The 55,059-nt window shown below is 63.4% G+C and carries 57 protein-coding genes and 2 pseudogenes (1 of these 59 only partly in view); 27 read left to right on the forward strand and 32 right to left on the reverse strand.

Annotation, left to right across the window (positions count from 1 at the left end):
• The first annotated feature begins 540 nt into the window (after positions 1-540).
• Positions 541-1,524, forward strand: coding sequence for a hypothetical protein (locus AC0L3D_RS20860; RefSeq protein WP_473645692.1), 984 nt, complete (start codon positions 541-543; stop codon positions 1,522-1,524).
• 361 nt (positions 1,525-1,885) lie between these two features.
• Here the strand turns inward: AC0L3D_RS20860 and AC0L3D_RS20865 are convergent, their stop codons facing one another.
• On the reverse strand, positions 1,886-2,746 hold the full coding sequence (locus tag AC0L3D_RS20865) for a helix-turn-helix transcriptional regulator (protein ID WP_287064528.1): 861 nt from the start codon (positions 2,744-2,746) through the stop codon (positions 1,886-1,888).
• Positions 2,747-3,107: 361 nt separating this feature from the next.
• On the opposite strand from AC0L3D_RS20865, the gene AC0L3D_RS20870 reads away from it, so the two are divergent.
• Genes AC0L3D_RS20870 through AC0L3D_RS20905 form a run of 8 tightly spaced genes read left to right on the forward strand, consistent with a single transcriptional unit; the run spans position 3,108 to position 11,042 of the window.
• Positions 3,108-4,496: an ABC transporter substrate-binding protein gene (locus AC0L3D_RS20870; RefSeq protein ID WP_473629682.1), complete on the forward strand. Its 1,389-nt coding sequence runs from the start codon at positions 3,108-3,110 to the stop codon at positions 4,494-4,496.
• A 54-nt stretch (positions 4,497-4,550) separates the two neighbouring features.
• Positions 4,551-5,480, forward strand: coding sequence for a carbohydrate ABC transporter permease (locus AC0L3D_RS20875; RefSeq protein WP_473629683.1), 930 nt, complete (start codon positions 4,551-4,553; stop codon positions 5,478-5,480).
• Complete coding sequence (locus AC0L3D_RS20880; protein ID WP_023798513.1) at positions 5,477-6,295, forward strand: carbohydrate ABC transporter permease; 819 nt, start codon at positions 5,477-5,479, stop codon at positions 6,293-6,295. The genes AC0L3D_RS20875 and AC0L3D_RS20880 overlap by 4 nt, the downstream gene beginning before the upstream one ends.
• Positions 6,296-6,313: 18 nt before the next feature.
• Complete coding sequence (locus AC0L3D_RS20885) at positions 6,314-7,369, forward strand: ABC transporter ATP-binding protein (RefSeq protein WP_473645693.1); 1,056 nt, start codon at positions 6,314-6,316, stop codon at positions 7,367-7,369.
• Positions 7,366-7,527 carry a hypothetical protein gene (locus AC0L3D_RS20890; RefSeq protein WP_023798512.1) on the forward strand — a complete coding sequence of 54 codons (162 nt, stop codon included), beginning with the start codon at positions 7,366-7,368 and terminating at the stop codon, positions 7,525-7,527. Before AC0L3D_RS20885 ends, AC0L3D_RS20890 begins: the two co-directional genes overlap by 4 nt.
• A gap of 25 nt (positions 7,528-7,552) precedes the next feature.
• Positions 7,553-9,820 (forward strand): propanediol/glycerol family dehydratase large subunit, encoded by a 2,268-nt coding sequence (locus AC0L3D_RS20895; protein WP_473645695.1) that lies wholly within the window; start codon positions 7,553-7,555, stop codon positions 9,818-9,820.
• Positions 9,817-10,236, forward strand: a complete 420-nt coding sequence (locus AC0L3D_RS20900) for a diol dehydratase small subunit (protein WP_128168213.1) — start codon at positions 9,817-9,819, stop codon at positions 10,234-10,236. Before AC0L3D_RS20895 ends, AC0L3D_RS20900 begins: the two co-directional genes overlap by 4 nt.
• Positions 10,237-10,247: 11 nt before the next feature.
• The gene (locus tag AC0L3D_RS20905) at positions 10,248-11,042 is read left to right on the forward strand and encodes an SDR family NAD(P)-dependent oxidoreductase (protein WP_128168214.1); all 795 of its coding nucleotides are present in this window, start codon (positions 10,248-10,250) and stop codon (positions 11,040-11,042) included.
• Positions 11,043-11,084: 42 nt separating this feature from the next.
• Here the strand turns inward: AC0L3D_RS20905 and AC0L3D_RS20910 are convergent, their stop codons facing one another.
• Together AC0L3D_RS20910 and AC0L3D_RS20915 are read right to left on the reverse strand one after the other, a co-directional pair.
• Entirely contained in the window at positions 11,085-12,566 is a 1,482-nt protein-coding gene (locus AC0L3D_RS20910) for an ATP-binding protein (protein ID WP_473645697.1), read from the reverse strand.
• Complete coding sequence (locus tag AC0L3D_RS20915) at positions 12,563-13,282, reverse strand: response regulator (RefSeq protein WP_023798507.1); 720 nt, start codon at positions 13,280-13,282, stop codon at positions 12,563-12,565. The genes AC0L3D_RS20910 and AC0L3D_RS20915 overlap by 4 nt, the downstream gene beginning before the upstream one ends.
• 312 nt (positions 13,283-13,594) lie before the next feature.
• On the opposite strand from AC0L3D_RS20915, the gene AC0L3D_RS20920 reads away from it, so the two are divergent.
• From AC0L3D_RS20920 to soxA, 8 genes are read left to right on the forward strand one after another with little or no spacing between them, the layout of a single operon-like run.
• Positions 13,595-14,065 (forward strand): (2Fe-2S)-binding protein, encoded by a 471-nt coding sequence (locus AC0L3D_RS20920; RefSeq protein ID WP_023798506.1) that lies wholly within the window; start codon positions 13,595-13,597, stop codon positions 14,063-14,065.
• Positions 14,066-14,076: 11 nt separating this feature from the next.
• Positions 14,077-16,251 (forward strand): xanthine dehydrogenase family protein molybdopterin-binding subunit, encoded by a 2,175-nt coding sequence (locus AC0L3D_RS20925; RefSeq protein ID WP_473645699.1) that lies wholly within the window; start codon positions 14,077-14,079, stop codon positions 16,249-16,251.
• The gene (locus AC0L3D_RS20930; RefSeq protein ID WP_473536621.1) at positions 16,238-16,600 is read left to right on the forward strand and encodes a c-type cytochrome; all 363 of its coding nucleotides are present in this window, start codon (positions 16,238-16,240) and stop codon (positions 16,598-16,600) included. Before AC0L3D_RS20925 ends, AC0L3D_RS20930 begins: the two co-directional genes overlap by 14 nt.
• Entirely contained in the window at positions 16,587-17,849 is a 1,263-nt protein-coding gene (locus tag AC0L3D_RS20935) for an FAD-dependent oxidoreductase (RefSeq protein ID WP_473645701.1), read from the forward strand. The genes AC0L3D_RS20930 and AC0L3D_RS20935 overlap by 14 nt, the downstream gene beginning before the upstream one ends.
• On the forward strand, positions 17,849-18,298 hold the full coding sequence (gene soxX, locus AC0L3D_RS20940) for a sulfur oxidation c-type cytochrome SoxX (protein WP_473645737.1): 450 nt from the start codon (positions 17,849-17,851) through the stop codon (positions 18,296-18,298). The genes AC0L3D_RS20935 and soxX overlap by 1 nt, the downstream gene beginning before the upstream one ends.
• A 2-nt stretch (positions 18,299-18,300) precedes the next feature.
• The gene (locus AC0L3D_RS20945) at positions 18,301-18,801 is read left to right on the forward strand and encodes a SoxY-related AACIE arm protein (RefSeq protein WP_473645702.1); all 501 of its coding nucleotides are present in this window, start codon (positions 18,301-18,303) and stop codon (positions 18,799-18,801) included.
• Positions 18,801-19,121 (forward strand): thiosulfate oxidation carrier complex protein SoxZ, encoded by a 321-nt coding sequence (soxZ, locus tag AC0L3D_RS20950; protein WP_287064537.1) that lies wholly within the window; start codon positions 18,801-18,803, stop codon positions 19,119-19,121. The genes AC0L3D_RS20945 and soxZ overlap by 1 nt, the downstream gene beginning before the upstream one ends.
• Complete coding sequence (gene soxA, locus AC0L3D_RS20955) at positions 19,121-19,900, forward strand: sulfur oxidation c-type cytochrome SoxA (RefSeq protein ID WP_473645704.1); 780 nt, start codon at positions 19,121-19,123, stop codon at positions 19,898-19,900. The genes soxZ and soxA overlap by 1 nt, the downstream gene beginning before the upstream one ends.
• A 27-nt stretch (positions 19,901-19,927) precedes the next feature.
• Here soxA and AC0L3D_RS20960 read toward each other — a convergent pair whose 3' ends face one another.
• From AC0L3D_RS20960 to AC0L3D_RS21010, 11 genes are all read right to left on the reverse strand, one after another.
• On the reverse strand, positions 19,928-20,059 hold the full coding sequence (locus AC0L3D_RS20960) for a hypothetical protein (protein WP_023798499.1): 132 nt from the start codon (positions 20,057-20,059) through the stop codon (positions 19,928-19,930).
• An 18-nt stretch (positions 20,060-20,077) separates the two neighbouring features.
• A complete protein-coding gene (ccoS, locus tag AC0L3D_RS20965) occupies positions 20,078-20,266 on the reverse strand; it encodes a cbb3-type cytochrome oxidase assembly protein CcoS (protein WP_023798498.1) in 189 nt (62 codons plus the stop codon).
• Complete coding sequence (locus AC0L3D_RS20970) at positions 20,263-22,521, reverse strand: heavy metal translocating P-type ATPase (protein ID WP_473645705.1); 2,259 nt, start codon at positions 22,519-22,521, stop codon at positions 20,263-20,265. Before AC0L3D_RS20970 ends, ccoS begins: the two co-directional genes overlap by 4 nt.
• 3 nt (positions 22,522-22,524) lie before the next feature.
• Entirely contained in the window at positions 22,525-23,343 is an 819-nt protein-coding gene (locus tag AC0L3D_RS20975; protein WP_023798496.1) for a DUF2189 domain-containing protein, read from the reverse strand.
• Positions 23,344-23,354: 11 nt separating this feature from the next.
• Complete coding sequence (locus tag AC0L3D_RS20980; protein ID WP_306454942.1) at positions 23,355-23,501, reverse strand: hypothetical protein; 147 nt, start codon at positions 23,499-23,501, stop codon at positions 23,355-23,357.
• A 44-nt stretch (positions 23,502-23,545) separates the two neighbouring features.
• Complete coding sequence (gene ccoP, locus AC0L3D_RS20985) at positions 23,546-24,427, reverse strand: cytochrome-c oxidase, cbb3-type subunit III (RefSeq protein ID WP_023798494.1); 882 nt, start codon at positions 24,425-24,427, stop codon at positions 23,546-23,548.
• A complete protein-coding gene (locus tag AC0L3D_RS20990; RefSeq protein ID WP_023798493.1) occupies positions 24,418-24,588 on the reverse strand; it encodes a CcoQ/FixQ family Cbb3-type cytochrome c oxidase assembly chaperone in 171 nt (56 codons plus the stop codon). Before AC0L3D_RS20990 ends, ccoP begins: the two co-directional genes overlap by 10 nt.
• Positions 24,589-24,602: 14 nt before the next feature.
• Positions 24,603-25,355, reverse strand: a complete 753-nt coding sequence (gene ccoO, locus AC0L3D_RS20995; protein WP_023798492.1) for a cytochrome-c oxidase, cbb3-type subunit II — start codon at positions 25,353-25,355, stop codon at positions 24,603-24,605.
• Between the two features lie 3 nt (positions 25,356-25,358).
• Positions 25,359-26,999, reverse strand: a complete 1,641-nt coding sequence (gene ccoN, locus AC0L3D_RS21000; protein ID WP_023798491.1) for a cytochrome-c oxidase, cbb3-type subunit I — start codon at positions 26,997-26,999, stop codon at positions 25,359-25,361.
• A gap of 26 nt (positions 27,000-27,025) precedes the next feature.
• Entirely contained in the window at positions 27,026-27,481 is a 456-nt protein-coding gene (locus AC0L3D_RS21005) for an Rrf2 family transcriptional regulator (RefSeq protein WP_023798490.1), read from the reverse strand.
• 144 nt (positions 27,482-27,625) lie between these two features.
• A complete protein-coding gene (locus tag AC0L3D_RS21010; protein WP_473645707.1) occupies positions 27,626-28,069 on the reverse strand; it encodes a group III truncated hemoglobin in 444 nt (147 codons plus the stop codon).
• A gap of 164 nt (positions 28,070-28,233) precedes the next feature.
• Here AC0L3D_RS21010 and AC0L3D_RS21015 point away from each other — a divergent pair, with 164 nt between their 5' ends.
• Positions 28,234-28,497: a DUF1858 domain-containing protein gene (locus AC0L3D_RS21015; protein WP_023798488.1), complete on the forward strand. Its 264-nt coding sequence runs from the start codon at positions 28,234-28,236 to the stop codon at positions 28,495-28,497.
• Between the two features lie 311 nt (positions 28,498-28,808).
• Here the strand turns inward: AC0L3D_RS21015 and AC0L3D_RS21020 are convergent, their stop codons facing one another.
• Positions 28,809-29,516, reverse strand: coding sequence for a Crp/Fnr family transcriptional regulator (locus AC0L3D_RS21020; RefSeq protein WP_128244974.1), 708 nt, complete (start codon positions 29,514-29,516; stop codon positions 28,809-28,811).
• A gap of 171 nt (positions 29,517-29,687) precedes the next feature.
• Between AC0L3D_RS21020 and AC0L3D_RS21025 the strand changes: the two are divergent.
• Positions 29,688-30,124: pseudogene (locus AC0L3D_RS21025) on the forward strand (pseudoazurin).
• Positions 30,125-30,709: 585 nt separating this feature from the next.
• Here AC0L3D_RS21025 and AC0L3D_RS21030 read toward each other — a convergent pair.
• A complete protein-coding gene (locus tag AC0L3D_RS21030; protein WP_023798485.1) occupies positions 30,710-31,159 on the reverse strand; it encodes a pyridoxamine 5'-phosphate oxidase family protein in 450 nt (149 codons plus the stop codon).
• A gap of 269 nt (positions 31,160-31,428) precedes the next feature.
• Here AC0L3D_RS21030 and AC0L3D_RS21035 point away from each other — a divergent pair, with 269 nt between their 5' ends.
• On the forward strand, positions 31,429-32,055 hold the full coding sequence (locus AC0L3D_RS21035; protein WP_023798484.1) for a class I SAM-dependent methyltransferase: 627 nt from the start codon (positions 31,429-31,431) through the stop codon (positions 32,053-32,055).
• A 47-nt stretch (positions 32,056-32,102) separates the two neighbouring features.
• On the opposite strand, the gene AC0L3D_RS21040 is transcribed toward AC0L3D_RS21035, so the two are convergent.
• The 10 genes from AC0L3D_RS21040 to nirK all read right to left on the reverse strand — a co-directional run bounded on the left by AC0L3D_RS21040 (position 32,103) and on the right by nirK (position 40,547).
• Entirely contained in the window at positions 32,103-32,828 is a 726-nt protein-coding gene (locus AC0L3D_RS21040; RefSeq protein ID WP_023798483.1) for a NapC/NirT family cytochrome c, read from the reverse strand.
• Between the two features lies 1 nt (position 32,829).
• Entirely contained in the window at positions 32,830-33,327 is a 498-nt protein-coding gene (locus AC0L3D_RS21045; RefSeq protein ID WP_473478485.1) for a nitrate reductase cytochrome c-type subunit, read from the reverse strand.
• Entirely contained in the window at positions 33,300-35,801 is a 2,502-nt protein-coding gene (napA, locus tag AC0L3D_RS21050; protein WP_473645709.1) for a periplasmic nitrate reductase subunit alpha, read from the reverse strand. The genes AC0L3D_RS21045 and napA overlap by 28 nt, the downstream gene beginning before the upstream one ends.
• Positions 35,798-36,103 (reverse strand): chaperone NapD, encoded by a 306-nt coding sequence (locus AC0L3D_RS21055; protein ID WP_287239542.1) that lies wholly within the window; start codon positions 36,101-36,103, stop codon positions 35,798-35,800. Before AC0L3D_RS21055 ends, napA begins: the two co-directional genes overlap by 4 nt.
• Before the next feature lie 4 nt (positions 36,104-36,107).
• Complete coding sequence (napE, locus tag AC0L3D_RS21060) at positions 36,108-36,305, reverse strand: periplasmic nitrate reductase, NapE protein (RefSeq protein WP_023798480.1); 198 nt, start codon at positions 36,303-36,305, stop codon at positions 36,108-36,110.
• A gap of 149 nt (positions 36,306-36,454) precedes the next feature.
• Positions 36,455-37,696: an NnrS family protein gene (locus tag AC0L3D_RS21065; protein ID WP_473645711.1), complete on the reverse strand. Its 1,242-nt coding sequence runs from the start codon at positions 37,694-37,696 to the stop codon at positions 36,455-36,457.
• A complete protein-coding gene (locus AC0L3D_RS21070; RefSeq protein ID WP_473645712.1) occupies positions 37,696-38,109 on the reverse strand; it encodes a hypothetical protein in 414 nt (137 codons plus the stop codon). Before AC0L3D_RS21070 ends, AC0L3D_RS21065 begins: the two co-directional genes overlap by 1 nt.
• Positions 38,106-38,540: a hypothetical protein gene (locus tag AC0L3D_RS21075; protein ID WP_473645714.1), complete on the reverse strand. Its 435-nt coding sequence runs from the start codon at positions 38,538-38,540 to the stop codon at positions 38,106-38,108. The genes AC0L3D_RS21070 and AC0L3D_RS21075 overlap by 4 nt, the downstream gene beginning before the upstream one ends.
• Positions 38,495-39,382 carry an SUMF1/EgtB/PvdO family nonheme iron enzyme gene (locus AC0L3D_RS21080; protein ID WP_473645715.1) on the reverse strand — a complete coding sequence of 296 codons (888 nt, stop codon included), beginning with the start codon at positions 39,380-39,382 and terminating at the stop codon, positions 38,495-38,497. Before AC0L3D_RS21080 ends, AC0L3D_RS21075 begins: the two co-directional genes overlap by 46 nt.
• A gap of 61 nt (positions 39,383-39,443) precedes the next feature.
• Positions 39,444-40,547, reverse strand: coding sequence for a copper-containing nitrite reductase (gene nirK / locus AC0L3D_RS21085; protein WP_287282645.1), 1,104 nt, complete (start codon positions 40,545-40,547; stop codon positions 39,444-39,446).
• A 265-nt stretch (positions 40,548-40,812) separates the two neighbouring features.
• Here nirK and AC0L3D_RS21090 point away from each other — a divergent pair.
• Positions 40,813-41,343 (forward strand): annotated as a pseudogene (locus tag AC0L3D_RS21090) (YcnI family protein).
• Between the two features lie 51 nt (positions 41,344-41,394).
• Here the strand turns inward: AC0L3D_RS21090 and AC0L3D_RS21095 are convergent.
• The 6 genes from AC0L3D_RS21095 to AC0L3D_RS21120 form a co-directional block, all read right to left on the reverse strand.
• On the reverse strand, positions 41,395-43,179 hold the full coding sequence (locus AC0L3D_RS21095) for a heavy metal translocating P-type ATPase (protein ID WP_473645717.1): 1,785 nt from the start codon (positions 43,177-43,179) through the stop codon (positions 41,395-41,397).
• Positions 43,180-43,257: 78 nt separating this feature from the next.
• Positions 43,258-44,016: a universal stress protein gene (locus tag AC0L3D_RS21100; RefSeq protein ID WP_287320353.1), complete on the reverse strand. Its 759-nt coding sequence runs from the start codon at positions 44,014-44,016 to the stop codon at positions 43,258-43,260.
• A 118-nt stretch (positions 44,017-44,134) separates the two neighbouring features.
• Entirely contained in the window at positions 44,135-44,584 is a 450-nt protein-coding gene (locus AC0L3D_RS21105; RefSeq protein WP_473645719.1) for a universal stress protein, read from the reverse strand.
• A gap of 621 nt (positions 44,585-45,205) precedes the next feature.
• Positions 45,206-45,544 (reverse strand): DUF779 domain-containing protein, encoded by a 339-nt coding sequence (locus AC0L3D_RS21110; RefSeq protein WP_128168242.1) that lies wholly within the window; start codon positions 45,542-45,544, stop codon positions 45,206-45,208.
• Between the two features lie 58 nt (positions 45,545-45,602).
• Positions 45,603-47,120, reverse strand: a complete 1,518-nt coding sequence (gene adh, locus AC0L3D_RS21115) for an aldehyde dehydrogenase (protein WP_287173600.1) — start codon at positions 47,118-47,120, stop codon at positions 45,603-45,605.
• Between the two features lie 147 nt (positions 47,121-47,267).
• Positions 47,268-48,236: a GAF domain-containing protein gene (locus tag AC0L3D_RS21120; protein WP_473645721.1), complete on the reverse strand. Its 969-nt coding sequence runs from the start codon at positions 48,234-48,236 to the stop codon at positions 47,268-47,270.
• A 312-nt stretch (positions 48,237-48,548) separates the two neighbouring features.
• Between AC0L3D_RS21120 and AC0L3D_RS21125 the strand changes: the two genes are divergently transcribed.
• From AC0L3D_RS21125 to AC0L3D_RS21150, 6 genes are all read left to right on the forward strand, one after another.
• Positions 48,549-49,277, forward strand: a complete 729-nt coding sequence (locus AC0L3D_RS21125; protein WP_473645739.1) for a Crp/Fnr family transcriptional regulator — start codon at positions 48,549-48,551, stop codon at positions 49,275-49,277.
• 98 nt (positions 49,278-49,375) lie between these two features.
• Positions 49,376-50,329, forward strand: coding sequence for a LysR family transcriptional regulator (locus tag AC0L3D_RS21130; RefSeq protein ID WP_128172476.1), 954 nt, complete (start codon positions 49,376-49,378; stop codon positions 50,327-50,329).
• A 140-nt stretch (positions 50,330-50,469) separates the two neighbouring features.
• Positions 50,470-51,483 carry an amino acid ABC transporter substrate-binding protein gene (locus AC0L3D_RS21135; RefSeq protein WP_473645740.1) on the forward strand — a complete coding sequence of 338 codons (1,014 nt, stop codon included), beginning with the start codon at positions 50,470-50,472 and terminating at the stop codon, positions 51,481-51,483.
• Positions 51,484-51,655: 172 nt separating this feature from the next.
• A complete protein-coding gene (locus AC0L3D_RS21140) occupies positions 51,656-52,843 on the forward strand; it encodes an amino acid ABC transporter permease (protein ID WP_473645722.1) in 1,188 nt (395 codons plus the stop codon).
• Positions 52,844-52,900: 57 nt separating this feature from the next.
• Positions 52,901-53,986 carry an amino acid ABC transporter permease gene (locus AC0L3D_RS21145; protein WP_473645742.1) on the forward strand — a complete coding sequence of 362 codons (1,086 nt, stop codon included), beginning with the start codon at positions 52,901-52,903 and terminating at the stop codon, positions 53,984-53,986.
• 165 nt (positions 53,987-54,151) lie between these two features.
• A protein-coding gene (locus tag AC0L3D_RS21150; protein WP_473645724.1) for a MalY/PatB family protein crosses the window boundary here: on the forward strand, positions 54,152-55,059 show its 5' portion. The gene runs 271 nt beyond the window's last position; the window shows 908 of its 1,179 coding nt (coding positions 1-908); the start codon lies at positions 54,152-54,154; the stop codon falls past the right edge of the window.

Consider the following 55,059-nt stretch of genomic DNA (forward strand, 5'->3'; position numbering starts at 1 on the left):
GATGGCTACATATCCAGGTTGACGTTTTCGCGCGGGAATACCTGGGTTCGGCCGCCGGAGGGGCAGGTGATGCTGGAGATACGGGTGGAGCACGGAATGCGCGGCGGCCGGCTCACCTAGCTCGCCGACGGGACGGAGTTGGACCGTGTGATGCCATGAGCTGCGGTCGGTGATCTCTCATCAGGCGATGACAAAAGTCACGCCTACCAAGCCGTGCATAGAGCGTTGTATCTTCAGGCTGAATCGTGCGGGGTTCTGTCATGTCAAAGTTGGGCCGAGCTTCATCGCGGTCGGGCGGGAGTGGAAGGGTAAGAAGGGTGCGTTGTCGATTTGGACGCTACTCCCATTAAGTAGGGAAGGTCATTGTCGCTTCTGACAGTAGAGGCGCTGGCTGATGTCGTGCGATCGCAGTGCGAACGTCTGCCTGAGAAGTGACTCCTTCCAACAACGGGCAGTGCTAAGAAATCGCATCAATCCGGAGTGTCCAACATGATACATAATTGGTTGCCGGGGACATGGCGTCGCCCCGTTGGAGAGCCGATGTACCCCGTTAGTATCCGTGCCGCTATCCTGGCGGTGGCCCTGTCGCTTGGCGCGATGCCAGCCGTCGGCGAGCAGCGCATTGCCGTACGTGAGGTGTTGCCCGCCAACCCGGCCTCCGAACTGGTTGCCAAACAGATTCAGCATCTGGTCGGCTCCGAACTCGTTATGCTGGTCGAGAAAGCGCAGGCCGAAGGAAGCTGCGAGGCCGTCATCGTCGATATCGGCAGCACGATAACCGAGGCTCGCGCCACCGAAAAGAAGCTCATGGATGAAGGTTATGCCCCAAAGAACCTCGTGATCGAGGAGCTGCGCGTCGGTACGTTCATCGACGGGGTGGTCGGCATCGGTGACGGCGACGTGACCTGGATCATGCAGGTCACCGATGGCGACGGGAAATTGATTGCCGACGACAAGGGATTTCTCGGCGAGGACAAGGTGGCGGAGGCGGCCGAGGCGATCGCCAGGAGTCTGTTCGACAAGCTCTGCAAGAAGAAGGCCTATCGAGCGAAGGGCGGATACAATGATCTGACCATCGATCACACAGTGTGCGACCTGACCAAACCATTCGAATTGCCAGGCACCGGGGCATCGGCGGGGATCCTCTTTTCGCTAGCTCCCCAAGGCGACGGCGGCAGTTTCACGGTTGGCGGCATGGCCGCCGGCGTGCCCTGGTCGGGTGCCGGCAACTACACGGTCTCGCTCGATAGTGGCGGAGGCGCGATGGCGCTCACCGGGGCGTGGAAGATCACCACGCCGGTTGGCGCGTTCGGCGATAGCGGCACGATCAAGCTGACGCTGACGAAGGCCGAGGGTTGCGCACTGAAGAGAAGAAGGCAGCGCCGGCTGCCAAGACACCGCCAGCACAAAAGAAAAGGAAGGGGTGAAGTACCCCCCGGCCAGTGGACGACCTCGCGACCTTCCCACCAGGGCCGCAATATGAAACGGCCGCAGCCACGAGGTCACCGGGCCCCTCTTGGCTAAGCTCCACTGCGAGGCGCTCGCACGGGCAGGCGTCGACCCCAAGGAGTTGGACGAGGTGATCATGGCCAGGTGCTGGCGGCGGGGAAGGGGCAGCGTCGATGGGCCAGATCCGCTTAGGGCCCATATGTCGTCGTCGGGCGACTCTAATGCGTGAACGGCAACTATGCTCCACCTCATTCCCGAAAGCCGCCCGCCAGCTGACGGCCCCGTCCGTCTGCCAGCAGCCGCAAGGCCGTCGTCCGAAAGGCGCCTCATTTCGGCAGCAGAGGCCGACATTCCCTTCATCCAAGAGGGGATGTTGGAGCATCCATCTTCCTGGCTCGTCGATCGGCCGCGAAATAGCGGCACCAGCCGCACCAGCCTACCCAGACGTGACCGGCCACGAGGTGGTCGCCGGCGCCTTGACGAAGATTGCAAATAGTTCGCGCTGCGAGGATATTCGCATCTTGGCATAGATATTCTTGCGGTGGATGCGGACGGTCCCGGCTGAGATGCCCAGCAGGTTGGCGATCGACTCGGAGGAGTGACCTTCAAGAACGAGGCCGACGACCTGCAGTTCTCGTGGGGTCAGCGGCGGCATGCCGCGTGCCTCCAATGCATCCTGCACGGTGCGCCGCATCACTGCCTTGTCGTCTTCGACCGGCGTCGCGGTCTTGAGCCTTTCGTCGGTGCGCCAGTGCATCTCAACGATGCGCCGGACCAAGGGCTCGACGATACGCAGCGTGCGCAGGTCGTGCGCGGTGAAATTCTGGCGGCTGGGCGCGCGCATCAGCGACGTCGCTACGATCCACCCGTCCTTGCCGGGGGAGAAAAAGGCGATCTCGTCGACCGGTCCGGTCTGCACATAATAGGACTTGTAGTATTCGCTCTTGTAGAACTGGTCGGGCGCAAGGTCGGACAGCCGGTAAACTCCCGACCGCGTGCCGTTCGCCGTCGCCTTATAGAACGGATCGAGTAGGTAAGGCCCGATCTCGTATTCCCGAACGTGGATGTCGAACTGCTTCGGGGCGAAGGTGTGGTGCACGCACAGCGGCTTGCCCGGGCCGCTATAGGCGAAACTCACCGTGTAGTCGAATGGTGCGAGACGATGGATGGTTTTGGCGAATGCGTCGGGGAACTGGTGCGATCCCACCTGCGCGAGAAGTTCGCCAAGGGCGTCAAACCATTCGGGATGCGACAGCAGGCGCCTGCCTGACGCTGCTGCAGAGGCTTCGTCCCTCACCGTCGCTCCTATCCCCAAATGCATATGCGTTTTGGATTACACTGTAAGGGAAATATCCCATGATCGGCATGCTCTTATAGGCTTTGTCTAGTTTGTGGAATATGCCTTCTTCGTACCAAGAGCTACGCAGGCAGGCGTCGATAGCATATACTGACACCCTGAGGCCTTGCGGACCTGAGGCCTCGCGGACAAGTCGGGCGATTCCGCGCGCAGTGGTGGAGGACTTGAATGGCGGATCGCCGCCAACACGCCATAGATCTCACGGGCGGCCCGGGCACGGCCCGATCCCCCGGCGGACCAGCATTCAAGCCCAGCCAAGTTGGACAGCACCGCAACGACAATTAACCAAAGGGGAATCTCGATGTTTGGAGACAGTTCACGCCTACGCATGCTGATAACGGCACCGGCGCTCGCGGCATTCGCGACGCTCGGCATTGCCGGACAGGCCGGTGCCTGGACGCTGGAGGAAGCGGCGGCGCCGTACAAGGGCACCACGATCCGCACTATTGGCGAGGCGCTGCCGCCGCTCGAGGCGATGAAGAAGCTGGCGCCCGAGTTCGAGAAGCGCACCGGCATCACGGTCGAGATCGAGATGTATGAGGCGTCCGAGACCGCCAGCAAGGTGATGCTCGACCTCAACTCAAAGCGCGGCCGCTACGACTTCATCCTCCAGCAGCACCGCAATGTCGGCAAGTTCGTCACCAACGGCCACGTCGAGCCGATCGAGCAGTTTATGGCCTCGGCGACGCTGCGCGACCCCGAGTTCAAGCCGGAGGAACAGCTGTACCAGGGTCTCTGGAAGGAAATCTCTTGGTACGGGGGCAAGGCCTATGGCTTCCCGTTCACCGCGCTCACAATGTACGCTTGGTATCGGTCCGATCTCCTGACCGACGCCAAGGAGATGGACGGCTTTAAGGCCAAGTACGGCTACGACCTCGGCCCGGCGCAGGACTGGAAGCAGTATCGCGACATCGCCGAATGGTTCAACCGCCCTGACCAGGGTCTCTACGGCACCGCACTGCAGGGCAAGCGCCACGAAGCGCTGTGGTACGAGTGGCTGAACTTCCTCTACTCCTTCGGCGGCGACATGCTGGAGGTGAAGTCGGGCTCCGAATGCGGCCCGGTCATCGTCAACAGCCCGCAGGCCATTGCCGCGACCGAATACTACAAGAGCCTGATGGCCTTCTCGCCACCGGACACGCTCAACTACTTCTGGGACGACGTCATGGCGTTGATGCAGCAGGGCAAGGTCGCCGAGCTCATCATGTGGAACGACGCGACCTACGCCGTCGCCGTCGATGAGAATGTGTCGACGGTCGTCGGCAAGATGGGTTTCGACATCGTGCCGCAGGGTGAAGGCGGCAAGGTCGCTCAGGTGGAGGGCTGGTCATACCTCATTCCAACGGCGTCCAAGAACAAGGAGGCCGCATACCTCTTCATCCAGTGGATGCTGGAGTACGAACAGCAGCTCAACCAGCATCTGAATGGCGGCGCTTCCGCAAGGCCAGATGTTTATGCATCCGCCGAGGTGCAGAAGCTGCCGTATGCCAAGGCATCGATGGCGTCCAATGAGGTGGCCAAGCCGAAGCCTACGATCCCGCAGGCGAGCGAGATGACCGACATCCTAGTGCGCGAATTGTCCTCCTATCTCGCCGGCGAGAAGGAAGCAAAGGCGGCGCTCGATGAGTCGGCCAAGGAGATCTCGGCGCTGCTCGGGGCCTGCGCACCGATGAAATATCCGGTGCAGTAAGGGCTGCTATCCTAATCCCGTGGGGACAACCCCCGGGAGAACGCCGGGCATATCATGACCAAAGGCACTCGACCTTCGCGCGGACAGTTCCTGCTCGACCGCGGCGCATCTATGCCCCTGATCCTGCCGGCGGCGCTGCTCGTCCTCGTCTTCCTCGTGGGGCCTTTTTATTACATGGTCTACACGGCGATGACCGACTTGAGTTTCGCCAATCCGGACCAGAAGGGCATATTCATAGGCTTCGACAATTTTCGCAGGCTGGTGCGTGAGGATGCAATCTTCTGGGGCTCCTTCTGGCGTACTATCCGCTTCGTCCTGGTCGCGGTGTCGATCGAGTTCCTGCTCGGCTTCGCGCTGGCATGGCTGATCTGGCGCTACATCGAGCGGCAGCGCCTGCTGACGACGCTGCTGCTGGTGCCGATGATGCTAGCTCCTGTCGCTGTCGGGCTGATCTGGCGCCTGCTGCTGCAGGGCGACTTCGGCATGGCGACGCACTATCTGCGGGCCGTTGGCCTGCTGTCGCAATCCAGCGCCGTCTTCTCGTCGCCCAGCCTCGTCATGCCCACCATCATCGCCATCGACGTCTGGCAGTGGACGCCTTTCGTGACGCTGATCATCCTGGCCGGGCTGATGAGCTTGCCGCGCTCGCCCTTCGAGGCAGCGACAATGGACGGTGCCGGGCCGTGGCGGCAGTTCACCGACATCCTGTTGCCGCTGATGCGCCCGATCATCGCGCTGGTGCTTCTGCTGCGCGGCATCGACGCCTTCAAAGAGTTCGACAAGGTCTTCATCATGACCGGCGGCGGCCCCGGTACCGTCTCGGAACTGCTCTCGATCTACGCCTACCGCGTCAACTTCAAGACCTGGAATCTCGGCTACGGCGCCGCGGTCTCGTTCATGGTCTACCTCGTCGTGCTGATCATGTGCTCGGTCTTTTACAAGGCCGTGTACTGGAAGTCGGCGGACCAAGGGGCTAGGCCATGAGCAAATCCTGGAAGATCCTCGCGATCGGAATCCTCGCCTGCGTCCTGGTGCTTGCGCTCACGCCGTACGTCTGGATCTTGCTGACGTCCTTCAAGGGCCGCCTCGATATCCTCTCGACGCAGCCGACCTGGTTCTTCATGCCGACCTTCGCCAATTATCCGGCGGTTTTCATCGATAAGGAATATCTCCCCCTAGTCTTCAATTCGCTGGTCATCTCGCTGGGATCGACTGCGCTGTCGATCCTGATCGGCGCGCCTGCCGCCTATGTGTTCGCGCGCACGGATTTCGCCGGCAAGGAAGACCTGTTTTTCTTCTTCCTGACGACGCGCATGGCGCCGCCGATCGCGATCGCGGTGCCGCTCTTCCTGTTCTTCACGACAATCGGCCTGACCGACACGATCTACGCCGTGGTGATTGCCCATACGAGCTTCAATCTGTCGCTGGTCGTCTGGATGATGCGCGGCTTCTTCGCCGAGATACCGAAGGAGATCGACGAGGCGGCGATGATGGACGGGCGCTCGAAGCTCGGAGCATTCGTGCGCGTCATCGTGCCGCTGGCCGCGCCCGGACTCGCGGCAACGGCGGTGCTCTGCTTCATCATGTCGTGGAACGAGTTCCTCTACGCCTTCATCCTCGTGGCGTTCGAGGGGCGGCCGCTGACGGTCGGCATTCCCGGCCTGATCACGCCACACGGCACCCTGTGGGGGCAAGTCGCCGCGGTGGCAGTGGTCGCCACCCTGCCGATCATCGTCTTCACATTTCTCGTCCAGAGGCACCTCGTGCGCGGCCTGACCTTCGGCGCGGTGAAGGGCTAAGGACCAGCGGAGCATCCAATGGCAGTCTCGTTCAAGGAAGTGACGAAGCGGTTTGCGGACGGCACCGTCGCGCTCGATCGGCTCGATCTCGACTTTGATCTCGGCGCATTCATCGTGCTGCTTGGGCCCTCGGGCTCTGGCAAAACAACTGCGTGCCGCCTGCTCGCCGGGCTGGAGCAGCCGTCGAGCGGCCGCATCGAGATCGAAGGTAGGGACGTGACCAACGTGCCGCCGCGCTTCCGCGGCATCGGCATGGTGTTCCAGAACTACGCACTCTACAGCCACAAGACCGTCTTCGAGAACATCGCCTATCCCCTGCGTATCCGCAAAGTGGCCGCCGCGGAAATCGAGCGTTCGGTGAAGGACATGGCCGAGCTTCTGCGCATCGCCCACTATCTGCAGCGCAAGCCGGCGCAGCTCTCCGGCGGCCAGGCGCAACGTGTCGCCGTAGCGCGCGCGCTGGTCTGGCAACCGGCGATCTGCCTCATGGACGAACCGCTTTCCAACTTGGACGCGCTGCTGCGCCTGCATATGCGCACCGAGCTCAACCGCCTGCATCGCAAGCTCGACAAAACCTTCGTCTTCGTCACGCACGACCAGGAGGAGGCGATGACACTGGCGACGCGCATCGCCGTGCTGAAGGAGGGCCGGCTGGTGCAGTTCGACGAGCCGAAGATGATCTACCGCCGGCCCGCCAACCGCTTCGTCGCCGAGTTCATGGGCCGCCCGGCGATGAACACGATCGACGGAGTGGTCAAAGGCGGCATATTCAAGGCTGGCGCGGTGGCTTGCTCGGTCGATCGCCCCGACGGGCCGGTCACGCTCGGCATCCGGCCGGAGCAGATCGAATTCATGGCGTCGAATGCACCGGCAGCCATGACGCTCACCGTGGACGTGAAAGAAGCGATCGAACCCGACACGCTGCTGATCTTCCAAAACGCGGGCGGGCAGGCAATCACGCTGCGGACGCAGACGAATTGCGATGCGATCGAGCCGGGACAGCCGGTGAGCGTCTCCTTCCCGAAGCAGGCGCTGCACTATTTCGACGCTGCCACGGGAAAGAGGGTCGAGTGACCGCCGCCAGCTTTGTCCCGCTCATCCTGGCAGCGATCGTCTGGCTCGGCTTCTGGCGCGTCAACCGCATGAAGCGCTGGTTCACGATCGGCGAGGTGATCTTTTGGGACGTGATCGTGCTAATCCTCATCCAGCTTGTGTGGCTGCGATGGTTCTGAGCGCTCGACATATGGGAGGGACGCAATGACTTCGCCCCCGCGCTGGCGCCGCTTCGACGAATGGGACACGCGGCCGCTGCGGCACGACCGCTTTGCCGCGGAGGATCCGGAAGCGGGCTTTGCCACCTTTCACAGCCGGTGGGACCCCGCGCCGTCGGCGCGAGTCGAGAACGGACGCGTGGTCGAGATCGACGGTAAGCCGGAAGCCGACTTCGACATCCTCGATTCCTTCATCGCCGCACATCATCTCGATCTCGACGTGATCGACGAGGCGATGGCGATGGATTCGGGCGAAGTCGCCCGCATGCTGGTCGACATCAACGTGCCGCGCGAAAGGCTCGAGCGGCTGGCTCGCGGCATGACGCCGGCGAAGCTGGCTTCCGTCGTGTCGCACTTGTCGTCACTGGAGATCACCTTCGCCTATTCCAAAATGCGGCAGCGCCGCACGCCGGGAAACCAGGCGCACGTCACCAACGCTAAAGATGATCCTCTGCAGCTTGCAGCAGACGCCGCCGTTGCCGTGGCGCTCGGCTTCGACGAGATCGAGACGACGATGCGCGTTGCGTCGAACTCCTGGGCCAACGCCGTCGCCTGCGCCGTCGGCGCGTCGGTTGGGCGTGGCGGCGTGCTGTTCCAGTGCTCGATCGAGGAAGCGGAAGAGCTGCGCATCGGCATGGCTGGCTTCACTTCCTATGCCGAGACGGTATCGGTTTATGGCACGGAAGCTGCGTTCGTCGATGGCGACGACACACCCTGGTCCAAGGCTTTCCTCACCGCCGCCTACGCCTCGCGCGGCATCAAGGCACGCTGCACGTCTGGCGCATCCTCCGAGCTGCTGATGGGTTTTCACGAACATCAGTCCGTTCTCTACCTGGAAGCCCGTTGCCTCTGCCTGCAGCGCGCCATGGGCGTACAGGGAACGCAGAACGGCGGCATCGACGGCGCGCCGTTGACCGTCTCGATGGCGGGGGGCATGCGCGAGCTCATGGCCGAAAACCTCATCGCCGTCTGGCTCGGCCTTGAATGCGCCTCCGGCAACGACACCCGCGTCAGCGAGTCCGAGATCCGGGTTGGCGCCAAGATCACGCCCTTCCTCATGGCCGGCTCCGACCTGTTGTGTTCCGGCATGGGATCGATCCGCAAATACGACAATTCGTTCAACCCATCCCTATTCAACGGCGAGGACGTCGAGGACTTCCTCGCTCTGCAGCGTGACCTCGAGGCGGATGGCGGGCTGACGCCCATAGAGGAGAGCAATATCCGCGAGCTCCGCATGCAAGCGATCAAGGCGCTGGCCGCCGTCTTCCAGGAGCTTGGCCTCGCCGAAGTGCCGGAAGCCTGGATGCTCTCCGTCGCCGCCGCCTCGGGCTCGCTCGATACCGAAACCTTCTCGACAGGCGAGGTCACGCGCATCAGCGAAGCCATTCGCGATCGCGGACTAACGGCGGTGGATGTGGTGCGGGGGCTGCACAAACGGGGCTTCGGGCGCGAGGCCGAGAACCTATTGCTGATGCTTCGCCAGCGCATCTCCGGCGACTATCTGCAGACGTCGGCCATCCTGCGCGACGGCAAGGTCATCAGCGCGCTCAACGATCCCAACGACTACCGGGGGCCGGGCAGCGGATATCGGATGTCCGAAGCTAGATGGGAAGCGGTCCGAGGCGTGCGCGATGTTCAGACACGCGAGAAGGTGCTGGAGAGCGAGCGTCGCGTCGACCCGACCTCGGAGCCATGGCTGATTCCAGGCGGCGAGGCCGGCAAAGGCACGGATCCGCGCGAGGTGGTGATTGGCCTCAGCCCCGCATTCGGCAACGAGCTCACGCAAACGACAGCCGGCCACGACTTGATCGACGTGGTGCTGGCCCTGACCGATGGTGTGAGCGAGGGCGGCGGCGTGCCGCGCCTCGTCCGCATCCGACATACCGCCGACACGTCCTTCCTCGGCCTCACCGCGGCGCGCCTCTCCGGCTCGGGTTATGCCATCGGCATCCAGGCCAAGGGCACCGCAGTCATCCACCGCGCCGACCGGCTGCCGCACATGAACATCGAACTGTTCTCGAATGCACCGATCACGACGCTCGACCACTACCGCGCAATGGGCCGCAACGCCGCGCTCCACGCGCTGGGGCTCGCGCCGGAACCCGTCATCGTGCCGACCGAAGGTCAGGCCCTTGGCGCCCGCTACCATGTGCGCGTCGCCATGCTCTACGCTATAGAGACCGGGCTGGTAGTGCCGGATGCCCCGCCGCTCGATGTCGCGTTTGCAATCGGACAAGGAGGGCTTCGTCCGTGACATCCCCTCTCGACCTCTATCCCATCTCCGAGAACGCGCCCGATCAGGCGGTGTCGGCGTCGGGCATGCCGCTTGCCGATTTGACGCTGGACGCAGTGATTTCGGAACGGATCGGTGCCGAAGACATCCGGATTTCGGCCGACGTGCTCAGACTTCAGGCATCGATCGCCCGCGATGCGGGTCGCGACCGGCTTGCGCTCAATCTCGAACGCGCCGCCGACCTCGTCCCCGTCCCGCAAGACCTCATTCTGGACACCTATGAAATGTTGCGGCCGGGCCGAATTCCCGAAGCCCATCTGCTCAAAGAGCGCGCCGAGCTGCTGCGTCGCGAATACGGCGCGCACACCATCGCGGCGCTGATCGACGAAGCGGTCGCCGTTTACGAGCGCCGCAATCTGTTTCGCCGCCGGTACTAGGGGAAAATCGAATGATACTTCAGGGGCGGATCGCCATCGTCACCGGTGCCGGCTCCGGCATCGGTCAGGCCGGATCGGAGGCCATGGCGCGCGAGGGCGCGACGGTCATCGTCACTGATCGCGATCTCGATGCCGCGCGTGGCACGGTCGACTCCATCGCCGCCGCCGGCGGGCGCGGCGAGGCCATCCGAGTCGACGTCACCAACGATGCAGCCGTCGTCGGCGTCATCCAGGACGTGGCCGATCGACATGGGCGCATCGACATCTTGCACAATCATGCCGGTGTGCAGGTCGCGGGCAGCGTCGAGGAGATCGACGGCGCCGGTTTCGATCACTCTTGGGCGGTTAACGTGCATGCCCAGTTCGTCGCCTGCCAAGCAGTCCTACCGGTCATGAAGAGACAGCGCGGCGGCGTCATCCTCAATACGTCGTCGAACTCCGGCGTCTTCCTCGACAGAGCGATGACCGCCTACATCACCAGCAAGGCCGCATCGATCACCATGACCCGCCAGATCGCACTGGATGTCGCGCGTTACGGCATCCGCATCAATTCGCTCTGCCCCGGCTGGGTCGATACGCCGTTCAACGATCCCTACACGGACCAACTCGGCGGCCGCAGAGCGCTGGAGCACGCGATCGCCAACATCGTCCCGATGGGCCGCTTCGCAACGACCGACGAGATCGCCGAGGTCATTCTGTTCATGGTGTCCGATAAGTCGTCCTACATGACCGGCCATGCACTGGTCGCTGACGGAGGCGAGTCTCTCGCGGGTGGGACGAACTCGGGCCAATCTATCACCCGTTGAGCCTATGCAGCGGGCCTGGCGCGATCGCGGGACGGCTTTCGGTCAAGCCGGCAAGGATCGCAGTCCGGTCGGAGGGCTGGTCTCAGGCGCCGGCGCCGGGGCAAGCTGCCTGGCCATGTCGATGAGCGGCAGCCTGATGACCGCGCGAAGGCCGTTGCTCCGGTTTTCCAGCACGATGTCGCCGCCGTGGTGGCGGGCGATGGCGCGGGCAATTGACAGGCCGAGCCCGACGCCGCCGGTCTCCCGGTTGCGTGACTGCTCCAGGCGGAAGAACGGCGCGAACACCTGCTCCATGTCGGCTTGCGGAATGCCGGGCCCGGCGTCCTCGACCACGATGTCCAGGCTGTCGGTGCGCCTGACCAGGCTCACCCTGGCCTGCTCGCCATAGCGGACGGCATTTTCGACGAGGTTGCGGATCGCCCGGCGCAGCGAGTCCGGCCGGCAGCGATACAGCACCTTGGGCCCGTCGCTGACGGTGACGTTTTGGCCCAGCTCCTCGAGGTCGTCGCAGAGGCTGCCGACCAGCGCCGAAAGATCGACAGTTCGCGTCTCCTCCACCGCGGCGTCCTCGCGCGCGAAGGCGAGCGCCGCTTCCGTCATCGTCTGGATTTCCTCGATGGTCTTCAGCATCTTTTCCTGAAGATCGTGATCCTGGACGAACTCGGCGCGCAGCCGGAGCGAGGTCAGCGGCGTGCGCAGGTCGTGGCTGATCGCCGCCAGCATGCGCGTGCGGTCCTCGACGAAGCGCTGCAGGCGCTCCTGCATGCGGTTGAACGCCTCGGCGGTCTGGCGGATGTCGTCCGGCCCTGATTCCGGCAGCCGTGGCACGGCCTCGCCGCGGCCGAACAGTTCCGCGGCATTGGCGAGCCGTCGCAGCGGACGCGCGATTGCCTGCGCCCCGAAAATCGCTATGGCGGACAGGATGAGCGCGGTGAGCGCCAGCGATATCGCCGATTGCGCGGTCCAGAAGGCGCTCGGCATCACCTTGGCGTAGGCGGCATTCAGCCAGGTGCTGTCGTCAAGGCGGACGGAAAGCCCCATGCCGTTTGGGGCGCCGTCCAGATAAAGAAACTTGGCAGGTCGCGTGAACGGGCTGCCACTGCCGGACAGGTCCAGCATGCGCGGCGGCACCGAAGGATCGGCGGCAGCGACCGCGTTCGAGGCCTGCCCGTTCATATAGGCTGCATATTTGGCGGCAATGCCGGGCAGCGGCTTGGCGAGTTGCGTCAGCGCCTCCTGTTGCCAGGCGAGGGGATTGCTCGGCCCGTACTGCGAGGTCCAGAAGCGGGTATAGGCCGTGCCGCTGACGGTGAGGATGTCGGGTCGAAGCGAGGGCGGCGTCGTGTCCAGCAAAATGGCAAGCGAGGACGTGCGGCTGACGAACTCGCCCTTGGCCGCTGCGTGCAGGGCTTGTCCGCGCTCGTCCCATGAGATCAGGAAGGTGATCGCCTGCGACAGGGCGAGCGCAAGCAGCACCAGCATGAGGAAGCGGGCCGCCAAGCTGCGTCTCCATAACAGCATCATGCCTGGGCCACCTCGGCGGTGAAGCAGTAGCCGCCGCCCCAGTGCGTCTTGATCAGCATCGGATTCTTCGGGTCCGCCTCGATCTTCTTGCGCAGCCGGCTCACCTGGTTGTCGACGGCCCGGTCGAAACCGTCGGCCGAGCGCCCGACGGTGAGGTCAAGCAACTGATCCCGGCTGAGCACGATCCCGACATGCTCGATAAAAGCGGTGAGAAGGCGGAATTCGGCCGTGCTGAGCGCGACCGCCACGCCGTCGAGCCCGACCAGTTCACGGCGGCCGACATTCAGGGTCCAGCGGTCGAAGCGCAGCGCGTTCGACTTGAGCCGACCACGCTGCGGCGGCAGGCTGTGAACGCGCCTGAGCACCGCCTTGATCCGCGCCAGCAATTCCCGCGGATTGAACGGCTTCGTCAGGTAGTCGTCTGCCCCGATCTCGAGGCCAACGATCCGGTCGACCTCCTCGGCCATGGCGGTAAGGAAGATGATCGGAACGTCGACCGTTCCGCGCACGTGCCGGCAGGCGGCAATGCCGTCCTCGCCAGGCATCATGACGTCGAGGACGATAAGATCGGGCAGGCTGCGGTCGAGCAGCCGCTTGAGCGCGGCCGTGCTGTCGGCGACGCTGACGCGATAACCCTGCTGCGTGAGGTATTTCCCCACGAGATCGCGGATGTCCCTGTGGTCGTCGACGACCGCGATGTGCTGCGCCACTTCCATGCAATGCTCCCAAGGTCGCCGCTGAATAGTCGGTCAGTATCGACGATATCTAGTTTGCGTCTACACGGATGATCACCTTCCGCGCCATGGCGGCAATCTCGCCCGACATCAACAAAGCGTGAGAAGTGTAACGAAATGTATCAGAGCACTGCGCCCGCGACAACTTGCGATGAACTGCCGGTGTTCGGGACAAGGTTCTGCGACAGCTCCCGCCTAACTTGGCCCCGTCGCTAGCCGGGACGTCCGGTCTTTGTCGCCAGGGGCGGCATCCAGACTCGATCCTCGCCAGCCTTTGATCGAAAGGATTGCACAATGGCCAGATTGATCATCAACGGCACGCCACGTGATATCGAGGTCGATCCGGACACGCCGCTGCTGTGGGTGATCCGCGAGCAGATCGGGCTTACCGGAACGAAGTACGGTTGCGGCGTTGCCGCCTGCGGCGCCTGCACCATCCATATAGACGGCGTCGCCACGCGCTCCTGCGTGCTTCCGGTGAGCGCGGTCGAGCCCGACCAGCAAATCACCACCATCGAGGGGCTTTCGCCGGACAGCTCGCATCCGGTCCAGCAGGCCTGGCTGGCGCTCGACGTGCCGCAATGCGGCTACTGCCAGGCCGGCATGATCATGGCTGCGGCGGGTCTGCTCATGCAGAACCCGAACCCCGCGGACGAGGACATCAACGCCGAGATCACCAACATCTGCCGATGCGGCACCTACAACCGGGTGCGCGCCGCGATCAAGCTGGCCGCCAAGGCCGGCGAAGCCACGCAACGCGGTTGAGGAGAGCAGTCATGAACGCCACAATTTCCCTCTCCCGCCGCAGCTTCATCATTGGCGTGGCCGCCACAGCCGGCGGCTTGTCCCTCGGATTCAACGTGCCGTTCATCAAGCCGGCACTGGCCGATGGCAGCGAGGCGGCGCCGGAGATCAATGCCTGGGTGGTGATCAGGCCCGACGATACGGTGGTCATCCGCATTGCCCGCTCCGAGATGGGGCAGGGGACACTGACCGGCCTTGCGCAACTCGTCGCCGAGGAGCTGAACTGCGACTGGTCCAAGGTCACGACGGAATACCCGTCGCCGGCCCAGAACCTGGCGCGCGACCGCGTGTGGGGCAATTTCTCGACCGGCGGCAGCCGCGGCATCCGCGAGTCGCACGAGTATGTGCGCATTGGCGGCGCCGTTGCGCGCGAGATGCTGATCGCCGCCGCGGCCGCCGAATGGGGCGTCCCGGCCAGCGAATGCACCGCAAGGATGGGCATGGTCACGCATGCAGCGTCGGATCGCGCCACCTTTTATGGACAGCTGGCTGCCGCCGCCGCGCGAATGACGCCGCCCGCCAATGTCACGCTCAAGGACCCGAAGGATTGGACCATAGCCGGCAAGCCGCTGCCGCGGCTCGACACGGCCGACAAGCTTAACGGGAGCCAGGTCTACGGCGCCGATCTCAAGCTGCCGAACATGCTCAACGCGGCGATCCGGGCCTGCCCGTATTTCGGCGGCAAGGTGGAGAGTTTCGACGCGGCGGCGGTGGCGGGCATGCCGGGCGTGCGCATTGTCGTTCAGGTCGACGAGACCGCCGTTGCGGTTGTCGCCGACACCTGGTGGCGGGCGAAGACCGCTCTCGATGCCTTGCCGATCGTCTGGGACGAAGGCCCCAACAGGCAGGTCACCAGCGCCTCGATCGCGGCGATGCTCGAAGAGGGGCTCGCCGCAAACGACGCCTTCATCGGCGCCAGGCAAGGTGACGCCGGTGCTGTCCTGTCCGCCGCCGGCCGGACGGTCACGGCGACCTATGCCTTCCCCTACCAGAACCACGCGACCATGGAGCCGATGAACGCGACGGCGCTCTACACGCCGGAGCGCTGCGAGGTATGGGTGCCGACCCAGAATGGCGAGGCGAGCCTTGCTGCAGCGGCCGAGGCCGCCGGCCTGCCGGTGCAGCAATGCGAGGTGCACAAGATCCATCTCGGCGGCGGCTTCGGCCGGCGCGGCAACTTCCAGGACTATGTGCGCCAGGCGGTCAGCATTGCCAGGCAGGTGCCGGGAACGCCGGTAAAGCTCATGTGGTCGCGCGAGGAGGATATGCTGCACGGCGCCTATCACCCGACCACCCGATGCCGGCTGACGGGCGCACTCGACGCGGACGGCAATTTGACCGCTCTGCACATGCGCATATCCGGCCAGTCGATCCTTGCCGCGGTGCGGCCGCAGGGCATGCAGAACGGCATGGACCCGGTGGTCTTCCAGGGCCTCGTCCTCAGCGGCACCGAAGGCACGCTGGGCTATACGGTGGACAATCTGCTTGTCGACCATGCCATGCGCAACCCGCCGATCCCGCCAGGTTTTTGGCGCGGCGTCAACCTCAACCAGAACGCGCTTTACGTCGAGTGTTTCATGGACGAACTCGCCCATGCGGCCGGCGTCGACCCGCTCGCCTTCCGCCGCAAGCTGATGGCCAAACATCCAAAACATCTCGCGGTGCTGGAGGCGGTTGCCGAACGGATCGGCTGGGACACCCCGCCCGCGGCCGGCATTCACCGCGGCCTGGCGCAGATCATGGGTTTCGGCAGTTATGTGGCGGCGGCAGCGGAGGTTTCGGTGACTGATGGGCAGCTCAGGATCCATCGCATCGTGGCGGCCACCGACCCGGGTCATGTCGTCAACCCCGCCCAAGTCGAGCGGCAGGTCGAGGGCTCCTTCGTCTATGGCCTTTCCGCCTGCATCTACGGCGAATGCACGGTCAATGGCGGCCGCATGGAGCAGGAAAACTTCGACAGCTACGAGGTCCTGCGCATGGCCGAAATGCCTGATGTGGAGACGATCATCCTGCCGTCCGGTGGCTTCTGGGGCGGCGTCGGCGAGCCGACCATCGCGGTCGCCGCGCCGGCCGTCCTCAATGCGATCTTCGCCGCCACCGGAAAACGCATCCGCACGCTGCCGCTGAAGAACCATGACCTCGCCTGATATGAGGCGCGCGAAGAACAGGCCTGGCGGACGGGCGCTCGCGCCTGTCCTGCTTGCGGCGCCTGTCCTGCTTGCGGCGCTTGCGGCCAGCGCGCCGGCATGGGCCGACGCGGCGCCTGGTGCTACGGCATGCACCGGCTGTCACGGGCCGGCGGCACTCGGCTCAGCCATCCCTTCGCTCGACGGCCACGCGGCAGACGACATCGTCGCCCAGATGCAAGCCTTCCGTTCCGGTGAGCGCAAGGCAACGGTCATGGACCGCATCGCCAGGGGATTTACCGAGGCGGAGACGCGCGCCATCGCCGAATGGCTCGCCAAGCCGGAGGCCGTACGCCATGCCCAGCCGTAGAGCCCTGATCGGCGGCGTGGCGGCTAGCGTCGCCGCGGCCGTCCTTGCCGCGCCGCAGCTGCGCGCACAGACGCAGCCCGGCGTGGTCATTGTCGGCGGCGGCTTTGCCGGGGCAAGCTGCGCCCGCGCGCTGAAACGGCTGGATCGCGATCTTGCGGTGACGCTGATCGAGCCAGAGCCCGCCTATCTGGCCTGCCCGTTCAGCAATGCCGTGATTGCCGGGCTGCGTGGCATCGAGGCGCAGACTTTCAGCTATGACCAGTTCGGCGACATCGCGCTGATCCGCAAGCGGGCTGTCGCCGTCGATGCCGAGCGCTGGCGTGTTCGCCTGGAGGATGGCACGGACATCGACTACGACAGGCTGGTGCTGGCGCCCGGCATCGATCTGCGCTTCGACGCCTTGCCGGGCTACGACGAGGCGGCGGCGGCGATCATGCCGCATGCGTGGAAGGCTGGCGCGCAGACGCTGCTGCTGCGCGACCAGCTCGCGGCGATGCCGGACGGTGGGGTCGTCATCCTCGCCGCGCCAGCCAATCCGTTTCGCTGCCCGCCCGGTCCCTACGAGCGGGCAAGCCTGATCGCGCATTATCTCAAGACCAGCAAACCCAGATCCAAACTGATCATCCTCGACGCCAAGGACGCCTTTTCGAAGCAGCGGCTGTTCGAAGCGGCCTGGCAAGAACTCTATCCCGGCTTGATCGAATGGGTGCCGCTGTCGTCGGGCGGCAGGGTGACGGAAGTCGACCCGGCGACGAGGACGCTGGTGACCGAGTTCGGCGATCACAAGGCGGATGTCGCCAATGTGATCCCGCCGCAGCGTGCGGGCGCGATTGCGCAGTCGGCCGGCGTTGCCGACCAGACGGGCTGGTGCCCGATCGACCCGGTCACCTTCGAGTCCCGCCTGCAGCCGGCGATCCACGTCATCGGCGATGCGGCGATCGGCGGGGCGATGCCGAAATCCGCCTTCAGCGCCAACGCCCAGGCAAAAGCTTGCGCCGCCGCGGTCGCCGCCCTGGTCAGGGAGCGGCAGCCGGCGCAGCCGAACCTCATCAACACCTGCTACAGCCTGGTCGCGCCCGGTTACGGCATTTCGATCGCCGGCGTCTACCAGCCGCGTGACGGGCTGCTTGCCGAAGTGGAGGGTGCGGGCGGCACCAGCCCGCTCGAAGCGCCGCTTTCCGTGCGCGAACTGGAAGCGGTCTATGCGCAGGATTGGTTCCGGACGATCACCAGTGAAGTGTTCGGATGATGAGGGTGGCTTTTCTGGCTCTGATGGCATTGCAGCTTGCGGCCTCGCCCGGTGCCGGCGAGGAGACGGGGTCTTATGTCGTGACCGGCGATGCGATCATGCAACCTCTGATTGTCGACAAGGGTGATCCGACGCGCGGCGCCGCGCTGATCGCGGACCGGCAGCGCAGCCTCTGCATGCTCTGCCACAGCGGGCCGTTTCCCGACGCGCATCTGCACGGCACGCTGGCGCCCGACCTGACCGGCGTCGGGGCAAGACTTTCGGAAGGCCAGATCCGGCTGCGCGTCGTCGACATGAAGCGGCTCGTGCCGAACACGATCATGCCTTCCTACTATCGGGTCGCGGATGAGCAGGGCCGGCGCGTCGCCACCGTCTGGCGCAGCAAGCCGATCCTGGGCGGCGCCGATATCGAGGATATCGTCGCCTATCTCACGACGCTGAAGGGGTGATCATGCACCAAGACCCGCTTCGAGTTTACGCAGGCCTGGGAGTTTACGCAGGCCTGGTTGGGCGGCGGCAGTTTCTTCGGGCCGGCATGACCGGCCTGCTGGCGATCAGCCTGCCGCGCTGGGCCGTTGCCCGTCCGAGCCTCGAGGAAGCGATCCGGACCTTCACCGGGGGCGCCAACGTTCTCGACGGCCGCGTCCGGCTCGACCTGCCGCCTCTGGTAGAGAACGGCAACGCGGTCGGGATCACAGTCGTCGCCGAGAGCCCGATGACCGAAGACGACCATGTCCGGCGCATCGCGGTCTTCAACGAGAAAAACCCGGAGGCGAATGTCGCGGTTTTCCACCTCGGGGCGCGCTCCGGCCGCGCCATGGTCTCGACGCGGATCCGGCTCGCGACCTCGCAGGTCGTTGTCGCGGTCGCTGAGATGAGCGACGGCAGCTTCTGGTCGAGCCGGGCGAGCGCCATCGTCACGCTGGCCGCCTGTATCGAGGACCTTTCATAATGGCGCGCGCGCTCGTCAATGTGCCGAAAGTGGCCAGGCAGGGCGAAGTCGTCGAGATCAAGGCGATGATCGCCCATCCCATGGAAACCGGCTATCGTATCGGCCCGAACGGCTCCAACATCCCCCGCGACATCATCCGCCGTTTCACCTGCACCTACAATGGCAAGGAGGTGTTTTCGGCCGATCTCTTTCCAGCGGTATCGGCCAATCCGTTCATTGCCTTCACGCTCGTTGCCACGACGAGCGGCACGATCGACTTCACCTGGACCGACGATGCCGGGAAGACCCAAACGGCGTCGGCGACGATCACGGTGAGCTGATGCGCGCCCTCGGGAGCCTGGTGGGGATTATCGCGGCGGTCGTCTGCGGCAATGCCATCGCCGCCGGCATCGAAGACGTCGAGAAGCGCTCCGGCTTCGACTTCATGACGCCGCAGACGCAGGCGCTGCAGGCCGACGACATGAGCAATCCCGGCATGCTGTGGGTGCTGCAGGGCGAACAGCTCTGGCAACAGGCGCAGGGCAGGGCGGATGTCGCCTGCTCCGGCTGCCATGACGATGCCCGCCAGACGATGCGCGGCGTTGCCGCGCGCTACCCGGCCTTTGACGCGGCGACCGGCCGGCCGATCGACCTTGCCGGGCGCATCAACTCCTGTCGAGCGGAGCGGCAGCAGGCCGAGCCGCTGGCGCCGGAGTCCGACGCTTTGCTCGCCCTGACGGCCTATGTGACGCATCAGTCGCGCGGCATGCCAATCACACCGGCGACCGACGCCCGGCTCGCGCCGTTTCGCGACAACGGCCGGCGTCTGTTCCAGAGCCGCATCGGACAGCTCGAGCTTTCCTGCGCCTCCTGCCATGACGACAATTGGGGCAAACGGCTTGGCGGCAGTGTCATCCCGCAGGCGCATCCGACCGGCTATCCGCTCTACCGCCTGGAATGGCAGACGGTCGGTTCGCTGCAGCGGCGCCTGCGCAACTGCATGATCGGGGTCAGAGCCGAGCCCTTCGAATTCGGCGCAGCCGAACTCGTCGACCTGGAGCTCCATCTGACGGAGCGGGCCCGCGGCCTTCTGGTCGAGACGCCGGCCGTGCGGCCGTGATGCCGGGCTGTGGCCGTCGTTTCCTGCCTAGAACAAAGCGGCTATCACCGCGATCAGGGCGACTGCAAGCGCGACAAGGCTTGGAACCATCACCGCAACGCCGGACACAGTCGCCAGCCCCGCTATCCAGTCAAATTTTCTGTCGGCAGTTTCGCCCATTGTCGCTCCCCTTAGAGATCAACGCCTGTTCGGTGATGGCTGTTCCATATCCGGCAGCGGGGTGTCGGCCGCCTCGTTGAGAAGCACCCGCTCCGCTGCTCCGTCCAGGTCCTCGAGCTGGCCGCTTTTCATCGACCAGAGGAAGGCGAGAAGCCCAACCAGGCCCATGCCGAGTGCTACGGGGACCAGCCAGGCGAGCAGGCTCATGCAGCCTCCGCGAGATGAGTGGACGTCACGCCACCTTGTATTCCTTGCGGATCTCGGCTCGGACCCGAAAGACGAAGCGCATTGGCAACCACCAGGATGGATGATGTGGACATCGCCACCGCCGCGACCAGCGGCGTAACGTGGCCTGTAACCGCGAGCGGGAGGGCCAGCGCATTGTAAAGGATGGAGAGCCCAATGTTCTGGGTGACGAGCTGCCTGGCCTTGCGGGCAATGGTGATCGCTTTCGGAACGCTGTCCAGGCTGGAGCCCAGGAACACGAGATCGGCCGCGTTGCGCCCGACGTCCGCGGCCGAGGAGGGCGCCATCGACACGTGAGCCGTTCCCAATGCGGGCGCGTCGTTGAGGCCGTCACCGACCATCAGCACCTTGCGTCCCTGCGCGCGCAGGACTTCCAACCGCGCGACTTTGTCGCGAGGAAGCATCCCGGCAGTGGCTGCTGCTACGCCGAGCATGCCTGCCACCTTCCTTACCTCCGTTTCCACGTCTCCGGACAGGATCTCGACGCCGAGGCCGAGACTGCGCAGGCGCTTTGTAGCGGCGGCGGCTCCGAGACGGAGGCTGTCGGAAATCCGGAACGCGCCGAGGACGCGGCCGTCAGCCGACAACCAGGCTTCGGCCGAGGCGGAACCGGCAGTGGAGCGGGCGTCGACCCAAGATTGGCGGCCGAGCCTGTAAACGCGGCCGCCGACCGTGCCTTCGATGCCGTTTCCGGGCTCCTCCCGAATCTGCTCGACGGCAGCCTGCCCGGCCGGATGCAGCGCCGCCACCGCTCGCGAGGCAGGATGCCGAGAGAACCGGGCAAGCGCGGAGGCCGCTTCGATCTCGTCGTCCGGCACCGTGAAAGACGCCACTTTTGTCAGGCCTGAGGTGAGCGTACCCGTCTTGTCCAGTGCGACGTGATCGACTTCGGCCAGCCGTTCCAAAGCCGCGCCGTCCTTGAGGGTCACGCCGAGAGCGAAGAGACGCCGCGCAGCGACGGCCTGGACCATCGGCACGGCCAGGCCCAACGCGCATGGGCAGGTGATGATGAGGACGGCGATCGCCACCGTCAGTGATCGGTGCAGGTCTCCAGTGGTGATCATCCACCCTGCAAAGGTGGCGAAGGCAAGCAGATGGACCACCGGCGAATAAAGCGAGGCGACCCGGTCGGCGATGCGCCGATAACGGGCGCGGCCGCCTTCGGCAGCCTCCATCAACCGCATCATGTCAGCAAGGAAGGACTCTTTCTGAGGTCGGTCGACACGCAACGTCAGCGGCCCGTCGAGGTTGAGCGATCCCGACAGCACGCTGGCCCCCGGTCGGACCGACTCCGGGGCGGACTCGCCGGTCACAACCGACAGGTCGAGCGAGGCGTTTCCGGAAATTACGGTGCCATCGGCCGGCACGCGCTCTCCCGCGAGAACAAGGACAGTCTCGCCGCTGCGGATAGCGGATACGTCGCGATATTCGCGTTCGCCATCAGGCGTGAGCACCGTGGCGCCTCGCGGCATCATCCGCGCGAGCGACCTGACCGCTTCGCGAGCGCGTCCGCGCATCGCCTGGTCCACAGCGCGTCCAGCCAGCAGGAAGAACAGCAAGGATGTCACCGCATCGAAGTAAGCATGGGCTCCGCCCGTCACCGTATCGTATGCGCTGAGGCCGAATGCGAGCAGCACGCCGACGCTGATCGGCACGTCCATGTTCGTCCGGCCGCCGCGCAGGGCGCTCCACGCGGAAGCGAAGAAAATCCGGCCCGAATAGGCCAGCGTCGGCAACGCGAGGGCCGTGGAGATCAGGTGGAATGCGTGCCTCGTGCCGGCGTCCGCTCCCGACCAGACCGAGACGGAAAGAAGCATGATATTCATGGCGGCGAAGCCGGCAACGGCCGTGGCGCGCAGCAAGCGGCCCATCTCCGGATCGCCGTCTCCGTTCTCAGGCTCGGCGAGTGTTGCTTCGTAACCGGCTTTTCGAAGCGTTTCGATCATCGGCGGCACGGCGCCGTCCCGCCGCCACTTCACTACGACACGTTTTGCGGTCAGGTTCACCCGCGCGGAAACGATGCCCTCGACTTGGCTGAGCAAGCCTTCGATCGCGCCGATGCAGCCTGCGCAATGCACCTGAGGGACGGAAAAGTCCGTCTGAATCGTACTATCGCCGAGATCTCGGCTCGCAAAGACCACCTCTTGCGGGACGATCTCGCGCCGCCCGGGCCCAATCATCAGGGCCGCCTCGGATCCCGGCGCGCAGCAACTCATCGATCAGGCCTCCGGCCGGGCCACTGCCCGGTAGGCGTGCCATGTCGCGTGTCCGAGCAGCGGGAAGATGACGATCATGCCGATAAGGCCAGTGGCGACGCAGATGCCGAAAAGCACGAGCACCATGGCACCCCAGGCGATCATCGGCGGCAGGTTGTTCCACACCAGTTTCATGCTCGTGGCCATCGCGGTCAGAGCATCGACGCGCCGGTCAAGCAGCATAGGAACGGCAAACACGCTGATCGAAAACGCGAAGGATGCGAACAGACCGCCGATCGCCGTTCCTATGATCAACATCGCCCATCCCGATGGCGTGCCAATCAGTATCCCGATCACATTGTCGAGGCCCGGAAACGCCGTCACGCCAAAAAACAGCGCCCACAGGAGAACCGCCGCCCGCATCCAGAGCAGCATCAGGAGACAGAGAAGCAGGCCCGTGAAGAAGATCTGCTCGCCCGCTCTCGGTCGCACATGAAGCATCGAAGCAAGCCCGATTTCGCGGCCTTCGCCGATCGCGCGGCTCTTCTCGTAAAGCCCGATCGCCAGGAACGGTGCGACGATCAGGAAGCCGGCAAGCGATGGGAACAGGATATAGTCGCGACCGAACTCGACGAGGGTCCACACGAACGCCAAAGAAAGCACGAAAACGCCGACACCGTAAGCGAGGCTGGAGGCGGGGCGGGTCCAGAAATCGCGCCAGCCCTCAGCGAGCCAACGCAATCCTTCCAGGACCGGAAGGTGGCGTTGAAGCTTGGGATCCCGGGTCTCACCGATGCCGGATGTCTCGCTCAGCAGCCAGTAGGATTCGTCGGCCTCGCCCATGACTTTCTCCTTCAGCAGGCTGGCTTGGCGGCGCGATAGCCGCCGCCGTCGCTGGTATCCTTCACGTGCGCCACGCAGTCCGGCTGCGATTGGAACGCCACGTAGACAAGATGCGCGTTGGCGCCGGCGAAGAGCAGCAGCCCCGCCGGGACGAGCAACCAGAGGATCCATCCGCCGGGAAGGCGAGTGCTTCTGCGGGGGGTCATGGCTGGCGCGTCCCCAGGTCATGGACAAAAAGCGCAAGTGTCCGAATTTCCGCGGTGGTCAGCCGCTCGTCCCAGGTCGGCATGTGGCCTTGCCGGCCTCCGTGGACGGAAGCGATGATGGTGTCCATGCTTCCGCCGTAGATCCAGTAAGCGTCGGTCAGGTTCGGCGCTCCGACCTCGCGATTGCCTTGCGCGTTCTCGCCATGACAGGCCGCGCATGTCGTCACGAAGACTTCCTTGCCGGCGTTGATGCGGCCGAGGTTCTGCGGTGTCGAGGTGTCGGGATTTGTCAGCGAGTAGACATAGGCGGCAACGTCGCGCACCTGGTTCCGGTCGAGCATGTCGTCGCGGCCGAAAGCAGGCATCTGCCCGACACGGCTTTCGGGATGGGCGGTGTTGATGCCGACGCGCATCGTCTGCTCGATCAATTGGGGACCGCCGCCCCACAGCCAGTCGTCGTCCGTGAGGTCGGGATAGTTCGCGCCGCCCTTGCCATCGCGTCCGTGGCAGGCGGCGCAGTTGTCGCCGAACAGCTGCTGCCCGGTGTGACGGACGGTCTGCATCAGAGCTTCGTCCGCCATGATGGCGTCGTAAGGTTCGGATTCGAGCCGGGCCGTCCAGGCGGCGCGCTCGCGCTGGCCTTCCATCACCCGGGCTTCAACCGTCGTCCGCTGATCAACGCCCAGAAGCCCTTTCGTGTAGGTCGTCCCCAACGGCCATGCCGGCACAAGGAACCACCATGCGAGCGCCCAGATATGCGTGACGATCAGGAACATCAGGACCCCGCGCGGGACCGGCGTGTCCAATTCCTTGATGCCATTCCACTCGTGGCCAGTCGTTTCGCGGCCGGTAGCGGGATCGCGTTCGCTTACTTCCATGGCTTGTCGTCCCGATCGAGGATGCTGGTCTTGGCCCTGTCGAACCGTTTCCGGTTGGACGGCCAGAAGGCGTAGACAACGACACAGAGGAAGAAGCCCATCAGGTAGAAAAGGCCCCAGCTCTTGGACAGGGCAACGAGCGTGTCGTGGTCGAAATCCATCATCGGTCCTCCCGTCAGCTTTCCGGGTCCGGCTTCTTTTCCGGCGCCGCCGTATCCTCGTACGCGGCTCCCGTCAGCCTGCCCAGCACCTGCAGGTAGGCCACCAGCGCGTCCATCTCGGTGACGTGTGTGGTGACGCCGTCGAATGCGCTCACCTGGGTTTTGTCACCATACCGCTCAGTCACCCCGCTTGAGAAATCAGTGTCGGGGGTCGCCTGCCCGTAGGCGTCGCGGGCAGCGTTTTCCACCATCGCCTCGGTATAGGGTACGCCGAGTGCCCGCTGGGCCGCCAGATGCTGCGGCAGGTCGTCCGTCTTCAGCGTCGTGCGGGCAAGCCAGGTATAGGCGGGCATGTTCGATTCCGGCACGACATCGCGTGGATTCGTCAGATGTGCGACATGCCAGAAATCCGAATATTTTCCCCCAACACGCGCAAGGTCGGGTCCGGTCCGCTTCGACCCCCAGAGCATCGGCCGGTCGTATTGGGATTCCACGGCGAGCGAATACGGACCGTAGCGCTCGACCTCGTCGCGCAGGGTGCGGATCATCTGACTGTGACAGGCGTAACAGCCTTCACGGACATAGATGTTGCGGCCCGCGAGCTCCAGCGGGGTGTAAACCCGCATGTCGGGCGCCTGCTCGACGGTTTCGTCGATGGTGAACAGGGGAGCAATCTCGACGATGCCGCCAACGCTGGCCGCAGCTATTATTCCAAGTACGAAGAGGATCGCGGACCGCTCGATCTTGCGGTGGAAAAGTTCAGGCATCCGTCATTCTCCCGGTACTGCGGCAGGGATGACGGGTGCGTCTGTCTCACGGGCTGCCGCGAGCGGCACCATACGGACCGTCATCCAGATGTTGTAGCAGCCGACCAGTGCGCCCAGCAGGAACAGCAGTCCGCCGATGGCGCGGGCAATATAGTATGGATACATTGCCACCAGTGAATCGACGAACGAATAGGCGAGAGCGCCTTCCTCGGTATAGGTTCGCCACATCAGACCCTGGATGATGCCGGAATTCCACATCGCGAAGACGTAGATCAGCGTTCCGGCGATCGCGAGCCAGAAATGGACCTCGACGAGCGCGGCCGAATACATCCGCTCGCGCTTCCAGAGCGCCGGGACGAGCGTGTAGACGGAGCCGAAGGTGATGAGCGCGACCCATCCCAACGCTCCGGCATGGACGTGGCCGACTGTCCAGTCAGTGTAGTGCGAGAGAGAGTTCACCGGTCTGATCGCCATGAACGAGCCCTCGAAGGTGGAGAGCCCATAGAAGACTGCCGCGGCCATCATGAATCGCAGGGTCGCATCGTCACGGACCCGGTGCCAGGCGCCGTTGAGGGTCAGCAGCGCGTTACCCGCGGATGCCCACGAAGGCACGAGAAGCATCACGGAAAAGGTCATGCCGAGCGTTTGCACCCAGTGGGGGAGCGCGGTGTAGTGCAGGTGGTGGGAACCCGCCCACATGTAGAAGAAGGTGATGCCCCAGAAGCTCAGGATCGAGAGACGGTAGGAGAAGATCGGTCGCTGCGCCCGGACCGGCAGGTAGTAGTAGAGCATGCCGAGAAAACCTGCGGTGAGGAAGAACGCAACCGCGTTGTGGCCGTACCACCACTGGACCATCGCGTCCTGCACGCCCGGCCAGATCGTGTAGCTCTTGGCGTGCCCCCAGGACACCGGCAGCGCGAGGTTGTTGACGATGTGCAGGATGGCCACGACCAGGATAAAGGCCATGAAGTACCAGTTGGCGACGTAGATGTGCGGCTCTTTCCGACGCGCGATCGTGGCGATGTAAAGAATGAAGTAGGTCACCCAGACGATCACCAGCCACAAGTCGGCGTACCACTCGGCTTCCGCGTACTCCTTCGACTGGGTGGTACCGAGCAGATATCCGGAAATGGCCAGAACACAGAACAGGTTGAAGCCGAGAAGCACGAACCAAGGGCTTATCTGGCCGGCTAGCCGCGCGCGAGACGTGCGCTGCACGACGTGGAAGGATGTGGCAATGAGTGCGTTGCCGCCGAACCCGAAGATGACGCCGGACGTATGCGTTGGCCGCAGCCGCCCGAAGCTGGACCAGGCCGCATCGAAGGCGAGGTCTGGCCAGGCGAGCTGCGCGGCCACCCACACGCCCATGAACATGCCGAAGACAGCCCAGGCCATCGACAGCACGATCCCGACCTTGATGGGATCGTCGTAATAGGAGACTGCTCGGTCTTCGGTCGGTTCGGCGCCGTAGAACGACGACATGAGGAGGTAGATTACGACGCCCGCGAAAAGCATGACGATGACGCCGTGCACCCCGAGAGTGTCCGAGCGTCCGAGGGCGGCCATGGCGAGTCCCGCGAGCGCTACTGCCACCGCGATGAGCAAGGCGTACTGCCGTTCAGAGGATTTGAGGTTCGATATCATGCATTCCCTCCAGGTACGGCATTCGCTCAGGCAACTTCCCCAGAAACTCTGTGCATTTCAAACAACTCCACCAGTTCGGATCTGTTTGCGGCTATGTCAGCCAGAGTATAGCCATCGAAGACAGCGAGAAACGCCTGCAGCGCCTTGACGACGACGCCCTCGAGCCGGCAGGCAGGGGATATGACGCACAAGCCGCCATCCCTGCGCATACACTCCGTCAGAGCGAAGTCGTCTTCCATGTGCCGCACGACCTCACCCAAGTTGATGTCCTCCGGCCGCCGGGCGAGCGCTATGCCGCCGGTGCGCCCCCGAGCCGTGGTGAGGTAACCCAGTCGCCCGAGCCTGAAAGCCACTTTCAGGAGGTGATTGCGTGATATCCCGTATGCCGCGGCCACGTCGGTTACTCGGCACGGTCTTTCCCGGTGGACCGCCAGGTAGATCAGCATCCTGAGCGCATAGTCCGTCTGAAAGGTGAGACGCATCCCGCAGATTCCTGGTTCTCATCGCAGAAAGAACCCACCCTAGCAGGCTGTCAGCTAGACGAAAATGCGACGTCAGCGCGAGCATGCCCGCCCACGCTACGAAAGCCGTCGTCTCGGCGGGAAAAGCCTGCCCTTCCGCGTTTATCATCCCGCCGCCCCCGCGGTCGGGCGATCAAGCCGGAAAAACATGGCGACCTTCAGGCTCCGCGCGATCCTTTCGGCGCGGTCGACGAACACTTCGGCTACCTCAGGCGGGCATCGCTCTTCGACGGTTTTGCGGAAATGACCGAGCCATACGTCGAAATCCTCCTCGCGCACCTGCTTCAGCTTAAGGTGCGCAGGCACGGGGCGGCCGCTGTACGCGCCATTCTTCAGAATGACCGAACACCAGAAGTCGGTCATCTTCTCCAGATGCGGTTCCCAGTCGCCGTGGATTTCCGCAGCGAAGATGGGTCCGAGGCGAGTATCCGACCTGACGCGGACGTAGAAATCGCGGACAAGCGCGGCAATGAACCCGCGGTCGACCAACGGGTGGGACAGCGGCATTTCCGCCTGCGGGCGGGCGCGATCGTAAACAGCAGAATTCATCGCAGCACACAAAGTGGTATCGTGTCTGCTACTTTTAGGTGCCTGACTTCCGCACGGCAAGCGCGCAATTCGTCCCAGCCCGCTCGTTCCGCCATTTGTTTGCGCCTGCGCAAAGTTCCGGGCGAGGCGGACGGTTTAGATGGCCTTCCTTGGAGACGACTATCGTGAACCAACCTGAAACCATCGATCCCGATATGACGGTCGACGAGATCATGCGGCGATGGCCGGCAACCATAAGGGTGATGATCCGCAACAGAATGCTCTGCATCGGCTGTCCGATCGGAATCTTCCATACGGTCGCCGACGCATGCCACGCCCATCGGGTCGACCTGGAATCCTTCTCCCAGGAACTTCTCGAGGCGATAAGCAGCGATCCGCTTGCGAACGCGCCGTCGGCCTTCCTCGGTGATGGCGTCGCGGCGCTCTGAACCGCATGCGCCGCATGCGGCACGCTCCACCCGGAGAGGCAGTTGGCAAAATAGCGGATCCGTCACCGAGATCATTGGAATTCCAAACGTTTGGCTGATGTCGATTACCGCTCGCGGCTGAATGCGACTTGATCCAGATCAAATTTTGCGCGACGCGACCCGGAATTGGCCAACATTCACCTCGCCCTTTTCGAAGAAGTCGGCTTCCGACGAGAATCGACGGTAGGAACTTATCGGAACCCCCGATTGCTCCCCATTCTACAAAGCTCGTATTGAACGCGCCCGTTTATGCCAGCGACGTGACGGCGGCGCTATGCAGCCGGCCCCTTGCGCCTGTTCTCAGACACCAGCATGAGCGCATGCGGGTCAGTCACGGTGACCTTCTGGCGCCCGCTCCTTACAATACCCTGGTCTTCCCAGGCGCTGAGCAGCCTGCTGACCGTATGCAGCGTCGTTCCGGTCATCTCCGCGATGTCCTGACGCGTGATTGGAAAGTCGATCTCGATCCCTTCTGGCGTCTTTCGTCCGGACTGGCTGACGATACGCAGCAACGCGTGGGCGATGCGCTGCTCGACCTGCTGGGTCGACATCTCCATGACCTGCGCCTGGGTTTCCTGGAGGCGGGAACCGATCGTGCGGTAGGCACTGGCCCCGAACGTCGGGAAACGCGATTGCAGTTCTGCCCACGCGGAATTGGGCCAGGCGAGGACGACGCAATCAACCGCCGCGACCGCGGACGCCGGATAGGTCGTCCTGCCCATGGCGATGGCGATGCCGAAGAGTTCACCCTCGGTGATGTATCGAGCGATCACTTGATGCCCTTCGGGCGAGGTGCGGACGACGCGGATATGACCCGACAGGAGCAGGAAGAAGGACGTGGCCTCCTCCTCTTGTCCGAAAACCTCCGAATCCTTGGGAAAGCGGGAGGACCGCGCCCGCGAGAGAATAGCATCGAGGTCTTTGCCGTCGAGGCCGGCAAACGCGGGCAATCCCGAAATCAGGGACCTGTCGAGAGGCATTGTCTTCGCTTCCAGTCTGGGGCGCTGTTCCTGTGGGGCGCTGCTCCTGTGGGGCGCCGCTCCTGTTCGATTTCTAGCGGCTATTTGCGCCAGCGCAAACTGCCTGTTGGCGACACGCACTATAAAGCCTTCAACGGCATTGGAGCCGCATACCAGGAAAGGACCAGGAAAATGAAGAAGCTCATCGCAGCGCTGGCGCTAGGCGCGGCCGTCGCGATCGCAGGCGCGGCTGGCGCGGCCGAAATCGAGGTCACGATGCTGAACAAGGGCGAGAAGGGTGCGATGGTGTTCCAACCCGACTTCGTCAGCGCCGCCCCCGGCGATACCATTCGCTTCGTGCCGACCGACAAGGGCCACAACGTGGAAACGAGGCATGCTCCCGGAAGGCGCCGAGGCCTTCAAGAGCAAGTTCAACGAGGTCTTCACGGTAACGCTCGATAAGGAAGGCGTCTACGGCGTCAAGTGTGCGCCGCACTACGGAATGGGCATGGTCGCCCTGATCGAGGTGGGCCAGCCGGTACCTCGACGCAGCGAAGGCCGTCAAGCAGACCGGCAAGGCCAAAGCCGTGTTCGCCGAACTCTTCGGCCAGGCCGTGGCGGCCAGGTAGCGCGGGCCAACAGACGCGAAATGGCGCGGACGGCGGGGGCCGCGTCAAGGAGGCGGAAGTGATGGACCGAGCGGACAGGCAGGCTTGGCGCCAAGGCGCGCCGAACCACGATCCCGCGATCAGGAAGGAAACGTCGCAGCGATATGGCCGCTGCCATCCGGGCCACAGCTTCGCCGACCTCGTCCGCCGGTCTTCCTTTTCCAAGGAGGACCGGCGGCTCTTGGAAAACTGACTGGGAGCCGGAGGCCGCGCCAAGCCTCGTTGCTGATCCCTTGCGAAGGTGACCATCCGCGAAGCTTCACATCCAGGACGTTGGGCCACCTTCCCAGCGCAGGTTACAAGCGCCACCACCGCCGCACGTGATCCAGAGAGAACCGTTCACGCGGGGGCCGTGACGGACTGCTATTGAGTTGAACGCTTCCCGTTTTGGTTTCGTGGCAGCTGCCGCGCCGGATGACGCTGCTTGTCTTGATCTGACAGTGCGTCTGGCGCCAAATGCACTGAGCGGCCGTCAGGAAAGCGTTCGCCCTGCTGGTCGAGTAGCTGCTTGGACGCTCGACGTCGACGCGCATCCGCCGCTCTGCCTCATTTCTCATGGGCCTCCCGCCCGGACATCCGCTCGACATGGATTCGAAAGAAGACGTGCGAAGCATGGTCGACGAGCGGTGCAACGACGGGCTTCAGCGCGCCGGGTTCCCACCAGTTGGCGTGCTGGCTAAGCAGAGACCAGGCCCGGTCGCGCTCTCGTTTGATGTCAATGCGGTCGGGCAACTCCTCGAAGCGGCCTTCGGCGACGACGCTCTTCCAAGAACGGGCCTCACCTTTTTCTTCGACCAGAAGCGCCACTTGAGGGTTGCCCCGCATGGTGTCCAGCTTTCGGCCCGGCATAGTGAAGGAATAGGTGCATCTATCGTCGTAGGCGTAGTAGATTGGCACAAGGTAGGGCTGGTTACCGGACGAGCAGGCGAGCCGCGCGAGCCGGTTCTCAGAAATCAGGGCGGTGCATTGGGCGAGGGATAGTTGTCGAATTATCATGGCGGAACTCCTCATCGAAGTCTCACAATGCGCGCGTCGCACACAATCGTCGTTGTCTCAGATCAATGTCCCTCGTTGACAACTCCCGACCAAACGTCGCTTCGAAGTGTCAATCAGCGTGGCTGCCCGGTAGTGTCTCAGATCGAATTTCTGTTATGGCTGGGAAGCAAATCGCCCGCGACGTCACCAACTGCCGAAAGTCTAAGGGGCGCAACGGGCTGATGGCCCTCTCGCCATCGTTCCTCTTGTCTTGAAGGAGGAGCGCCAGGATGAGCACCGACCGGGATACCGTGCGGGCCTATGATACGGTCGCGGCGGAGTACGCTGCCGAGGCCGCGGCGATGCCAGAATGGGTCGCGACAGAGATCGATGCGTTCGTGACCGAGCTGGGTGGCTCTGGCAGGGTGCTGGAGATCGGAAGCGGTGGCGGGCGAGATGCACTTGAGCTTGAGAAGCGGGGGATCAGCGTCCGGCGCACCGACATTTCGAAGGGCTTCGTCGAACTGCTTCGCGAGAGTGGCTTCGAGGCCGACCTGTTGGACCCGCTGACCGAAGACCTGGCCGACCCGCAGCGTCCCGGCACGCCGTATGACGGGATCTGGGCCTGTGCCTGCCTGATTCACGTCGCGCGCGAGGATTTCGGCACGCTGCTTGCACGGCTTGCCGAGGCGACCCGGCCCGGTGGCCAACTGCACGCCTCGGTTAGAGAGGGCGATGGCGAGAATGTGTCCACACACGGCAGCGCTGCAGCGCCTCGGCGCTACGTCGAGACGTACTGGCGCGAGTCTGCCCTGCGGTCCGCACTCACAGACGCCGGCTGGATCGTCAGCGAGGTACGTCGGTGCATCGGAAAGCCCAATGATCGGTGGCTGAGCGTTCGGGCGAGGCGCGCGTGACACCCACAGAGTTCTAGCCCCGGATGGAGCGGTGTACCGCCACCCGATCATCTGGAAGGCGCGCCGTCGTCCAAGCTCCACATCATTCCGTGCGGGGACCGCGCAGTCCTTTCCAGGCGATCGAATACAGAAGCCGCCGGCAGTTCCTCGCCCTCAAATTCGGGGGGAACTTTCCAGCCGGGATCGACGCCTTCCATGTTCGGCAGCTCGTGGGCTATGCCTTTGTGGCAGTCGATGCAGGTAGCCTCGCCAGACAGGAGGTAGCGTGTGTGGATCGTTGCCGCGCGTTCGGTTTGCTTGGACAAGTCCATCGCCACCGAGGAATGACAGTTGCGGCATTCGAGACTGTCGTTCGCTTTCAGTCGGGCCCATTCGTGCTCAGCCAGTTCACGCCTGTATTCGAGGAACTTCCTGCGGGTGTTGATGGTGCCGAAGATCTTGCCCCAGACCTCTTTGGAAGCCTGCATTTTCCTGGCGATCTTGTCGGTCCATTCGTGCGGGACGTGACAGTCCGGGCACGAGGCCCTCACTCCTGAACGGTTCGAGAAGTGGACGGTGCGCGTGAGCTCCTCGTAAACGTTCGTCTCCATCTCATGGCAGGAGATGCAAAACTGCTCGGTGTTGGTCAGTTCCAGGGCGGTGTTGAACGCACCCCAGAACATCACACCGCCGACAAAGCCGCCGAGCGTCAGGAAGCCCAGGCTGAGCGTCGCGGCGGGCGTCGCCAATATGCGCCAGGCCCATAAGGCGGCGGCCTTGAGCCGTGACCACATGCTACTCATCTCCCGCGTGGCCGACGCCCAGCTTGCTCATGTCGGTGAACGTGTTGCCGACGAGCGGCGCGGTGTCGGCCTGCGGCACATGACAGGCGGTGCAGAAATAGCGTCGGGGTGAGACGTCGGCCAACATCTGGCCCTCGCGGGTGATGTAATGCGTGACGCTGATCATCGGTGCGCCCGACCCTTGCGTGAACTCGCGCTTGTGGCACGACAGGCAGCGGTTCGTGTTAACCGAAAGCTGGTAGCCCTCGATCGAGTGCGGGATGACGGGCGGCTGGTCGGGATAGGCGCGCATCTTTCTGATATCGTCGACTGTCCACTTGGGCGTCGGATCAGCCGGAAGTTCGTCCATGGGCTGCGCTGCCCCGGTAAGCGGCGGGACAATCTCGGCCGACATTTGCGCCAACGCCGCAGTGCCGACGGCGAACAGGCCTGCGGCGACAAGTGCGACGCGCGCGCGGCGCGTCAGACGGGCATGACCTTGACCGCGCATTTCTTGAAATCCGTCTGTTTGGAGATGGGATCAGTGGCGTCGAGCGTCACCTTGTTGATGAGCTTGCTGGCGTCGAACCAGGGCACGAACACCACGCCGCGCGGCATGCGGTTACGCCCCCGGGTTTCGACCCTGAGCCTGATCTCGCCACGCCGTGAAACGACCCGGACCTCGGCTCCCTGGTTGATGCCGCGCCGTCGCGCGTCGTCGGCGTTCATGAAGCAGACCGCGCCGGGGAACGCCCTGTAGAGCTCCGGCACCCGCATCGTCATCGATCCCGAATGCCAATGCTCGAGGACGCGTCCAGTTACCAGCCAGACGTCGTATTCCTCGTCAGGGGATTCCGCCGGAGGCTCGTAAGGCACGGCGAGGATCACTGCCTTGCCGTCTGGCTTGCCATAGAATTTTATGCCTTCGCCCGGCTTCACATAGGGGTCGAGGCCTTCGCGATAGCGCCACTTCGTCTCCTTGCCGTCGACGACGGGCCAGCGCAGGCCACGCACCTCGTGATAGACGTCGTAAGGCGCGAGATCGTGGCCATGACCGCGGCCGAATTCGGCATACTCCTCGAACAAGCCCTTCTGCAGGTAGAAGCCGAATTCGCGCGATTCCCTGTTTTCATACTCGGCGTCGAGTTCTCCTAATGGGAAGCGGTCGACCATGCCGTTCCTGAACAGCACGTCGAACAGCGTCTTGCCCTTGTAGTCAGGATTGGCATTCAGGAGGTCGGCCGGCCAGACGTCTTCGGTGGTAAAACGTTTCGAGAATTCGACCAACTGCCAAAGATCGGAGCGCGCCTCGCCGGGCGCATCCACGAGTTGGTGCCAGACATGAGTGCGGCGCTCGGCATTGCCGTATGCTCCTTCCTTTTCCACCCACATCGCCGCCGGCAGGATCACGTCCGCCGAGAGCGCGGTAACGGTCGGATAGGCATCGGACACGACAATGAAGTTGTCAGGGTTGCGGTAGCCCGGATAGGTCTCGTTCGAATTGTTCGGTGCGGCCTGAACGTTGTTGTTGACCTGGACCCAGTAGAAGTTGAGCTTGCCGTCCTTCAGCATGCGGTCTTGCTGGACGGCATGGAAGCCGGGCTTCTCCGGCAGGAGGCCGTGCGGCAGACGCCATATCTCCTCGGCGTGCTTTCGGTGCTCGGGGTTGGTCACAACCATGTCGGCGGGGAGGCGGTGGGCGAAGGTGCCGACCTCGCGCGCGGTGCCGCAGGCCGACGGTTGGCCGGTGAGCGAAAACGGGCTGTTGCCAGGCTCCGAGATTTTGCCAGTCAACAGGTGGATATTGTAGACCATCTGGTTGGCCCACACGCCGCGGACGTGCTGGTTGAAGCCCATGGTCCACAGCGACATCACCTTCACGTCGGGGTTGGCATAGAGCTCCGCCAGTTCCTCGAGGAACTCGGGCTCGACGCCAGACAGTTCCGAGACCATCTCGAGCGTGTAGTCCGAGATCATCGTCTTGAACGCGTCGAAGTCGATTGGCTCCGTTTTTCCGGGATCCGCCGCACCCTTGGCAGCCATCTCTACGGGATTGTCCGGCCGCAGCCCGTAGCCGATGTCGGTGGCCCCGCTCATGAACACAGTGTGGTCGCGCACGAACGTTTCGTTGACCCGCCCGGACAGGATGATGTGGTTGGCGATGTAATTCAGGATCGCCAGATCCGTGCCCGGCTTGAACACAATCGGGATGTCAGCAAGGTCCATCGACCGGTGCGTGAAGGTCGACAAAACCGCGCAGCGCACATGGGGATGGCCGAGCCGGCGGTCCGCCACCCGTGTCCACAGGATTGGGTGCATCTCGGCCATGTTCGAGCCCCACAGCACGAAGGCGTCGGCGTGCTCGAAATCGTCGTAGCAGCCCATCGGCTCGTCCATGCCGAATGTGCGCATGAAGGCGACGGCGGCCGAGGCCATGCAATGTCGGGCGTTGGGATCGAGATTGTTCGAACGGAAGCCGGCGCGCATCAGCTTGGTTGCGGCGTAACCCTCGAAGACGGTCCATTGGCCGGAGCCGAACATGCCGACCGCTTCGGGACCTTTCTCCCGGAGCACGGCCTTGCACTTCTGCGCCATCAGGTCGAGGGCCTCGTCCCAGGAGACGGGCTCGAACTCGCCGTCCTTGTCGTAGGCGCCGCCGCGCTTGCGCATCAACGGCCTTGTCAGGCGATCCTCGCCATACATGATCTTGGAGAGAAAATAGCCCTTGACGCAGTTCAGGCCGCGGTTGACCTCGGCCTGCATGTCACCGTGTGTCGCGACAACACGTCCGTCTTTCACGCCGACCATCACGCCGCACCCGGTGCCGCAGAAGCGGCAGGGAGCCTTGGACCACTTGATCTCCAGTGCTTCGACGCCACCGGGAACGGGCTGCGCCGCGGCCGGGAGAACGATCCCGGCCGACGCTGCCGCGAGCGACGCCGCGTGCGCCTTCAGCAGATCACGACGGTTGATGGATGACGTCATTTGCTTTCGTCCTCCCGTCCCTCGATATGCTCGAAGACCATGTTGGCGGCGATCACGCCGTCCATCATCGAGATAGTGGTCAGGGTCTCGCCGAGCATGCCGCTGCCTGGACCCTCGATCGTGACGACGATCCGGCTGCCTTCGCCGGCGTGAATCTCCACGCCAGGCATTTCCGCCAGTCGCCTGCTCAATTCTTCCCTTCGCGCCGGCAGCACGACGACGACGGCGCTCGAAATATGATGCCGAGCCTGAAATCCACCCTTGAGAAGGGATCTGCGGGTGATAGCAGGATTTTCGCGCATTGCTTCACCCTCCCGGAGGGCCGGGCGGCCCGAACACGATCTGATACATCCAGACCAGGAAGCCGTAGCCACCGACGACGCCGACAGCGACGATGGGCCAGATGCCGAAAGCGAGTGCGAGAAAGGCCAGCAACTCTCGTCGCCTCGTCTTCGAACGCGAAGGTCCGGGGTCGGAAAGGGCCTGGGGGCTGTCCTGGGTCATGACCACTCCATGTGCCTTGGACTTGGCCAGATACTGTGAAGCGTCAGACCGCTGAAGGCTATCGTCTTAAGTGGCTTTTTCAATACCTTTTTTCTGAGGCTCCAACGTCTCGAACTATGCCGGCCGAAGGCTCGGAGTATCCGCCCATCTCAAGCGCTGGCCCTGCGCCCCCACAGGACAGGCGCATAGCGAATGGCGAACAGCAGGAAGGCGGCACTCCACAGCGCCCCGCCGCAGATGAGTAAATGGGCGTAGCAGTCTCCCGCCAACGGCGCCGCGACCCGCAGGACAGCTCCCGTTGTAACCGCTATGTAGGCTGCGAGCACGGTCCGGTCCGCGACGATCTCCCGTCCAGTGTGGCCGAGGCTGGCGCGGGTCATGACGGCGAGCGTCATCGTGCCGATCGCGCCGGCTGTCAGCGCGTGCAGGGCGGCGCTTTCCGGTAGCCCTGAAAACAGCATGGAGCCACCGAGCAGCAATAGTGCGAAGCCGAGCCAGGCGTAGCCGACATGGAGGATCAGCACGATTGGCTCGCGCGTGGTGTGCCGGCCTTGCCAGCGCGCCAGACGCGCGGCCAGAAGCCCACCGGAGAGACCGAGCATGCCCCCTGCGGCAGCGGAATCCGGAACGGCCACCCAGGCAGCCGCGCCAACGGCGGTCGTCGCCAGCGCCCCCTTGTCCAGGGCGCCGAAGCTTGCTGGAAGGCGCGTCCCGCCATTCTTGACAAGCCAGTTCCGGGTGAAACTTGGAACGATGCGGCCACCGACAAGGGCAAGCAGCACAGCGATCGCGCCCAGTGCCAGCCGCACGCCCAAGCCATGCGGAACGAACCCGAGATTGGCTGCGTGGTCCAGCGCGTTGGCCAGCCCGAACAGCGTGATCATGACAGCCACGGGCGCGTTCTTCCAGTTGCGCCCTGCCACCACCTCGCGCCAGACCGCAAAGCCAAGCATGGCCGGGAACGAAATATCAACGACGACGGCAGCGACCGGGCCGGGGGCGGCGGCACAAGCTATGCGCCCGGCCAGCCACAGTGTCACCAGGCCCGCGAGGGGCCAGCCGCTCAGCGGCAACCGGCCCGTCCAGTTCGGGATTGCGGTGAGCACGAAGCCGGCCAGGACGGCCTGCAGATAGCCGAACAGCATTTCGTGGGCGTGCCAGTGCAGGCCGGGGAAGGGGCCGGGCAAAGCATGGCCGGAAAAATAGGTCCAAAGCCAGGCCGGGATCGCCGCGCCGGCGTGGAGCGCGGCGAGGAAGAAGAACGGCCTGAATCCATACTGGAGGATCGGCGGCATGGAGGACACCCGCCCCCGGCCGTCACGGGAAACGTAGCCGGACTTGCGCAGCGAGCGCAGCACGGACCTGTCGGTTAGCGTGGTAGCGGCTGACATCAGCTGTTTCCTCCGCCTGCCGCCTGTCTTGCGGCCTTCACCCCGAACGCCGCGAATTCGGAGACGTCTTGAAACAGATCCGCGATCTCGTGGAACGCGGAGCGATCAGGCTCGTCGGGCATGAGTTCGTCCAGTTCCCCGAGAAGCGCGAGGACGAGCACGATGGCGTCTCGCATGCTTCTGGCGTGCGCGAGCCCGCCGGCGCGCCGGACCAGATCGTCTTCCGAGCCGACACGATCCAGCTTGCCGTTCGCGGCCTTGGCGCATTCGCGTTCGAGCGCTGCGTCGGCTACTCCTTGACGAACGCGTTCGACCAGCGACGGCCGCGTCAGGGATTCGATCGGGAGTGTCGGTCGTCGCGCAGTATCGGTACCCATTGGTGTAGTCTCCTTGGGGCGACGGCGTTTCTTCATTCCTCAATCGCCTTCCTGGCCGCACTCTCTCCAAGCGCCGCGATCTCGGAGATCTCGCGGAATATATCTGCGATGTCGCTCGCGACGGCCTGCTTGGGCTCGCGAGGCGCCAACTCGAATATCTCATCGAGAAGCGCCAATGCGATGTCGATCGCGTCGCGCATCCGCTTCGCTTCAGCGAAGTTTTTGGCGGGACTCGGCGCATGATCCACCGTTCCCGTTCGATCGGACGCGGTGTCGTTGATTTCAGTTGCAACACCGTCACGCCCCACCTCGGCGAGGCGGCGCAGCAACTCCGCGGCAAAGGAACTTTCGCCCCTGTTGGCAAGTTCCAGCAACCGCGACGAGGCTGCCGCAAGCATTCTCGACGCGTCTGATTTCTGTGTCACGATTGGGAACTTTCCCTGGAGAAGAGCGCGCTGATCCAGCATGCAGGCCCGCAAAAGGGCTCATCGCGAACAAGCCGAAATCCCAGATTCTCCGGTGGCGTGCCCACGGCGCATCCGCCACTCCTGCCGTCTCGAACGAAATTGGACATGTAGGCCCGGTGCCGTCCCTCGAGCACGTGTACGCCGCAGTTCTCGACGACGGTCTCGGGCAGGCCGCTCTTGGCCTCGAGCGTGACGCGGCTGTAGCAGCTCGAAGTCCATTCCCAGACGTTGCTGCCGAAATCCTCGACGCCGAGAGTGTTGACGCCGTAGTGGCCGCCGGGCTTCGGCTCTGGATCCGCGGGGCGCCTGGCCGCGGCTTCCTCCTTGTATCGCCGTATCCAGCGCACCGCGGGATTTTGGGGGTCGTCCGCCGTTGCGGAGAAGGATTCGCCACCAAAACGTTCGCCGGCCGCCGCGGCTGCCTCGAGCGCGGTCGGAAGCCGCCAGGATTCGCCAGTGGCCTCAGAATACCAGCGAGCATATGTGTCGGCGTCCGTCCAGTTGACCCCGGTGACCGGAACGTCTGCCTGAGAAGGTCGTGCGTCGGCCGCCATGCAGGCGCCTGCGGCAACGCAGCGATCGTACTCGGCGAGGCTGACCTGCCGCGTCATCATCCGGAAGCCGGCGACCATGATAGGCTTGGCGGGAGCCGCTGCAGGAACACCGCCTGACTGGAATTCGCCCGGTGCCGGAAAGTCCACGATCCTTTCCCCGATCTCGACGGTTGCCGCGACCGGAACTGACCGTTCGTGTTCCAGCGGCGCATGCAATCCGACGGCGAGCGCCGGCACGACCAGCGCGGCGACGGTGCCGAAAGCTGCTTCCAGCATGGTGACGGGCATCGAAATACTCCATGGGAACGTGGCCCGGATCCCCCTTGGTCCGGGCCGCCAGCCTGATCGGTCAGTGAGTCGGGATCGGTCCGGGAGCCTCGACCTGCTTCATCAGGTCGTCGCTCCATTCGCCCTCGACGACGAAGTGGGCCGTCGCTCCGAGTTCGACCGCTTCGATCAGGTTGTGGTTGACGTAGGCGTAGACGCCCGGCTGGAGGAAGGTGTAGAGCGCGGCTCCCGCCGATCCGCCGCGGATGAACCAGGTCTCCAGGTCCTTGGCGGGCGGGTTGGCGAATTTGCCCTCTTCCCAGACGTAGTCGCCATGGCCGCCGATCAGGTGGGGCCGGGTGTCGCGGTTGGCCTGCGAGTGGACGATCAGGACCGTCTCGCCGACCTTTGTCTTCATGGCGTTGTCGCCCGTCAGGGCGCCCTTGGCGCCGTTGAAAACGACATGGGACGGGACGAGACGTTTCATCACCTCCAGCGTGTCGGCGTAGCTGTCGCCGTGGCTCTCGTAGGACTTGAAGTTGCCGTCCTCGTCGCGCGGCACGTAGAAGTCGTTCTCGCCGATGTAGAAGACCTTGTCGTAGGTGAGCGGCTCGCCCTTCTCGTTCTTCAGGCCGTTGCGGGGCAGGATCATGATCGTCCCGCTCATGCCGGACACGACGTGCCACGGGATCATCGGGCCTTCGGGCGCGCAGTGGTAGACGAAGGTTCCGGTTCGGGTTGCCTTGAAACGCAGCTTCACCTGTTCCCCGGGATTGATGAGCGTGAGGGCTCCGCCGCCGAGCGCGCCGGTGGCGGCGTGGAAGTCGATGTTGTGGGGCATCGAGTTGCTGCCGGGGTTGACCAGGTTCAACTCGACGTAATCGCCTTCATGGACGACCATCATCGGGCCGGGGATCGAGCCGTTGAAGGTCATGCCCTGCAGCACGGTGCCTTCGTCATCGATAGTGACGGGCTTTTCCTCGATGGTCATCGTGAACTCGACCACCTTCGGACCGCTCTTGGCCACCTGTTCGTGCGCATGCACGAAGGGCGGTGCGACGAGTGTGACCTGCTCGCGCGGCAGCGCGGCGATCTCGGTCTCGTTCGCGAAAGCGGTCATTGAAGGCATCGCGGCCAGCATGGCGGCGGCCGCTGCTCCCATCAGTGCCCGGCGACGCGTGAACATCTCGGTTCTCCTTGTGATCCATCGTTGTCGATGAGCGACTTCTACGCCCGCCATGACAGAGGAGTTTGTCCTGGAACAAACTCCCGATGGATTTTCGGGGGAGCGACCTGAAGGCGTATCTGCGGAGTTTGCTGCAGCGCAAATAGCTGACGGCCAACGCGGCTATGCAGTGGCTCCATAAGCGTGCGGAACAACCCGTCGCGCAACTCGAGTGTCATTCGACCTGGAGAGGTCATTCGACCTGGAGAAGAAAGGAGACAGTCAGATGTACAGGCCTCTTATAGTTGCGGCGGTCGCTGCGATCGTGGCCGGATCCGGCCCATGCGCATGTTTCGTTCGAAAACGCCCAGGCTGCCGTCGGCACGACCTACAAGGCGGTTCTAAGGATTCCGCACGGTTGCGACGGCAAGGCCACGGACGAGGTCCGGGTCCGGATCCCGGAAGGCGTTATCGCGGTCAAGCCGATGCCCAAGGCCGGATGGACGATCGAAAGACGGTGACGGGGTACAAGGCAGAGTACGATCTGCACGGCAAGAAGGTGGCCGAAGGCGTTACCGAGCTATCCTGGAGCGGCGGAAGCGTGGCGGACGACGAGTACGATGATGAGTTCGTCTTCAGGGCGACTCTCGACGCAAGCCTCCCGGCGGGCGAAACGATCTATTTCCCGGTGATCCAGGTCTGCGGCACGGACAGGGCAGAATGGACCCAGGCTGCGGCCGAGGGCCAGACAGCTCATGACCTGGAGCGACCGGCGCCCGGTCTGGAACTGCTTCACAGCGAACACGCGGGGCACTGAAACGCCTGAACGCGGGAAATCTGGGGCCGAGTGGCTCAGGAGTCCGGAACATCACCGGAGGGCACGCAGGGCGTTGAGGATCACCGCTACGTCTATGCCCTCCTGCACGAGTGCGCCAGCCACAGGCGGGAGATAGCCGAGCGCAGCCACAGCCATCCCGACGACGGAGAGGCCGAGGCCGGCGACCACGCTTTGCGTTGCGATTTGGCGGGTCCGATGCGCGACCTCTACCGCGGACGCCAGGCTGTCGATGCGGTCGACGAGAATGACGACTCCGGCGCTTTCCGACGAGGCGGCGGAGCCGCGCGCGCCCAACGCCACGCCCACGTCGGCGCTCGCCAACGCGGGAGCGTCATTCACGCCGTCTCCAGCCATGAGCACGGGAGCGCGCATGCGTTCCCTGGTCACGACTTCGACCTTCTGCGCCGGATCCAGTTCGCCATCCGCCTTGGCTATCCCGAGCCGGGCAGCCACGGCGTCGACCACATCCTGGCGATCGCCGGAGGCGATCACGACGCGGTCGATCCCAGCCTTCTCCAGCGCCCGGAGCATGGCGGGCGCCTCCGGCCTGATCGCGTCAGCCATGGCGATGATCCCGGCCAGGACGCCGTCTACGCCGACGGCCACCACGGCGCTTCCCCAGGGAAGACCTTCCCGCAACCCATGGGGATCGCCCTGCGTGATCGCGTCCCTGACGAAGCGGCTGCCGCCGGTAACCAGCCTGCGTCTTTCGACAATCCCTTTGATTCCGGTTCCGGCGACCTCGCTGACGTCCGTCGGCGCAGAGAGCGGGAGCCCCTTCCGGCGTGCGTCCGCCACCAGCGCCGCTGCCGTGACGTGGCCGGACGCCTGGTCGAGCGAGGCGGCGAGCCGCAGGACCTCGTCAGGTAACCAGGTCCCGACGGTGCGTACGTCGACCACCTCGGCTTGGCCGAACGTCAGGGTTCCGGTTTTGTCGAGGATAACCGTCTTGACCTTCGCAAGGGTCTCGAGAGCCCCGCCGTCCTTGACGAGAACGCCGAGCTTGGCGGCGCGCGACATGCCGGAGATGATGGCGACGGGCAGGGCGAGGATGAGCGGGCACGGCGTTGCGACCACCAACACAGCCAGCACTCTGACAGGGTCGCCGGAGATGGCCCAGGCAGTTCCTGCCGCCAAGACCGTCAGCAGCAGGAACCAGACCGCGTAGCGATCCGCCGCACGCACGCTGGGAGGCTTGCCTTCCTGTGCCTTGGTTACAAGCCGGACGATGTTGGCGTAGGTGCTTTCGGCCGCGGGTCTGTCCGCAAGGAGATCGAAGGCATCGCCAGCATTGGTTGCTCCGCTCAGGACTTCGTCACCCAGCAACTTCGTGCGTGGCAGGCTCTCTCCAGTCAAGGCGGACTCGTCCAGGACGGCAGAAGGTGAGGCAAGGCTGCCGTCGACGGGGATCACTTCGCCGCGGCGAACGAGGAGCCGGTCGCCTGGAACGATAGCCTGGATGAGGACTTCGTCGAGCCCGTCATTGCCGTACCGCATGGCGCTGTGGGCCACGCGACCGAGTAGGGCGGTCATCTCCCTGCGTGCGCGGCCGGCCGCATAGCCTTCGAGAAACTGGCCACCCGCGTACATCAGCGCGACGACGTTGCCCGCTAGCATCTCGCCGAACGCGAGCGCGGCCGACATCGATAGCGCGGCGACCAGGTCAAGCCCGACTTCGCCGCGCGACAGACTGCGGACGATCTCGACGGCGAGGGCCGCCAGCACCAACGCGGTCGCGACGGCCCACGGCCAGGGATGCCAGCCTGCGCCGGACGCCCATCCAGTAATGCCGACCATGAGTCCGCTGAGCGCCACGCCGAGGAGCACTCCTCTCAACGAGAGAATCGGCCACCGCGCATCAGGCAAGGTAAGCATCCATCATCAGCAGGGCGGTCAATGCGAAAGCAGCACTGGCATCCTCAGGTCCGCCAAGACGCCTTCGGTCGCGCCGCCGAGAACGAAATCCCTGAGCCGTGAGTGACCGTAGCCTCCCATCACCAGCAGATCCGAACCTAGGCCGGCAGCGTGGCGCTGCAGGGTTTCTGCAATCGGGCAGTCCTCCGCGCGCACTGCCGAGAAGGTGGCTTTCAGCCCGGCTTCGCGCAGACTTCCCGCGAGCCGCTCCCCCGCATCTGCCTCGTCGATTGACTTTTCGTCTGTGACGGTGACAACCTTGATCTCCACGGCGCGCTCCAGAACAAACCTGGCGTCTGACACGGCGCGGGCTGCGACGCGCGTGCCATCCCATGCGATCGACACCCGGCTAAAACTGGCGGGCGGCGCCTGATCGGGCAGAAGGATCGTCGGGCGGCCGGAGCTGAAGACAACGGCCTCCGCCAAAGCGCGGATACCGGGGTTGTCGGAGTTCCACCCGACAAGCGCCATGTCGAAATAGCGGGCATGGCGAGCGGCCGCCTCGCCAAGCAGCGCGACCTGCGTCCTCTCCACGGAAGTCGTCAGATTCAGGCTTCTGGCTTCCGCCTCAACCCTGGCCGCGGCCAGCAGTTCCGCGCCGTTGCTCGCGCTGAGTTTCTCGGCGTTGCGGATCATTTCCGGCAGATTCATGAGCATGCGGGAGAACGCGTTCGAAACCTCTGGAATGTCAGCTTCTAGCACCAGCGCGTGGAGGTCCGCGCCAAGCAGATCCGTCACCGCCGCAGCATTGGCTACGACTGCCGTCGTGTGGGGTTCCGGATAGGTGAGTAGGGGCACAAGAGCGCGAAGCTTCATTCGATGTAGTCCTTCAGGACAGGAATTTCCTCCATCCCGCTCAGCGTACGACGAGCACTGGAACGGGGCTATGGGCCAGCACTTCCGAGGTCTGGCTGCCCAGCAGCAGGCGCCCGAGGCCGCGCCGGCCGTGCGAGGCCATGACGATCAGGCTGCATTCTTGGGCCTTCGCCGCGCCGACGATGGCTTCCGCTGGCCTCGCGTCGGGCACGTGCAGCACGTCCGCGCTGACGCCGATCCTGGCGGCCGATTCCCGCACCGTCGCCAGGAGTTTCTCCGCAGCCTTCTTCTGCCCCTCTTCATACCCCGAGATATCCCCGGGAAGCGGGACCCAGCCGCCGCCGGCCGCGCTCGCATGGAAGGGGAAAGGCTCGGTGACCGTGATGACGGTCACCTTCGCGTCGAGGCTCTTGGCAAGCGAAAGCCCATGGTCGACGCCCCTCTGCGCGACGTCGGAGCCGTCCGTCGAAATCAGGATGTGCTTGTACATTGCCTTCTTGTCCTCTGTTGCCTGTTCCGCCCAAGGAACGCTCGCGCTTGGCGCGTCCAGTCCACAGACACGCCGGGACGAGGCCTTGGCCTGAACTCTACCTTTGGGCCTTCTTTTCAGCTTGATCGAGATCAAAGCGGCCCAATCTGCGCAGAAGCGTAGGTGTCGCATATCGGCGCGTATAGCAGACCCGAATAACAATACTCGTGTTCAACGCTGGCCGTGAGCCCCTCAAAATCGGGTTCTCCGGATCGATGGGAAGATCAACGCGTTCATACGATCGTTTCGCGACGGGCGTTGCGATTTACCGCCTCCACCACGGCACGCCGGACGAGTGCGGGATGGCATGCTGCGGCGATATCGGTGATGCGCTCGAGTAGAACCGGAGGTGCTCAAGCGGTTGAGCTTGGCCGCCTGCCAGAGGACAGCCGCTTTCGACGAGCCGTTTTATCGCGTTGCTGCCTTGGCAGGCGAGGGTTCAAGAATTACGCTTCTCGCTATCGAGGCGTCCGACGCCGGCCGGGCTTCGTGCTTTTGTCGATTTCGTGAAGCAACGGCGCAGACATGAACCAGCTTGAGGGCGCGAGGGCGCGCCAGATAGACGTCCGCTGATACTCGAAATCAGATCCCCATGTGGCACACCGTGGACCGCGTCAGGAACCGTCTCTCGCGGCCGTTATCGAGTGAGAACATGCCACCGCGTCCGGGCACAACATCGATGACGAGGTCGGTATGCTTCCACGCGTCGTATTGCGCCGCGCCGATGTAAAACGGCGCGCCGCCGATCTCGCCGAGCAATATGTCGCTGTCCCCCAGAGCGAAATCACCCACGGGGTAGCACATTGGCGAGGAACCGTCGCAGCAGCCGCCCGACTGGTGGAACAGCACCGGCCCATGCTCGGCGATGATCATAGCCAGGAGCTCCAGCGCCGCTGGCGTGGCGCTCACCTTGTCGTGCATTCCATCCTCCCTCCGGAAAGCGAAGCGCGGGAACGTCCCGCGCCCCGTGAGGCAGTCCTCAGAAGAAGCCGAGCTTCTTCGGGCTGTAGCTGACCAGCATGTTCTTGGTCTGCTGGTAGTGGTCGAGCATCATCTTGTGGGTCTCGCGGCCGATGCCGGACTGCTTGTAGCCGCCAAACGCCGCGTGCGCCGGGTAGGCGTGGTAGCAGTTGGTCCAGACGCGGCCCGCCTGGATCGCCCGCCCGAAGCGGTAGAGCCGGTTGGCGTCGCGACTCCAGATGCCGGCGCCGAGGCCGTAGAGCGTGTCGTTGGCGATCGACAACGCCTCGTCGTCGTCCTTGAAGGTTGTCACCGAAACCACCGGCCCGAAGATCTCCTCCTGGAAGATGCGCATTTTGTTGTGGCCCTTGAACACTGTCGGCTTGACATAATAGCCGCCGGCGAGATCGCCCGGCAGCTCGTTGCGCGCGCCGCCGGTGAGCACTTCGGCGCCCTCCTGCTTGCCGATGTCGATGTAGGACAGGATCTTCTCGAGCTGCTCGGACGAGGCCTGCGCGCCGATCATCGTCGCCGGATCCAGCGGGTCGCCCTGGACGATCGCCTCGACGCGCTTCAGCGCCCGCTCCATGAAGCGGTCGTAGATCTTTTCGTGGATCAGCGCCCGGCTCGGGCAGGTACAAACCTCGCCCTGGTTGAGTGCGAACATGACGAAACCCTCGATCGCCTTGTCGAAGAAATCGTCGTCCTCGGCGGTGACGTCCTGGAAGAAGATGTTGGGCGACTTGCCGCCGAGTTCGAGCGTTACCGGGATAAGGTTCTGGCTGGCGTACTGCATGATCAGCCGGCCAGTGGTCGTCTCGCCTGTGAAAGCGATCTTGGCGATCCGGTTCGAGGAGGCGAGCGGCTTGCCTGCCTCGAGGCCGAAGCCGTTGACGATGTTGAGCACGCCCGGCGGCAGCAGGTCGCCGATGAGGTCCGCCCAGAGCATGATCGCCGCCGGGGTCTGCTCTGCGGGTTTCAGAACCACGCAGTTGCCTGCCGCGATCGCGGGGGCCAGTTTCCATACCGCCATGAGCAGCGGGAAGTTCCACGGGATGATCTGGCCCACGACGCCCAATGGTTCGTGGAAGTGATAGGCAACGGTGTCGTGGTCGATCTCGGAGAGGCTGCCCTCCTGGGCGCGGATCGCGCCGGCGAAGTAGCGGAAGTGATCGATGGCCAGCGGCAGATCGGCGGCGGTCGTTTCACGGATCGGCTTGCCGTTGTCCCAGGTCTCGGCGCGCGCGAGGAGATCGAGGTTCTCCTCCATGCGATCAGCAATGCGATTGAGAATCAAGGCGCGCTCGGCCGGGCTGGTGCGGCCCCATGCGTCCTTGGCCGCATGGGCCGCGTCGAGCGCGGCCTCGATGTCCTTGGAGTCGGAACGGGTGACTTCGCAGAGAAGCTGACCGTTTACCGGCGAGAAGTTCTCGAAATACTTGCCGGAAAGCGGCTCGGTCCATTTGCCGCCAATGAAATTGCCATAACGCTTGTCGAAGGGCGCCTTGACGGAGCGTGAGAATTCAACCTTGTTCATGATATACCTCCCGAAACAACGCCGCGGGATGCGGCGCTTCGGTGGAAAGACTTGCCGCATCTGCCCGCTCGCTGTCACGATGGTGAGAACAGTGGACCCGCAGGAGGTGTCGCAGAACTGCGACAGTCGTGCCGGGATTCGAAAAGATCAGTGCGATCTATGGAGATCGAGGCGGTTGAGCTTCCGGTGGAGCGTCGCACGGCTGATCCCAAGCGCCGCGGCCGCGGCCGAGACATTTCCATCTGTCCGGGCCAGCACCCGTTGCAGAGCCCCGCGCTCCGCCTCGGCGAGGACTTCGGTGACCTTCCTCGCCCCGCCAAGCAGATCGGCCGCGGGGAGCGGCTTCCGAAGGCTCTTTTGCGTGATCCCCAGCGCCAATCGCGCTATGCGGGTCGCGCCGACCACAAGGTCGTCCGCATCGACCGCGATCAGTCCGCCCGAACCTTTGTCGGTTATTGGCGCGAGCAGAATGCGCGCCTTCGGGAATGCCATCTTGAAGTTCTCCGCCTCGATGCGTCGTGCGGCGTCGACCACAGCCACCGAAATAAGATTGGCGAAGGCTTCGGTTAGATCTGCCCGGCAGGAAGACACGTCGAGGGCGGCGACGAGGTCTCCTTCGTGATCGTAGATGGGCGCGGTGATGCAGCTGAGGGCTGTGTTGCGCGTGTGAAAATGCTGGTCGCGATGGATCGTCAGCACGCGCTGCTCGACAAGACAGGTGCCGATGCCGTTGGTGCCCTCGCTCTCCTCGTTCCAGACCGAGCCTGTCCACAACCCCCAGTTGTGAAACGTCTCGTCATCCGCAGGTGCACCGCGTCGTTCGATCGGCACGCCCTCTTGGTCGGCGAGAAGCACGCAGCATCCAACACCTCCCACCGCCAGGTAGAGTCTGTCGAGGCTTGATTGGGCAGCTCGGATAAGCGGTTCGATCCGTTGCCTGGCGTCGATAAATTCGGCCTGGGTCAGGTATCGCGGCGGTTTGGGATCGGTTGGATCGAGCTTATGCAAATTGGATGAGCGTCGCCATGAAGCGACCAGCGCCGACTTCGCCGCGGCATCTGAAATGATTGCGGCCTGTATCCGATCGGCATGATGACCGGCTAGAGCCTCGCCCATGCTATCCTCCCAAATCCCGACTCTTTCCTTTCAGTTCCTGGATCAGGCCTTTCAGTTCCTGGATCAGGTACGTGTTACGTCGGGGTTGCGTTGGCAGCGCTATCTCCGCTTCGATCGAACCCTCTGTCAATTGCCCAGAAGAACCAGGCGCCTCCCTTGCGCCAGCGTTATCCGGCAACGGCCGGAGCTCTCTTGACATGGATCAAACGTGCGGACGAGTTTCTGGATCGGCTGCGTCTGCGGCAATATGCGAACCTTGTGTACGCCACGCTGGCATTCGGCGCCGGAGTGTCCGATATTCACGACAGCGCCATGGACACGAACCGCAAGGACATACACAACTCCGACATTCCTGTGCTTTGCCGGAGCTGCGAGGCTCGGCACAAGGGAATGTGCGGCGTGCTCGATTCGGCCGAGCTTGTTGCGCTTTCTCGTCACACGCGCCTGGCGCGGCATTCTGCCGGAGAGGAACTCGCCGCGGAGGGCATGCCTGTCGAGTCCTATGCGAATGTAATGCGAGGCGTAGTCAAGCTGACCAAGGTGCTGGAAGACGGACGCCAGCAGATCGTCGGCCTGCAGTTCGCCCCGGATTTCCTCGGGCGACTTTTCGCGCCGGACAGTGCCGTAACTGCCGAAGCTGCGTCCGACATCGATCTCTGCCGCGTGTCGAAGAGTGGTCTGGAACGGTTGATTGCGGCGAATCCCAAGCTGGAGCGTCGGCTAATGGAGCAGACGCTCAGGGAACTCGATGAAGCCCGCGAATGGATGGTCACGCTGGGGAGAAAGACAGCTGCCGAGAAGGTCGCCAGCTTCCTTTATCTCATCGCCACGCACCTCGATCCCTCAGCGGACAGCGAACAGAAGGACCGCAAGTTTCTTCTGCCTCTCACGCGCGGTGACATTGCCGATTTCCTCGGGCTGACGATCGAGACCGTCTCGCGTCAATTGTCCAGGCTCCGTGCGGAGAAAGTCATTGCAATCAGCGCAGTGAACCAGGTCGATGTGCCCGATCTCGAGCGGCTCAGGAAACGTTGTGGCTGAACGGATGGACCAGCGCCAGAAGCGGAACGAGGATTTCCTTTTCGAACGCCACGTCGACGTTCTCGCCTCATGATGAAAAACCAAGGCCTGTTCGGCTCATGAGTTTCGATGACCTCGACCTGAATTTGCTGCGCGTGTTCGACGTCATGATGCGCGAAAGAAGCGTCACGCGTACGGCATGCGAATTGGGAAGAACGCAATCTGCGATCAGCCATTCCTTATCCAGGCTGCGGCACCTTTTCGGCGACAGGCTGTTCACGCGCGATGGAGGCGTTATGAGGCCAACGCCGCGGGCGGTCGAGCTTCTGCCAGACATTTCGGCCGGATTGGCAACGATTCGAGCCTCGATTGATCGCCATCAAACTTTCGATCCCGCAACCACGCGGCGGAACTTTCGTGTCGGCCTCACCGACTACCATGCGATGATAATCATACCACGTCTTCTGCGGGAGTTTTCCAGGCAGGCGCCCGGTGCCACGTTGAATATTATTCCAGCGAACGGGCTCGATATCCCGTCCTCGGTTCATCTTCGACAGATCGACTGTGCATTGACTGGAGCAGTGATCAAGGATGACCCAAGCCTGTTGAAGATCGAACTGGGCCAGGATCGTCTCTTCTGCGCAGTTTGGAGCGGCAGCCAAATCGCAAGTTCGGCGATGTCATTGGAGACATACCTGTCAGCGTCTCACTTGCAGGTTTCCGCCGATGGTGTTTCCAGCGGACTTGCGGATGCCGCGCTCAAGGAGCTTGGTTTGCGGCGGAACGTGGTCGCGACGATATCGAATTATCTGGCACTTCCGTGGGTCTTGCGAGGCACCGAACTTGTTGCTCATTGTGGTGACGGAATCCTCCAAATCCTTGATAAAGCGAGTGAAGTGACTCTCCTTTCGCCGCCCCTGCCGATCCCAAATGTGAGCGCGTGGTTGCTCCTTCATCCGCAGATGGCCACGGACCCAGGGACGATTTGGCTCAAAGAAGTTCTCTCAAACATCTACTCTGAGTCACAGATTAAAAAGAGAGAAATTGTTTCTGAGAGAGAACAGAAGAAATAAACAGGAGACACACGGCTGAAATCATTACGAGTGCAGCCATTGTATGAGCAGACCTCATAGTTGTCATGACGAGAATGAATTTGACCAATAATGAGGCCTGCGCAACCTTGGTGCTCCACAAAAAAATAAGGGGAACCAAGATGCAAGCAATTCTCAAGGGTCTGGTCGGAGCAGCGGTAGGGCTCGTTGTATCCAACGCGTCCGCCGCGACGATCGAAAATGTCAAGAAGAACGGAGTTCTGACCTGCGGAACCAACTCAGCGACAGCCGGATTCAGCCTTCCGGACAATGAGGGCAAATGGACCGGGTTCGTGGTCGACTATTGTCGCGCTGTTGCAGCAGCGGTTCTGGGCGATGCGCAGAAGGTAAGGTTCATTCCGCTTACGCCGAAGGACCGGTTCACCGCGCTTCAGTCGGGCGAGATCGATATACTCGCACATAACGCAACCTGGACGTCATCCCGCGACACGTCTCTCGGAATACTTTTTGCGGGCACGTATTTCTACGATGGCCAGGGCTTCATGGTCCGCAAAGCGGAGAACATCGGTTCGGCCAAAGATCTGGATGGCGCGTCCATCTGCGTCACTCAGGGCACGACGACCGAGTTGAATCTCGCCGATTACTTCCGGTCGCATTCGATGACATACTCGACCGTCGGGTTTGCCGATGAAGAAGCCGTGGTAAAGGCCTACGACGAAGGTCGCTGCGACGTCCTCTCGGCCGACACGTCCACCTTGAATGCGTCACGCCAGCGCATGGCGAAGGCCGACGACAGCGTCGTGCTTCCCGAACTTATCTCCAAGGAGCCACTTGGGCCCGCCGTGCGGCAGGGCGATGATCATTGGCTCAACGTGGCCAAATGGGCGCTCCTTGTCATGGTCGCTGCCGAAGAATTGGGAGTAACCTCTGAGAATGTCGATGAAATGAAGGCGTCGGACAACCCGAACATTCGCCGGCTGCTCGGAGCGGAGGGCAGCCTCGGAAAGGATCTCGGGCTTGGCGATAGCTGGTCCGTGGACGTTATCAAGCAGGTTGGCAACTATGGCGAAGTGTTCGATCGCAATATCGGCAAGGCCTCGCCGCTCAAGATGGAGCGCGGCCTGAACGCGCTTTGGAACGAGGGCGGTCTCCAGTACGCCCCGCCGATCCGCTAGGCTGGGTCGGTCACGAGCCGCCGGCGATTGCGCCGGCGTCTTAAAGCGCGTCGGCGTTGAATGGAGTCATGCGACACGCTTTAAGTTCTTGTTTATGCATGTCGTTATCGCAAAACCGCTGCGCACTTTTGCGCGACATGCATTAGTTCTGCACCAACACAGGAACAGGGTCATGTCCGATGTGCTGCTCGCCGCGCCCTCGCGCAGGAGCTTGTCCCTGCACGACGCCAAGGTCCGGGGCCTCATCTATCAACTTTTGCTAGCGGGCAGCCTGCTGGCATTGGCCGTGGGCATTGCCGTTCAGACTGCGTCGAACATGAGGGCACGCGGGATTCCGCTGTCTTTCGGCTTCTGGAACGAGGCCGCCGGCTTCGACATCAATCAGACGCTGATCCCCTACGACACGCTCTCCACCTACGGCCAAGCGTTCTGGGTGGGTGTGGTCAACACCCTCTACGTTAGCTTGCTTGGGATCGTGTTGGCCACAGTCTTGGGCTTTGTCGTCGGCATTGCCCGTCTGTCACCGAACTGGATCGTTTCAAAGGTCGCGGCTTCGTACGTCGAGATCATACGCAACATCCCGTTATTGCTGCAGCTTTTGTTCTGGTACAATGCAGTCCTGAAAGCGCTGCCTGCGCCGAGGGCGTCGATCGAACTCCCCGGCCGCATCTATCTGAACAATCGCGGTCTCATCATTCCGGAAATCCAGCTCTACGCAGGAGCAGGTACCGTGGGACTTGCGTTCCTGGCGGCCAGCATCTTCTGCGTCGCTTTTTCGTCCTACGCCAGGCGCGCACAGAACCGCACCGGAAAGCAGCTGCCCGTGCTGTGGGTCAGCCTCGGTGCCTTGATTGGACTGCCTCTGACCGTCTTCCTCCTGGCCGGCTCGCCGGTGTCGTTCGTGACGCCAGAGTTGAAGGGGTTCAATTACCGGGGTGGACACCAGCTTTATCCGGAGTTCGCCGCTCTTCTGATCGGTCTGTCCGTCTATACCGCTTCCTTTATCGCGGAAATTGTCCGCAGCGGAATCCAGGCTGTGCCGAAAGGCCAAACCGAAGCTGCCCATGCGCTCGGGCTTGCGCCGGGCAAAACGCTTCGCCTGGTCATCGTTCCGCAGGCACTGCGCATCATCATACCGCCCCTGACCAGCCAGTACCTGAATCTCACGAAGAATTCCTCACTCGCCGTGTTTATCGGCTACCCCGACCTCGTTCAGATTTTCGCGGGGACGGTGCTCAACCAAACCGGCGCCGCCGTCCAGGTGATGGCGATCACGCTGTCGGTCTATCTCGCGATCTCCCTCGTCATGTCGATGGCCATGAACGCTTTCAATCAACGTTTCGCGATTGTCGAGAGGTGATGAATGAGCGGCCAGTCCCTGCATCCGCCCCTCGTTGGCGCTCCGCTTCTGCCCCCTATGGCACCGCCTTCTGGAATCCGGCCGAGCCCGGCGACCTGGATCAGAAAGAACCTGTTCTCGACACCGTTCTCCGGCGTGCTCACGATCTGCTTCACAGTTCTCGCCGCATGGCTTTTGCATCAATTCGTGAGTTTTGCAGTCCTGGATGCAGTCTGGGCCGGCGGACAGGAAGAATGCCGCGCCAACCCTGACGGCGCCTGTTGGCCGTTCATCGTCGAGAAATTCGACTATCTCCGGTACGGAGCCTACCCGTTGCCCGAACGCTGGCGGGTGGACCTGACGCTGGCAATCGGCGCCGTGCTGATCGTCTGGCTGCTGTGGAAACGGGCGCCGCGGCGCAACGTGGCGGCGTTGCTGTTCTTTGTTGCCTACCCGGTCGTCGCCTTCGCGTTGTTGCGCGGTGTCGCGTCGCTCGATCTGCCGGTCATCGATACTGTCTTGTGGGGAGGTCTGCTTATCACGCTGCTCATGTCGATCGTGGGCATCGTCTTCTCGCTGCCGCTCGGTGTGCTTCTCGCGCTTGGCCGACGATCGGAGCTTCCCTTCGTCAGGGCAGTGTGTGTGATCTTCATCGAGGTCGTCAGGGGCGTGCCGTTCATCACGGTGCTGTTCATGGCGAATTTCATGATGCCGCTCTTCGTCCCCGACTATCTGACGCCTGATCGGCTGCTGCGTCCGCTGATTGCGATAGCGCTGTTCTCGTCCGCCTACATGGCCGAGGTGGTGCGCGCCGGCCTTCAAGCGATCCCCAAGGGGCAATATGAGGCGGCAAAGGCGCTCGGCGTCAGCTACTTCACCATGATCCGTCTGATCATCCTGCCGCAGGCGCTCACTATCGTTATCCCAGGCATCGTCTCTACCTTCATCGGGCTGTTCAAGGACACGACGCTGGTAGCGATCGTCGGCATTGCGGACTTCCTGAGAGCCGTCGAAACGGCGCGAGTCGACCCGAACTGGGCTGGGCCGACGATCTCTTCGACCGGCTATCTCTTCGCCGGGCTGGTCTACTGGATCTTCTGCTTCGGAATGTCCCGTTACTCGCACTCGATGGAGCGCGCGTTGGCGCGCGGCCACAAGAGCTAGGAAGCGGAATATGCGACAGGCAGTTTCAGCAGCGAGGCACGTGGCGCAAATCCTCAAATAGCCCGCCAAAAGTTCGAGCAGCCGCGAGCGGCGAAAACCATACCGGAAACCAAGCAATGGCTTGTGCATGCATCGCAACCGACGGTTGCGGAAAGAAATGTTGGAATGATCGACTTCGACAGTATCTATGATCGCCACCAGTTTGGGTCAGTCAAATGGGCCAATCAGTGGGACGAATTCTCGCCTCGGGTCGAGGGCGAAGATCTGCTTTCGCTGTGGACCGCGGACATGGATTTTCGCGCGCCTGAAACCGTCATCGCGCGGCTGCGGGAAGCGGCGGACCATGGAATCTATGGCTATACCCGCCGCGACCCCCGTCACTACGAGATTGTGCAATCATGGTTCGCGCGTCGGCACGGCTGGTCGCCGGCACTGGAATCGCTGCTGCCGGCGCCTGCGATCATGCCGTCGGTAGCCGCGATGCTTCGGACCTTCACGAAGCCCGGGGACGGGGTGATTGTGCAGTCTCCCATTTACTCGCCCTATTTCGAAGTGATTCAGGGGAACGGCAGGAAGCTGCTGGTCAACAGGCTAAGGTTGCAGGATAACCGATATGAACTCGACCTGGAGAACTTCGCGAAACTGGCAGCCGGCGCCAAGGCCTTCCTGTTGTGTAATCCGCACAATCCAGCTGGAAAGGTGTGGACGCGCCAGGAATTGACGGCGCTGAACGATATCTGCGAGCGCTACGGCATCCTTGTCATATCTGATGACATCCATTGCGATATCAGATTGTCGGATCGCCCACACATCGTCTTCTCGTCCCTCTCGGAGGATGCCGCGGAAAAGTCATTCATCTGCACGGCTCCAACGAAGACCTTCAATCTGGCCGGCGTGCCCTCCGCAACCGTGTCGGTGGCCAACAAGCAGCGGCGCGAGGCGCTTCTGGCCACCATGCAGGCATCGTTCATGGTCAATGCCAACTTCTTTGGACGGCTGGCGCTAGAGGTCGCCTACAGCACCGGCGCGCCGTGGCTGGATCAGCTGACGCGCTACATCGGCGGTAATGTCGA

The sequence above is a fragment of the Mesorhizobium sp. WSM4837 genome (assembly GCF_055811435.1).

Bases quoted from the DNA above. Each gene is read 5' to 3' on its own strand.
- AC0L3D_RS20885 (WP_473645693.1), top strand. From the start codon at position 6,314: ATGGCAGTCTCGTTCAAGGAAGTGACGAAGCGGTTTGCGGACGGCACC.
- AC0L3D_RS21065 (WP_473645711.1), bottom strand. From the start codon at position 37,696: ATGTCAGCCGCTACCACGCTAACCGACAGGTCCGTGCTGCGCTCGCTG.
- AC0L3D_RS21080 (WP_473645715.1), bottom strand. From the start codon at position 39,382: ATGCCCGTCACCATGCTGGAAGCAGCTTTCGGCACCGTCGCCGCGCTG.
- AC0L3D_RS21040 (WP_023798483.1), bottom strand. From the start codon at position 32,828: ATGTGGTCACGGCTCAAGGCCGCCGCCTTATGGGCCTGGCGCATATTG.
- AC0L3D_RS20905 (WP_128168214.1), top strand. From the start codon at position 10,248: ATGATACTTCAGGGGCGGATCGCCATCGTCACCGGTGCCGGCTCCGGC.
- nirK (WP_287282645.1), bottom strand. From the start codon at position 40,547: ATGTTCACGCGTCGCCGGGCACTGATGGGAGCAGCGGCCGCCGCCATG.
- AC0L3D_RS21140 (WP_473645722.1), top strand. From the start codon at position 51,656: ATGTCCGATGTGCTGCTCGCCGCGCCCTCGCGCAGGAGCTTGTCCCTG.
- AC0L3D_RS20910 (WP_473645697.1), bottom strand. From the start codon at position 12,566: ATGATGCTGTTATGGAGACGCAGCTTGGCGGCCCGCTTCCTCATGCTG.
- soxZ (WP_287064537.1), top strand. From the start codon at position 18,801: ATGGCGCGCGCGCTCGTCAATGTGCCGAAAGTGGCCAGGCAGGGCGAA.
- AC0L3D_RS21030 (WP_023798485.1), bottom strand. From the start codon at position 31,159: ATGATAATTCGACAACTATCCCTCGCCCAATGCACCGCCCTGATTTCT.
- adh (WP_287173600.1), bottom strand. From the start codon at position 47,120: ATGAACAAGGTTGAATTCTCACGCTCCGTCAAGGCGCCCTTCGACAAG.
- AC0L3D_RS20960 (WP_023798499.1), bottom strand. From the start codon at position 20,059: ATGGGCGAAACTGCCGACAGAAAATTTGACTGGATAGCGGGGCTGGCG.
- AC0L3D_RS21020 (WP_128244974.1), bottom strand. From the start codon at position 29,516: ATGCCTCTCGACAGGTCCCTGATTTCGGGATTGCCCGCGTTTGCCGGC.
- AC0L3D_RS21125 (WP_473645739.1), top strand. From the start codon at position 48,549: ATGGACACGAACCGCAAGGACATACACAACTCCGACATTCCTGTGCTT.
- AC0L3D_RS21075 (WP_473645714.1), bottom strand. From the start codon at position 38,540: ATGCTGGATCAGCGCGCTCTTCTCCAGGGAAAGTTCCCAATCGTGACA.
- AC0L3D_RS20935 (WP_473645701.1), top strand. From the start codon at position 16,587: ATGCCCAGCCGTAGAGCCCTGATCGGCGGCGTGGCGGCTAGCGTCGCC.
- AC0L3D_RS21130 (WP_128172476.1), top strand. From the start codon at position 49,376: ATGAGTTTCGATGACCTCGACCTGAATTTGCTGCGCGTGTTCGACGTC.
- AC0L3D_RS21105 (WP_473645719.1), bottom strand. From the start codon at position 44,584: ATGTACAAGCACATCCTGATTTCGACGGACGGCTCCGACGTCGCGCAG.
- soxX (WP_473645737.1), top strand. From the start codon at position 17,849: ATGAGGGTGGCTTTTCTGGCTCTGATGGCATTGCAGCTTGCGGCCTCG.
- AC0L3D_RS20870 (WP_473629682.1), top strand. From the start codon at position 3,108: ATGTTTGGAGACAGTTCACGCCTACGCATGCTGATAACGGCACCGGCG.
- AC0L3D_RS20925 (WP_473645699.1), top strand. From the start codon at position 14,077: ATGAACGCCACAATTTCCCTCTCCCGCCGCAGCTTCATCATTGGCGTG.
- AC0L3D_RS21120 (WP_473645721.1), bottom strand. From the start codon at position 48,236: ATGGGCGAGGCTCTAGCCGGTCATCATGCCGATCGGATACAGGCCGCA.
- AC0L3D_RS21045 (WP_473478485.1), bottom strand. From the start codon at position 33,327: ATGCGCGGTCAAGGTCATGCCCGTCTGACGCGCCGCGCGCGCGTCGCA.
- AC0L3D_RS20975 (WP_023798496.1), bottom strand. From the start codon at position 23,343: ATGGGCGAGGCCGACGAATCCTACTGGCTGCTGAGCGAGACATCCGGC.
- AC0L3D_RS20945 (WP_473645702.1), top strand. From the start codon at position 18,301: ATGCACCAAGACCCGCTTCGAGTTTACGCAGGCCTGGGAGTTTACGCA.
- AC0L3D_RS20930 (WP_473536621.1), top strand. From the start codon at position 16,238: ATGACCTCGCCTGATATGAGGCGCGCGAAGAACAGGCCTGGCGGACGG.
- AC0L3D_RS21035 (WP_023798484.1), top strand. From the start codon at position 31,429: ATGAGCACCGACCGGGATACCGTGCGGGCCTATGATACGGTCGCGGCG.
- AC0L3D_RS21145 (WP_473645742.1), top strand. From the start codon at position 52,901: ATGGCACCGCCTTCTGGAATCCGGCCGAGCCCGGCGACCTGGATCAGA.
- napE (WP_023798480.1), bottom strand. From the start codon at position 36,305: ATGACCCAGGACAGCCCCCAGGCCCTTTCCGACCCCGGACCTTCGCGT.
- napA (WP_473645709.1), bottom strand. From the start codon at position 35,801: ATGACGTCATCCATCAACCGTCGTGATCTGCTGAAGGCGCACGCGGCG.
- AC0L3D_RS21055 (WP_287239542.1), bottom strand. From the start codon at position 36,103: ATGCGCGAAAATCCTGCTATCACCCGCAGATCCCTTCTCAAGGGTGGA.
- AC0L3D_RS20920 (WP_023798506.1), top strand. From the start codon at position 13,595: ATGGCCAGATTGATCATCAACGGCACGCCACGTGATATCGAGGTCGAT.
- AC0L3D_RS21135 (WP_473645740.1), top strand. From the start codon at position 50,470: ATGCAAGCAATTCTCAAGGGTCTGGTCGGAGCAGCGGTAGGGCTCGTT.
- AC0L3D_RS21005 (WP_023798490.1), bottom strand. From the start codon at position 27,481: ATGCGTCTCACCTTTCAGACGGACTATGCGCTCAGGATGCTGATCTAC.
- ccoO (WP_023798492.1), bottom strand. From the start codon at position 25,355: ATGCCTGAACTTTTCCACCGCAAGATCGAGCGGTCCGCGATCCTCTTC.
- AC0L3D_RS20990 (WP_023798493.1), bottom strand. From the start codon at position 24,588: ATGGATTTCGACCACGACACGCTCGTTGCCCTGTCCAAGAGCTGGGGC.
- AC0L3D_RS21070 (WP_473645712.1), bottom strand. From the start codon at position 38,109: ATGAAGAAACGCCGTCGCCCCAAGGAGACTACACCAATGGGTACCGAT.
- AC0L3D_RS20875 (WP_473629683.1), top strand. From the start codon at position 4,551: ATGACCAAAGGCACTCGACCTTCGCGCGGACAGTTCCTGCTCGACCGC.
- ccoS (WP_023798498.1), bottom strand. From the start codon at position 20,266: ATGAGCCTGCTCGCCTGGCTGGTCCCCGTAGCACTCGGCATGGGCCTG.
- AC0L3D_RS21110 (WP_128168242.1), bottom strand. From the start codon at position 45,544: ATGCACGACAAGGTGAGCGCCACGCCAGCGGCGCTGGAGCTCCTGGCT.
- ccoN (WP_023798491.1), bottom strand. From the start codon at position 26,999: ATGATATCGAACCTCAAATCCTCTGAACGGCAGTACGCCTTGCTCATC.
- AC0L3D_RS20895 (WP_473645695.1), top strand. From the start codon at position 7,553: ATGACTTCGCCCCCGCGCTGGCGCCGCTTCGACGAATGGGACACGCGG.
- soxA (WP_473645704.1), top strand. From the start codon at position 19,121: ATGCGCGCCCTCGGGAGCCTGGTGGGGATTATCGCGGCGGTCGTCTGC.
- AC0L3D_RS20860 (WP_473645692.1), top strand. From the start codon at position 541: ATGTACCCCGTTAGTATCCGTGCCGCTATCCTGGCGGTGGCCCTGTCG.
- AC0L3D_RS21010 (WP_473645707.1), bottom strand. From the start codon at position 28,069: ATGAATTCTGCTGTTTACGATCGCGCCCGCCCGCAGGCGGAAATGCCG.
- ccoP (WP_023798494.1), bottom strand. From the start codon at position 24,427: ATGGAAGTAAGCGAACGCGATCCCGCTACCGGCCGCGAAACGACTGGC.
- AC0L3D_RS20970 (WP_473645705.1), bottom strand. From the start codon at position 22,521: ATGAGTTGCTGCGCGCCGGGATCCGAGGCGGCCCTGATGATTGGGCCC.
- AC0L3D_RS20915 (WP_023798507.1), bottom strand. From the start codon at position 13,282: ATGGAAGTGGCGCAGCACATCGCGGTCGTCGACGACCACAGGGACATC.
- AC0L3D_RS20880 (WP_023798513.1), top strand. From the start codon at position 5,477: ATGAGCAAATCCTGGAAGATCCTCGCGATCGGAATCCTCGCCTGCGTC.